This window comes from Pyrobaculum ferrireducens (assembly GCF_000234805.1).
Classification (GTDB): domain Archaea; phylum Thermoproteota; class Thermoprotei; order Thermoproteales; family Thermoproteaceae; genus Pyrobaculum; species Pyrobaculum ferrireducens.
This window is the reverse complement of record NC_016645.1, coordinates 2407726-2463450: the sequence shown is the minus strand read 5'-3', so window position 1 is coordinate 2463450 and position 55725 is coordinate 2407726. Positions and strand designations below refer to the sequence as shown.

General features: G+C 57.7%; 60 protein-coding genes (2 of these 60 cut by a window edge). 26 read left to right on the top strand and 34 right to left on the bottom strand.

Features of this window, described 5'->3' with window-relative positions; all coding sequences use genetic code 11:
- The 18 genes from P186_RS13670 to P186_RS13585 form a co-directional block, all read right to left on the bottom strand.
- Positions 1 to 46, bottom strand: partial view of an ATPase domain-containing protein gene (locus P186_RS13670; protein WP_014290117.1) — the 5' portion only. Its footprint begins 887 nt before the window's first position; the window shows 46 of its 933 coding nt (coding positions 1-46); it begins with the start codon at positions 44 to 46; the stop codon falls past the left edge of the window.
- Positions 39 to 251, bottom strand: a complete 213-nt coding sequence (locus P186_RS13665; RefSeq protein WP_148683117.1) for a hypothetical protein — start codon at positions 249 to 251, stop codon at positions 39 to 41. Before P186_RS13665 ends, P186_RS13670 begins: the two co-directional genes overlap by 8 nt.
- A gap of 35 nt (positions 252 to 286) precedes the next feature.
- Entirely contained in the window at positions 287 to 694 is a 408-nt protein-coding gene (locus tag P186_RS13660) for a hypothetical protein (protein ID WP_014290115.1), read from the bottom strand.
- Positions 678 to 1262 (bottom strand): hypothetical protein, encoded by a 585-nt coding sequence (locus tag P186_RS13655; protein WP_014290114.1) that lies wholly within the window; start codon positions 1260 to 1262, stop codon positions 678 to 680. The genes P186_RS13660 and P186_RS13655 overlap by 17 nt, the downstream gene beginning before the upstream one ends.
- A complete protein-coding gene (locus tag P186_RS13650; RefSeq protein ID WP_014290113.1) occupies positions 1240 to 2157 on the bottom strand; it encodes a P-loop NTPase family protein in 918 nt (305 codons plus the stop codon). Before P186_RS13650 ends, P186_RS13655 begins: the two co-directional genes overlap by 23 nt.
- On the bottom strand, positions 2154 to 2930 hold the full coding sequence (locus P186_RS13645; RefSeq protein ID WP_014290112.1) for a hypothetical protein: 777 nt from the start codon (positions 2928 to 2930) through the stop codon (positions 2154 to 2156). The genes P186_RS13650 and P186_RS13645 overlap by 4 nt, the downstream gene beginning before the upstream one ends.
- Complete coding sequence (locus P186_RS13640) at positions 2930 to 3703, bottom strand: hypothetical protein (RefSeq protein WP_014290111.1); 774 nt, start codon at positions 3701 to 3703, stop codon at positions 2930 to 2932. Before P186_RS13640 ends, P186_RS13645 begins: the two co-directional genes overlap by 1 nt.
- A gap of 25 nt (positions 3704 to 3728) precedes the next feature.
- Positions 3729 to 5705 (bottom strand): ATP-binding protein, encoded by a 1977-nt coding sequence (locus P186_RS13635; RefSeq protein WP_014290110.1) that lies wholly within the window; start codon positions 5703 to 5705, stop codon positions 3729 to 3731.
- A complete protein-coding gene (locus tag P186_RS13630) occupies positions 5702 to 6031 on the bottom strand; it encodes a hypothetical protein (protein ID WP_014290109.1) in 330 nt (109 codons plus the stop codon). Before P186_RS13630 ends, P186_RS13635 begins: the two co-directional genes overlap by 4 nt.
- Positions 6028 to 6435, bottom strand: a complete 408-nt coding sequence (locus tag P186_RS13625; RefSeq protein WP_014290108.1) for a hypothetical protein — start codon at positions 6433 to 6435, stop codon at positions 6028 to 6030. Before P186_RS13625 ends, P186_RS13630 begins: the two co-directional genes overlap by 4 nt.
- On the bottom strand, positions 6432 to 6935 hold the full coding sequence (locus P186_RS13620; RefSeq protein WP_014290107.1) for a hypothetical protein: 504 nt from the start codon (positions 6933 to 6935) through the stop codon (positions 6432 to 6434). The genes P186_RS13625 and P186_RS13620 overlap by 4 nt, the downstream gene beginning before the upstream one ends.
- Before the next feature lie 271 nt (positions 6936 to 7206).
- Complete coding sequence (locus P186_RS13615; RefSeq protein ID WP_014290106.1) at positions 7207 to 7599, bottom strand: hypothetical protein; 393 nt, start codon at positions 7597 to 7599, stop codon at positions 7207 to 7209.
- A gap of 1 nt (position 7600) precedes the next feature.
- Complete coding sequence (locus P186_RS13610; RefSeq protein WP_148683116.1) at positions 7601 to 7837, bottom strand: hypothetical protein; 237 nt, start codon at positions 7835 to 7837, stop codon at positions 7601 to 7603.
- Between the two features lie 34 nt (positions 7838 to 7871).
- Positions 7872 to 8570, bottom strand: a complete 699-nt coding sequence (locus P186_RS13605; RefSeq protein WP_014290104.1) for a ParA family protein — start codon at positions 8568 to 8570, stop codon at positions 7872 to 7874.
- Positions 8557 to 8994, bottom strand: a complete 438-nt coding sequence (locus tag P186_RS13600) for a hypothetical protein (RefSeq protein WP_148683115.1) — start codon at positions 8992 to 8994, stop codon at positions 8557 to 8559. The genes P186_RS13605 and P186_RS13600 overlap by 14 nt, the downstream gene beginning before the upstream one ends.
- Positions 8985 to 9173 carry a hypothetical protein gene (locus tag P186_RS13595; protein WP_148683114.1) on the bottom strand — a complete coding sequence of 63 codons (189 nt, stop codon included), beginning with the start codon at positions 9171 to 9173 and terminating at the stop codon, positions 8985 to 8987. The genes P186_RS13600 and P186_RS13595 overlap by 10 nt, the downstream gene beginning before the upstream one ends.
- Positions 9164 to 9847 carry a hypothetical protein gene (locus tag P186_RS13590; protein WP_014290102.1) on the bottom strand — a complete coding sequence of 228 codons (684 nt, stop codon included), beginning with the start codon at positions 9845 to 9847 and terminating at the stop codon, positions 9164 to 9166. The genes P186_RS13595 and P186_RS13590 overlap by 10 nt, the downstream gene beginning before the upstream one ends.
- A gap of 105 nt (positions 9848 to 9952) precedes the next feature.
- On the bottom strand, positions 9953 to 10633 hold the full coding sequence (locus P186_RS13585; RefSeq protein WP_148683113.1) for a hypothetical protein: 681 nt from the start codon (positions 10631 to 10633) through the stop codon (positions 9953 to 9955).
- 321 nt (positions 10634 to 10954) lie between these two features.
- Here P186_RS13585 and P186_RS13580 point away from each other — a divergent pair, with 321 nt between their 5' ends.
- The gene (locus P186_RS13580) at positions 10955 to 11422 is read left to right on the top strand and encodes a hypothetical protein (protein ID WP_014290100.1); all 468 of its coding nucleotides are present in this window, start codon (positions 10955 to 10957) and stop codon (positions 11420 to 11422) included.
- Between the two features lie 68 nt (positions 11423 to 11490).
- Here P186_RS13580 and P186_RS13575 read toward each other — a convergent pair whose 3' ends face one another.
- The 5 genes from P186_RS13575 to P186_RS13555 form a co-directional block, all read right to left on the bottom strand.
- Positions 11491 to 15576, bottom strand: a complete 4086-nt coding sequence (locus tag P186_RS13575) for a hypothetical protein (protein WP_014290099.1) — start codon at positions 15574 to 15576, stop codon at positions 11491 to 11493.
- Positions 15577 to 15775: 199 nt separating this feature from the next.
- Positions 15776 to 16606: a hypothetical protein gene (locus tag P186_RS13570; RefSeq protein ID WP_014290098.1), complete on the bottom strand. Its 831-nt coding sequence runs from the start codon at positions 16604 to 16606 to the stop codon at positions 15776 to 15778.
- 82 nt (positions 16607 to 16688) lie between these two features.
- Positions 16689 to 16931, bottom strand: a complete 243-nt coding sequence (locus P186_RS14700; protein WP_158307155.1) for a hypothetical protein — start codon at positions 16929 to 16931, stop codon at positions 16689 to 16691.
- A 33-nt stretch (positions 16932 to 16964) separates the two neighbouring features.
- A complete protein-coding gene (locus P186_RS14695; RefSeq protein WP_420835142.1) occupies positions 16965 to 17093 on the bottom strand; it encodes a hypothetical protein in 129 nt (42 codons plus the stop codon).
- Positions 17094 to 17723: 630 nt separating this feature from the next.
- Positions 17724 to 19226: an argonaute/piwi family protein gene (locus P186_RS13555; RefSeq protein ID WP_148683112.1), complete on the bottom strand. Its 1503-nt coding sequence runs from the start codon at positions 19224 to 19226 to the stop codon at positions 17724 to 17726.
- Between the two features lie 105 nt (positions 19227 to 19331).
- On the opposite strand from P186_RS13555, the gene P186_RS13550 reads away from it, so the two are divergent.
- The 4 genes from P186_RS13550 (at position 19332) to P186_RS13535 (ending at position 28508) form a co-directional block, all read left to right on the top strand.
- Positions 19332 to 22316, top strand: a complete 2985-nt coding sequence (locus P186_RS13550; RefSeq protein WP_014290094.1) for a DUF1156 domain-containing protein — start codon at positions 19332 to 19334, stop codon at positions 22314 to 22316.
- Between the two features lie 30 nt (positions 22317 to 22346).
- Positions 22347 to 25418: a DUF499 domain-containing protein gene (locus tag P186_RS13545; protein ID WP_014290093.1), complete on the top strand. Its 3072-nt coding sequence runs from the start codon at positions 22347 to 22349 to the stop codon at positions 25416 to 25418.
- On the top strand, positions 25412 to 25807 hold the full coding sequence (locus P186_RS13540; RefSeq protein ID WP_014290092.1) for a hypothetical protein: 396 nt from the start codon (positions 25412 to 25414) through the stop codon (positions 25805 to 25807). Before P186_RS13545 ends, P186_RS13540 begins: the two co-directional genes overlap by 7 nt.
- A 280-nt stretch (positions 25808 to 26087) precedes the next feature.
- Entirely contained in the window at positions 26088 to 28508 is a 2421-nt protein-coding gene (locus P186_RS13535; protein ID WP_014290090.1) for an SNF2-related protein, read from the top strand.
- Here the strand turns inward: P186_RS13535 and P186_RS13530 are convergent.
- On the bottom strand, positions 28486 to 28668 hold the full coding sequence (locus P186_RS13530) for a hypothetical protein (RefSeq protein ID WP_148683261.1): 183 nt from the start codon (positions 28666 to 28668) through the stop codon (positions 28486 to 28488). The genes P186_RS13535 and P186_RS13530 overlap by 23 nt on opposite strands.
- 198 nt (positions 28669 to 28866) lie before the next feature.
- Between P186_RS13530 and P186_RS13525 the strand changes: the two genes are divergently transcribed.
- Positions 28867 to 30954, top strand: coding sequence for an AAA domain-containing protein (locus P186_RS13525; protein WP_148683111.1), 2088 nt, complete (start codon positions 28867 to 28869; stop codon positions 30952 to 30954).
- Positions 30955 to 30960: 6 nt separating this feature from the next.
- On the opposite strand, the gene P186_RS13520 is transcribed toward P186_RS13525, so the two are convergent.
- A complete protein-coding gene (locus P186_RS13520) occupies positions 30961 to 31188 on the bottom strand; it encodes a hypothetical protein (RefSeq protein ID WP_014290087.1) in 228 nt (75 codons plus the stop codon).
- Positions 31189 to 31226: 38 nt separating this feature from the next.
- Here P186_RS13520 and P186_RS13515 point away from each other — a divergent pair, with 38 nt between their 5' ends.
- The 6 genes from P186_RS13515 (at position 31227) to P186_RS13500 (ending at position 33716) form a co-directional block, all read left to right on the top strand.
- Positions 31227 to 31469, top strand: a complete 243-nt coding sequence (locus tag P186_RS13515) for a hypothetical protein (protein WP_148683110.1) — start codon at positions 31227 to 31229, stop codon at positions 31467 to 31469.
- Positions 31470 to 31869: 400 nt separating this feature from the next.
- On the top strand, positions 31870 to 32001 hold the full coding sequence (locus P186_RS14605; protein ID WP_257719874.1) for a hypothetical protein: 132 nt from the start codon (positions 31870 to 31872) through the stop codon (positions 31999 to 32001).
- Positions 31998 to 32261: a hypothetical protein gene (locus tag P186_RS13510; RefSeq protein ID WP_014290084.1), complete on the top strand. Its 264-nt coding sequence runs from the start codon at positions 31998 to 32000 to the stop codon at positions 32259 to 32261. Before P186_RS14605 ends, P186_RS13510 begins: the two co-directional genes overlap by 4 nt.
- Before the next feature lie 254 nt (positions 32262 to 32515).
- Positions 32516 to 32893, top strand: a complete 378-nt coding sequence (locus tag P186_RS13505; protein ID WP_014290083.1) for a hypothetical protein — start codon at positions 32516 to 32518, stop codon at positions 32891 to 32893.
- A gap of 297 nt (positions 32894 to 33190) precedes the next feature.
- Complete coding sequence (locus tag P186_RS13950) at positions 33191 to 33355, top strand: hypothetical protein (protein ID WP_158307154.1); 165 nt, start codon at positions 33191 to 33193, stop codon at positions 33353 to 33355.
- Between the two features lie 103 nt (positions 33356 to 33458).
- Complete coding sequence (locus P186_RS13500) at positions 33459 to 33716, top strand: hypothetical protein (protein ID WP_014290081.1); 258 nt, start codon at positions 33459 to 33461, stop codon at positions 33714 to 33716.
- Here P186_RS13500 and P186_RS13495 read toward each other — a convergent pair.
- Both P186_RS13495 and P186_RS13490 read right to left on the bottom strand, forming a co-directional pair.
- Positions 33698 to 33982, bottom strand: a complete 285-nt coding sequence (locus tag P186_RS13495; RefSeq protein WP_014290080.1) for a hypothetical protein — start codon at positions 33980 to 33982, stop codon at positions 33698 to 33700. The genes P186_RS13500 and P186_RS13495 overlap by 19 nt on opposite strands.
- 5 nt (positions 33983 to 33987) lie before the next feature.
- A complete protein-coding gene (locus P186_RS13490) occupies positions 33988 to 34662 on the bottom strand; it encodes a hypothetical protein (RefSeq protein ID WP_014290079.1) in 675 nt (224 codons plus the stop codon).
- 116 nt (positions 34663 to 34778) lie between these two features.
- Here P186_RS13490 and P186_RS13485 point away from each other — a divergent pair, with 116 nt between their 5' ends.
- Positions 34779 to 35357, top strand: coding sequence for a winged helix-turn-helix domain-containing protein (locus P186_RS13485; protein WP_148683109.1), 579 nt, complete (start codon positions 34779 to 34781; stop codon positions 35355 to 35357).
- On the opposite strand, the gene P186_RS13480 is transcribed toward P186_RS13485, so the two are convergent.
- Positions 35354 to 37312: a DEAD/DEAH box helicase gene (locus tag P186_RS13480; RefSeq protein ID WP_148683108.1), complete on the bottom strand. Its 1959-nt coding sequence runs from the start codon at positions 37310 to 37312 to the stop codon at positions 35354 to 35356. The two genes, P186_RS13485 and P186_RS13480, sit on opposite strands and share 4 nt — an antisense overlap.
- Before the next feature lie 61 nt (positions 37313 to 37373).
- Here P186_RS13480 and P186_RS13475 point away from each other — a divergent pair, with 61 nt between their 5' ends.
- Together P186_RS13475 and P186_RS13470 are read left to right on the top strand one after the other, a co-directional pair.
- Positions 37374 to 38273: a bifunctional phosphoglucose/phosphomannose isomerase gene (locus P186_RS13475; protein ID WP_148683259.1), complete on the top strand. Its 900-nt coding sequence runs from the start codon at positions 37374 to 37376 to the stop codon at positions 38271 to 38273.
- Positions 38270 to 38863, top strand: coding sequence for a peptidase A24 (locus tag P186_RS13470; protein WP_014290075.1), 594 nt, complete (start codon positions 38270 to 38272; stop codon positions 38861 to 38863). Before P186_RS13475 ends, P186_RS13470 begins: the two co-directional genes overlap by 4 nt.
- Here the strand turns inward: P186_RS13470 and upp are convergent.
- Together upp and P186_RS13460 are read right to left on the bottom strand one after the other, a co-directional pair.
- Positions 38856 to 39491: a uracil phosphoribosyltransferase gene (upp, locus tag P186_RS13465; RefSeq protein ID WP_014290074.1), complete on the bottom strand. Its 636-nt coding sequence runs from the start codon at positions 39489 to 39491 to the stop codon at positions 38856 to 38858. The genes P186_RS13470 and upp overlap by 8 nt on opposite strands.
- 1 nt (position 39492) lies before the next feature.
- Positions 39493 to 41964 (bottom strand): M1 family metallopeptidase, encoded by a 2472-nt coding sequence (locus P186_RS13460; RefSeq protein ID WP_014290073.1) that lies wholly within the window; start codon positions 41962 to 41964, stop codon positions 39493 to 39495.
- Positions 41965 to 42040: 76 nt separating this feature from the next.
- On the opposite strand from P186_RS13460, the gene P186_RS13455 reads away from it, so the two are divergent.
- Entirely contained in the window at positions 42041 to 42739 is a 699-nt protein-coding gene (locus P186_RS13455; protein ID WP_148683107.1) for a hypothetical protein, read from the top strand.
- Positions 42740 to 42749: 10 nt separating this feature from the next.
- Here P186_RS13455 and P186_RS13450 read toward each other — a convergent pair whose 3' ends face one another.
- Positions 42750 to 43220: an Lrp/AsnC family transcriptional regulator gene (locus P186_RS13450; protein WP_014290071.1), complete on the bottom strand. Its 471-nt coding sequence runs from the start codon at positions 43218 to 43220 to the stop codon at positions 42750 to 42752.
- Positions 43221 to 43416: 196 nt separating this feature from the next.
- Between P186_RS13450 and P186_RS13445 the strand changes: the two genes are divergently transcribed.
- Complete coding sequence (locus tag P186_RS13445; protein WP_014290070.1) at positions 43417 to 44721, top strand: hypothetical protein; 1305 nt, start codon at positions 43417 to 43419, stop codon at positions 44719 to 44721.
- Here the strand turns inward: P186_RS13445 and P186_RS13440 are convergent.
- The 3 genes from P186_RS13440 to P186_RS13430 are packed head-to-tail and all read right to left on the bottom strand — an operon-like array spanning position 44669 to position 46845.
- The gene (locus P186_RS13440; protein WP_148683106.1) at positions 44669 to 45343 is read right to left on the bottom strand and encodes an SDR family NAD(P)-dependent oxidoreductase; all 675 of its coding nucleotides are present in this window, start codon (positions 45341 to 45343) and stop codon (positions 44669 to 44671) included. The two genes, P186_RS13445 and P186_RS13440, sit on opposite strands and share 53 nt — an antisense overlap.
- Positions 45340 to 45903, bottom strand: coding sequence for a GTP cyclohydrolase I (gene folE, locus P186_RS13435; RefSeq protein ID WP_014290069.1), 564 nt, complete (start codon positions 45901 to 45903; stop codon positions 45340 to 45342). The genes P186_RS13440 and folE overlap by 4 nt, the downstream gene beginning before the upstream one ends.
- Before the next feature lie 30 nt (positions 45904 to 45933).
- A complete protein-coding gene (locus tag P186_RS13430; protein WP_014290068.1) occupies positions 45934 to 46845 on the bottom strand; it encodes a glycosyltransferase family protein in 912 nt (303 codons plus the stop codon).
- A gap of 85 nt (positions 46846 to 46930) precedes the next feature.
- Here P186_RS13430 and P186_RS13425 point away from each other — a divergent pair, with 85 nt between their 5' ends.
- The 9 genes from P186_RS13425 to P186_RS13385 form a co-directional block, all read left to right on the top strand.
- The gene (locus P186_RS13425) at positions 46931 to 48139 is read left to right on the top strand and encodes an NADH-quinone oxidoreductase subunit D (RefSeq protein ID WP_148683105.1); all 1209 of its coding nucleotides are present in this window, start codon (positions 46931 to 46933) and stop codon (positions 48137 to 48139) included.
- Positions 48140 to 48218: 79 nt separating this feature from the next.
- On the top strand, positions 48219 to 49250 hold the full coding sequence (gene nuoH / locus P186_RS13420) for an NADH-quinone oxidoreductase subunit NuoH (RefSeq protein ID WP_014290066.1): 1032 nt from the start codon (positions 48219 to 48221) through the stop codon (positions 49248 to 49250).
- Complete coding sequence (gene nuoI, locus P186_RS13415; RefSeq protein ID WP_014290065.1) at positions 49247 to 49720, top strand: NADH-quinone oxidoreductase subunit NuoI; 474 nt, start codon at positions 49247 to 49249, stop codon at positions 49718 to 49720. Before nuoH ends, nuoI begins: the two co-directional genes overlap by 4 nt.
- 256 nt (positions 49721 to 49976) lie before the next feature.
- Entirely contained in the window at positions 49977 to 50402 is a 426-nt protein-coding gene (locus tag P186_RS13410) for an NADH-ubiquinone oxidoreductase (protein WP_014290064.1), read from the top strand.
- Positions 50399 to 50692 carry an NADH-quinone oxidoreductase subunit K gene (locus tag P186_RS13405; protein ID WP_014290063.1) on the top strand — a complete coding sequence of 98 codons (294 nt, stop codon included), beginning with the start codon at positions 50399 to 50401 and terminating at the stop codon, positions 50690 to 50692. Before P186_RS13410 ends, P186_RS13405 begins: the two co-directional genes overlap by 4 nt.
- Complete coding sequence (locus tag P186_RS13400) at positions 50689 to 52134, top strand: complex I subunit 5 family protein (protein ID WP_014290062.1); 1446 nt, start codon at positions 50689 to 50691, stop codon at positions 52132 to 52134. Before P186_RS13405 ends, P186_RS13400 begins: the two co-directional genes overlap by 4 nt.
- A complete protein-coding gene (locus P186_RS13395) occupies positions 52125 to 53996 on the top strand; it encodes an NADH-quinone oxidoreductase subunit 5 family protein (RefSeq protein WP_014290061.1) in 1872 nt (623 codons plus the stop codon). Before P186_RS13400 ends, P186_RS13395 begins: the two co-directional genes overlap by 10 nt.
- The gene (locus tag P186_RS13390; RefSeq protein WP_014290060.1) at positions 53993 to 55237 is read left to right on the top strand and encodes a proton-conducting transporter transmembrane domain-containing protein; all 1245 of its coding nucleotides are present in this window, start codon (positions 53993 to 53995) and stop codon (positions 55235 to 55237) included. Before P186_RS13395 ends, P186_RS13390 begins: the two co-directional genes overlap by 4 nt.
- A gap of 44 nt (positions 55238 to 55281) precedes the next feature.
- Positions 55282 to 55725 carry the 5' portion of a nucleoside-diphosphate kinase gene (locus P186_RS13385; RefSeq protein ID WP_014290059.1) on the top strand. The gene runs 108 nt beyond the window's last position, so only the first 444 of its 552 coding nucleotides appear in the window; the start codon lies at positions 55282 to 55284; its stop codon lies beyond the right edge, outside the window.

Genomic DNA, 55725 nt, shown 5'->3' with positions numbered 1-55725 from the left:
CCCTGTACTGCTGACACTCCTCGGGAGCCTCCGCCTTCTTAGGCACGGCCTCTCCCCACAGCCTCTTGGAAAAATCTTGCGAACTCGGCCCACTCCTCATCTGCGAAGAAAGCCGCCCCCAGTTCCCTCGCCAGGGCCTCGTCTCCGACGACTACTAGGAAGCACCTGCCGACGTGGCTGAGAAGCTCCTCCCTCGACTTGACGCACACCACCTCTGGGTGGTCGATACAGCCGCCATAGACGGCCAACATGCCGTAGAAGGGCATGTGTCGAAATAAATCTTTCGTCATCTCACAACTCTCCAAAACCTACCCCCTCTAAACAAAAGGACGGCGCAATTCTTGACTACCGCAACGGCGTCGTAGTCCCTTGTAACGACGGCGCAGCCAGCCCCGCACTCAGCTTCGCACAGCTCCGCGGCGTAGAGCTCCGCCGGCTTCTGCTCGGAGAGGCGGCAGTCGAGGCGGTACCTACGGCACGCCTCTAGATAGCGCCTAGCGAGGGGGGTGTGGGATTCATGCCACGCATCCACCACAAACGCCGCCTCCACACCGGCCTCCGCCGCAGATCTGAACAGCTCCTCTGGCTCGCTCAGCGCCGCCGCCACCGAAAAGACGTCTACGTAAAGCCTCCGGTAATTGGCCGGAGAGTCTGGCTTAAGCTCAAAGACGCCCTTCCTAGTCCTTACCTTCATGGAATTTTGCGACAAGGAACTTAGCCACGGCGAGGGGCACCTCCTCGCCGTCGGCCTCGTAGACGACGTAGCCGCCGCACTTCACGGCGACGTGCCTCTGCCTAGACACCACAAGCACTCTGAAACGCGGCGAGGCGAAGAAAGTCAAGTCTATCTTATCGGCGGCCGGCTTGACGTGCAACTCGCCGTTCGCCGATATGCGGCCTCTACAATCAACAACAGCCTCAGCCACGTACACCACGCCCCTCTCAGCCTTCTCCAAGGCCTTTTTGTATCTGCGGTACAACATTACGGCGGCCACATGGGTGCATATGTCTCTTCTGCGCTTGAGGCCGAACTGCGTGTAGTAGCAGGTGCAGAGCCACCTGCCCTCTGCAGAAGACCACCAGACCTGGTACAGCGGCTTCCAGTCGCCGAGCTCCCGCCTCCCCTCAACGACGTACAAGTCCTCCCTAACCTCCTTGACGTCGCCTAGCCTTAGGAGGGCTCTTTTAATCCAGCTCCTCGACTTGCCGGGGAAGTCCGCCCTAAGCGCCTCCACAGCTCTACGCAGTGGATCTCTCTGCATAGGGAGGCACGGTGATGCGGAACTGGGCCCATGTGCCTCTAAGCGGCAGAAGCTTGGCCAAGGCCTCAGCCGAGCGGAGAGAGGCGGCTCTCACGGTGACAAGCGCCTCGGAGGGCTGTAGCGGCGTTGTTTTAGACTCGTCCAAGTCCCAGTCTGGGAATCTGATCACCATCTTGACGTAGCCTAGGTGCCTCTGGAATTCTCTATAGGAGTGGGAAACTAAGACAAAGAAGCGTCCCCGCCCCCTCCCGGTGCGTAGGTGGTCGGTGAGGAGGGAGTACCTCGACGTGAAGGCGAGGAAGCGGTGGGCCTCGTCCACGACGTAGATGACGTTCTTCACGTCGCGCGTAAGCTCTAGATGCGCCAGCACGTAGGCCAGCCTCCCCACTCTATCCAGCCCCGAGACGTCGACGCACGTCGAGGCTCCGTGCCGGATGGGTACGTCAGTCTTCTCGAACTGCGCAACGTCGAAATGGACTAGACGCCTACGCAAGGCGTAGGCTGTGTCCATCTCGTGGGGCTCGGCCACGTCCAAGACGCCGCGCCTAACCTGCGAAAGGGTGCGCGCCCCCCTCTCCACAGTTCTGTGTAGCAGTTCCGCCATCGCGGGAGTCAGCAGATAGGGGTACTCGCCGTACGTGGCGGCCAGAGCCTCCTCCAAAATCTCAACGACGCGCGGAGTGGGGAGGTCTAGGGGGTTTACCGAAAACCTCCCCACGAAATCGCAGTTCCTAAAGTCGCCGGCCGTGTCGTAAACCACCACGGCGTAGTCATGCGGAATATCGCGGAGAGACCACTTGATGAGGGAGGTCTTCCCCGTCCCCGGGAGCCCCGTAATCAGCGCATTCCCCTCCACGGCCACCACCAGCTTGAATAGTTGGGTGTAGAGAGTCATATGCCCAGCGCCCTAATCCCCAGGTCTGTAAGCCTAACTGTCAGCGTCAACGCGTCTAGCCTTACCAGGCCTAGCTGTGAGGCTTTGACAACGGCTTGCCCGAACTTCTCCTGTGTGTATTTAAGCGATAGGAAGCCCCCGGCCTCCCACAGAGTGCGGAGTAGCTCTTTGACGTCGGGGTCCTCCACCTCTGCGGCTGGCGGAGGCGTGTACGCCCTACAGAGGCGGCCCCCGCTCCAAGCCTTCTTCATCGCCAACCCCTCGTACGTCAAGCCCTGGGCGGCTAGTACTACTCTGTCGGCGACAGCCGCCTTGGGGTCGTATGCCGACGTGTAGATGCGCAGAGTGCCAGACAGAGGCTTAGCCATGGCAAGAAGGTCTGTATACATGGGCCAGACGTCCGTGTAGACCTCGACGGCCCAGCCCCCGCCGTATTTTGAATCTAGGTGGTGGGCTAGGGCGAGACCCAGAGCCAGCTGAACCGGGTCCGCCATAGGGGCTTTGTACTGGAAGACGCCTTCCCCCGCCTCCAGCTGGGAGTAGTCCACGTAGCGGAAGAGGGCGCATAGAGGCGCGTTGCACTGGGCTAGCTCCGCCGTGTGCTTGGGAAAGAGGGGAGGGTTGTTATTCCTAATGAAAATTGTTGTAAAGACTAGGGAGCCCTCTGCAGTTAGCTCGAAGCCGAGGCCGGTTGTCTTCTCCGAGGGGCAGAAGGTGTACCGCGTCTTTGCAGGAGGCGGCTCTGCGAGGCCGCCTATTACAATCTCCAGCATCAGCAGGTTAGCTGTATCGGCACGCCTATGAGCTGTAGCAGTTGGTTTGCGTAGTGTGAGAAGATTGGGCAACCTTTGCCGAAGTAGTCCACTGCAAACCTCGCCTTCTTTGAGTCGTCTATCCGTATGACGGCGAGTCTGGCGGGGGAGGCGTTTACCACGTAGCCCTCGTAGCGCCATATGGAGTACAGCTCCTCCCGCTTTGGTGGCCTAACCACGGCGCGGCGGTCGCAACCCAGCACAAGGGCGTATCCCCCCGAGCGGAAGAGCTGGGCGATGTGCTCGATGGAGCCTCTCAAAACAAAGCCGTAGGCGCACAGCTGTTTCTCCACATAGCCGGCGATGTAGTAGCGGTAGTCCGGCTCAGTCCACCGATCAGCCTTCTTGACCCTCCGTAGCAAATAGAGCTCTTGTGGCGATTTAATAACGACGACGTCTCCCAGCCTCGCGTACGGCTCGTTCACCGGCATCCAGTAGACCGAGATGAAAAACGCCCTCTGCCTAATCGGCAGAACCCAGCCGGGCTCCACGGGAGGCGGTGGCGGCGTGCTAGCCACAGCTCCGGGCTCAGGCGCGTCAGCCTCAAAGCCGACAAGCGGCTCCCTAGGCGCGGCCGGGGTCTGCAGGCGGGAGCCGTCTCCGCCTAGCATCCTCCGCAGATACTCGGCCATGTCGACAGTCCCCGTCCCGCGCGCCGTCTCTTCTCTCGCCAGCGTCTGCGTCTCGCCGCAGAGATCGGGCCTCCTCACGCAGACCTCCCTCGGGTCGGTCATGGCGGCGCCGCTTTGTTCAACGCCTTCATGCCTTCAGCCGCATGTCCAGCGGTATCTTCATGTAGTACTTCATGCCGCGTGTGCCCACGATGAGCACCCCCATTGAGTATGGCCTTCTTTCAAGCGCCGTGGACTCCCTCGGCGTCACTGACGTCTGTAGGTAGTTCTCATCCGTCCTGGTAAGCCTAAGCTCCGCCACGGTGTCAGCCAGATAGATGTAGTTGCCCGAAAACACCACCACAAAAGCGGCGTTCTTCAGCACCTTGCGGGGAATGTCGTCGTGCGCCTGCACGATTAGCCATATGGAGAAGCCCCACTTCCTGCCGCCTAATGCATACGTCTTGACCTTGCGAAGCGCCGTAGACTCGATCTCCCCCAGCGCGTTTATGGCCACTGTGGAGCCCACCAAACGAGCCTCATCTACTATGACGACTGTCCTCAGCTTTTCGTGTCTCTGCCCCGCGAGGAGGGAGTAGTGGTATATCAAGAGGAGGGAGAGGTAGAAGGCCAGCATCTCCTCGTCCTCGGCCACGGCGTCCATGGCGTAGACCACGTGGCCGCCCCCCACCTCCACAAACTCAGACGGGTACAGCCTAGCCAACGTGGCGGCCACATCCACCTCGCCACCCTCACCCCTCACCACCTCCACACTAAACTCCTCCAGGAGGCGTCTAAAGTACTTGTTTTTCGAAAGAGCGAGTACGCCCTTGGGTAGCTCCCTCGGCACGTTGACTACCCTGGCCCCCAGCAGCTTCGCCAGCTGTCTGTAGTCGCCGTGGGGGTCGATGACGACGAGGTCTACGCCCAGATCGGCAAGCTTTAGGGCCCAAGTCCCAACCGTCCACGACTTGCCGGTGCCTGAGGCGCCTATAATTACTGCGTGCGCCGTGGGTAGGGCGTCTATGTCTATGCCGACGGGCCGGCCGAATCTGTCAAGGCCAAGCTCAAGCCTCCTCCCCACAGCCATGGTGGAGCCGCCGTAGAACACGGGAAACCTAGCCAAGTCGTGTGAAAGCGCCTTGACGCCGTTCCTCAAGACCCAGAAGTCGTACGCGGCGATCCAGTCCTGCGTCATGTATATGGAGTGGAGGTCTTTGCTACCAAATGGGTAGATCTTGACGGGCCTCTCGTTGTACCTAGCCATCCTGTCTATGAACTCTGACAGCTCCCTGATTCTAATAAGACGCTTGCCCGTGTCTCTCCCCTCGTAGGCCTTGACGAATTTCTTCTGGACCTCGCCCGGGCTCCAGTCCGTAAAGGCCACGGCCCACTTGGGCATGTCGGCGAAGGCTGTGGCCTCCGCCGACGCCATTGTCTCCAGCATGTCTCGCGAGGCGGGTAGGGCCGATGCTCTGGACATGTGAGACACGGCGGCTGTGAGGAGGGGCTCCCGGTGCCACCTCCTCACCCGTCTGTATACAAACAGCCACAGCGGTATCACCAGCAGAAACCAGCCGCTGGACACGAGGGCCAGTAGGAAGAACGCCAGCGACGTGGCGTAGGGCCACGCCGCCGGAGGCTTCTGGGAGCTGGATATCCAGGGCCTCACTCTCCTCAGCACGAAGTACTCCCCCAGCACCTGCTCCACCTGTCTCAAGCGGTCTGGGGCGTATTTCCTAGTGGTGTACCGTATGTACTTCATCTCCCCGACGACGATGTAGGTTACCCACTCCCAGCTCTTCAGCGAAAGCTTCGAGTAGAGCTCGTGGAGGCGTGGAGCCGCCTCTATGCCGTACACCGACAGCACCGGCTCAGCCGCCCAGAATATGTGGTACAGCCTGCGGCGGGGGTCGTACGCCGCCTTGACGCCCGGCTCCTCGTAGAGCACTCTCACAGGCTCCAGAGGGGCAACCCGCGTGTATATCCACACCAGCACCTCCTCACCCCACGCCAGCACCGGCAGTACGGCTAGAAGGGCCAGAGGCGGATACGCCTTGGCTAGTATGGCTATCGCCAAGAGCGACAAGCCGAACAGCGCAAGGGTCTTGTCGTAGTAGTTCATGGCCTAGCCGCCTCCTCAGCCTCTTTGTAGCGGCCGCGCCACAGCAGATCGACAACTTTGGCGATGTCGGCGCCGGTCCAGGCGGCTTTGAATATAATGTCGCGGCTACGCTCGTCGTCCCAAAGCGCGACGAGCTTCCGGTAGCAGTCAAACACCTCGGGGCACGTCGTCGCCAGGTCGTACAGCTCTGGGAACATCGGCTCCACCCCCAGCTCCCTCCAGAGAGTGGCGAGATCCACCACGCGGGGGCGCCACTCCGGAGGCGGAGGCGGCGCCTCCCTCCTCACCGGCTCTCTGCTTAGCAGAGTCTTAAACTCCTCAGTCATGGCTCCACCAGCTTCTTAGCCTCGTCTATTCTGCCCTCTAGTATCAGTTTTGCAACGTGTTCCGTGTCCAGCCCCGCCATGGCCGCCTCAAACAGCAACCACTTATGCGGCGTCTCCCAGACGTCGATAAACATGGCGTAGCACCTCTGCCAGTCTCTACAAGTCTTAACAGCCATGTCGTACAGCTCCGGGTAGAGGGGCTCCACCCCCAGCTCCCTCATGACTCTCTCCAGCGGCACGGTCTTGGGCCTCCACCTCTCCGGCGGAGGCTCCGGGATTCTAACCTTCTCCTCCGGCCTAAATTTCAAAGCCTCCTCCCTCTGCCTCTTCAACATCTCCATTAGCTCCTCCCGCGGCGACCTAGGCCTCTCGGCCTTCTCCGCCTTCTTCTTACGCCCTATCATAGCCACTGCACTATCTGTCTCAACACTCGGCCTATCCTCCTCCTGAACCGCGTCAGCTCTGCGGCTAGGAGGGGGTGAACGCCTTCGCGCATGTACCAGCTTATCTCGCGTATATGCGGTATCCAGCCTCTCACCCAGGCGGAGAGGGTGCCGGCCTTGTTTATGACGATGTAGTAGCCCCTCCTCTCCAGCGACTCCACGTCTATTCGCCGCAGGTCTGTGGGCTCCAACACGGCGATGTATTTGTCTGCCGGCGGTATTTCGTAAATCGCCGAGGTGTCGATGACGGCGTACCTAACCTTCATCTGAAGAGCCTCGGCTGGCTCCGCGGCGAGGGGGACGAGCCCCTTTACAAGGCGGGCACCCGTCTTGTCGGGCGTCGCGTCTATGAAGACGGCCTTCCCCGGCGCCGCCCAGTGCATGTAGAGGGCGAGGGAGGTGGCGAGGAAGGTCTTTCCCGTGCCCAGGGGCCCTATCACGGCCACGGTTTTGAGAGTCATGTGGCCACTAGACAGGTTAGGGGGAAAAACCTTTTCACCTGTCTGAGAGATCTCTCTACGTAGTATTATAATAGTATAACCTCAGGCTCAGCTATATAAATCAAGGCGGTGTAGTATATAGTGATGTGGGGGTCGGGGTGCGCCCGGCGATAGATGAGCTGGCTTGGGGTTGCTGACGCCCTTCATCCCCCAAGATTCTTTAGATATAGGGATTATATAACGTGAATTATTGCAAATGACTATATTTTGGTATTTCACTATAGCTGGGGCGTTATGGGCGTATTTTCTGGGCGATGTTTAAGGCTAGGGTTTTAACAACGTCTAATAGGCGGGTTAGATCTCCGCGCCGTGGGGTGTTTTCTATCTCGGCTACCGCCTCGGCTACTGTATAGCCCTGTTTGACTTTTCTAGCGACGTATTCGGCGTATTTGGCGAGCCTCCCCCTCGCGGTTGATGCCAGCAGACGCCACTCCTCCTCCCCAAGCCAGACGCCGTGTGTGGCGGCTTTGAGGACTGCCTTGAGCATCTCCCTCTCAGAGATTCCCAGCGCCTCCGCTTGCCGGCAGATCCACTGAGCCGTCGACGCAGTCAGCCCGCGCCTCAGCGCCGTGTTCAAAATGCGGCAGTCCGGCCTGTCTCCGGCGCGCCCGCCGCGGCGGCGCATGTCACTTCTTTGTGAGTAGAATCAGAGCGAATTTGACGTATGGGTCGCTCACCGAGGAGAGGATCTTGACGGCGTAGTCCTGTGGGATGCAGCTCACTATCTTCACTGCCAAATCCTCAGGCATAGAGGCAATTGCTCTGACCAGCAGGTCCACCCAGTCCTCGGAGGGAGTTTGCGGAGATTGAGCCTTCTCTTGTTGATCCTGGGGCTGTCCCCTTAAGACACCAAGGTTCAGCATGTATAGCGTGGAGAGGAGGGGGAAAAACCTTGTCTTAGCTTTTGATTTTAGTTAACAACTCCTCCACCGAACGGCGGTTTTCTCTATCCCGCAGAATGGCGGCGGCTACGCTGTCCGCGTGGTACTGACGTATGTGGCCCACGTGTCTCAACACGTATGGGGTTATGCGCCTCGCCTGCAACACCTCCGTCCTGTCTATCTGGTTGATGACAACAGCCGACGCGAAGCCGGTGTACTTGTTGTACTGCTCGGCCTTGACATCAGACACTTTGCTGAGCATACGGCCGTCCCCCACAAACACTGTGTACAACCCAAGCTTCTGCATGGCTTGCAGAAGCTCTACTCTGAGAGCCGGGGTGGTGTCGATGACGACGGTGTCGACTGGTAACTTCTGTCTGTCGACGAATTCGGGGAGGTACTCAATCCACTCAAGAAGCGCCAGCTCCAGCTCCCTCACCACCGACTGGTCCTTCTGGTACAGCTCAACGGCGTCGTAGCCGGGGAGCACGTATAGGGTGGGGTTTACCTGGTGCAGATACGGCTGTCCCCTTAGAAAGGGCGCGACCCAGCCGGGTCTCCTGGGGACTCTGAAGAGCTGGCTCAACTCGGCCTTCTCCCAGTCTGCGTCTATGACGAGGGTGAAGCCTTTGGCTATTGACATCACGGTGGCTAGGGTGGTCTTGCCGACGCCGCCGTCGAGGGAGTAGACGGCGGCGGTTTTAATTTTCCGCATAGCTCTCCCCGCCCATCTTTGGATAAACCCTCTGTATAAACTTCTTGAAGGGCGGCGGCGCGTCCCCCGCCTCTCTCAGCGCCTCTCTGGCCTCGTAGTAGGCTAAGGCGGCGTAGTTTAGAAGAACGTCGTAGCTAACAACACCGCTCTTCGGAATTATCCTCCTCCGCGCCCTCCCCAAGACCTCCCTATCCAACTCCCTCCTCAACACGTAGCCCAGGTAGTTCTCGAACTCCGCCCTCACCACACCCCGGGGCTTAAGCACAGCGGCGAAGGCAGAGAGACAGAAAACAGCCAACACCCCGGAGACCCCGCCGCCTCTCTTCAACACCTCCGCGCATATACACCACGCAGCCGCCATCTCCTCCGCCAGCCCACCCAGAAGCGCCCTAGCCCTCTGAGAAGGGCGGCAGTCTACAGACATCTCCCAACCGCCGACAGCTGTGAACACGTCGAGACTCCCCCCAACCCGCGGCAGTCTACGGATCTCTCCCCACGCGGACGGCCGCCGTATTCGAGGCTCCTCCGCCCGCCGGAGGCGGCTCTCCGGCCGCCGCGGCTACGCGCATCCACGGCTCTCCCCGCCCGGCGGCCTACAGACATCTCCTAACCTCCGCGGCTTTTTCAGCTAGGGTGTAGAGCTCCCCGACGCCGAATTTTTTCAAAACCTCGACAACTACGCCGGGGGCGGAGGCAAGCCTCTCAAGCCTCGCCGAGGGTAGGCTGTCTAGAGCAACGGCGATGGAGGCCACCTCTCTAGGGTGGAGGAGGCCGGCCTCTCGGAGAGCCGAGGCCACTCTCTCCAACACGCCGCCGTCCACAACCACAGCCGCCGCCCTCCCAAGCCGAGGCGCTCTAGCTGTATACAGATGGCCGGCTTCTCCGTAGACAAGACGCCGCGCCGCCTCCTCAGCCCTCTCAGGGTCAAGCCGAGCCGCCAGCCTCACCCCCAACCTCTCCAACGCCAAGACATCCACCCGGTAGTGATCCAGAAGGCCGGCCCTCTTCACAGCTTTGACCAGCTCCGCCACCACGGCGTCGAAGCAGTCAGTCTCCACGACCGCGGCGGCTCTCAGCCCATCCCCCGGGTTGAATCTAGCCCTCCGGAAGCCCCCCGCCTCCACCACCAGAAGAACAGAGTCTAGGCCGAGCTTCGCGCCCCCAACCTCCACCACGAGGGGAGAGGATGCCCCCGGCAGCTCGCCCCTCACAACCTCCACAGCCCTCGCCGAGAGCACCTCCCCGACAGACGCCGGCCTAACCTCCACTCTACACATAGGTAAAGCGGTGGAGGTGAAAACTAGATAAAGACGGGCCCAGCGTCTGGAAGTCAAAAATTTGATAGACAAAAGCTGGGGCAGTATGTCTGTCTGCTGAGGTTTTCATATCTGTAGAGGGCTGGTGGAGTTCGTCTTGACCCACGTCTTTACAATTTTTAGCCTGGCTTCTGGCTCCACGTCTCTTATCCTCTCTAGTAGGTAGTCTGCCTCCGCCAGGGACTTCCTCTGGCATAGGTAGAGCCAAGCCGCTAGGTGGTGGTGCCTCCGCCTGGCGCCGCTCTCCACTGCGTATAGAGAGGCGGCTTCCCACGGGTCGGCGGGGATTTTTAGGCGTCCAGCCAGGGCCTCCACCACCCGGCAGAAGACCTCGAGAGGCCTCTCCACAGCCAGCGGACGCCCCCTCATGTACAGCCCGGCCTCCCTCAGAACCCTGGCTATGACGGGGCAGCGGGACGTCAAGATTCTGGGCAGGCGGGCTGGGTCCGCCAGCACGAGGCCTGGGCCGCATCTAAATACCAGCGGTAGCGCTCTGCCCTCACCCCTCGGCGTGAATTTCAGCAACGGCGTAAGCGGCGGGTTGCCCTCCACAAGCCCGCGCCACTCGGGGAAGAGCGGGCTGTAGACTTCGCCTATATACGCGGCGAGGACCCACGGCCTCTCGTAGGCCACCTCCTCCAGCGCCCTCTCCCCACCAGCCGCAGTCTTCAGCCGTCTGTAGATAGGGCCGAGCAACACCGGCCACTCCTCCACCCGGGGGTGAGCCAGCAGGTGAGGAGGAAACACAAGACAATAAAATCTGAAAAATATAAACTTAAAGTTTCAATTTAAAACATCATTAAATTAGAATAATACAATTTAGTATAAAGCTTTAAAGAAAAGATTTATTTCTAGACGCCTGCGGAGCCGGGTCTTGGATTTATTTAAAAACTGAAATTAATCTTATCTGCCAGTTAATTACTTTCAGCCTACTCTCTCCCCGGCGACATGCTTTACCTTCTCGCATTCAGTTGTTTATAAAGGGAAGGCGTGTTTTTTAGTTTCGGTCTACCCCCGCATCTGTGTAAAATACATGGTGTGGATTTTTGGCGGTGCTTTACGTAGGGAGTGGATTTTGTGGAGCTTGGCAAGGTTTGGCGTGCGGTGAAGATCGCGGTTGGGCTTGGCGGCGAGGTGTCCTACTGGGATCTGCACAGAGCATTCGGCGGGGAGGCCGTCTACGTGCTGGAGAAGGCCCAGGAGCTGCGCCTCCTCAAGTGGACGAGGGTTGAGAGGGGCGGGAGGACGCGCGTCGTCTACCGCCTCACGAAGAGGGCCATCGAGATGATAGACTTGACAATGGACCGGTGCCCCGTGGAGGCCGAGGTGAGGAGGGGCCGTCTGTTGATCAGAACCCCACTCGGCACCTACGCCGCCGGCTACAGCCCGTCGGCTCTGCTGTCTCTGGCCGAGAAGCTAGCCGAGGCCTGCAGAGAAGACAGAAGGGAGATGCACAACAAGCTGAAAAGAGCCGCCGAGAGGGCCATCAGGATGGCCAGAGGGCTGGAGAAGTGGCTCGTCGGGACTCCTATCTAACGAGGCTTATTGGCCGCGGCGGCGTAGTCTAAAGACGCCTCTACCGGATGTTCGCCTGCCTCGGTTGGCTAGATGTGGAGGTAATAGAGTTTGAGTAGCGCCAGCTTTAAGTCCTCGCAGTTTTCCACTTGGCCGCCGCACTTCTCAACCGCCTTGGCCGCCTCGCCAAAAAGCGTTTTGAATATAGTCCCCTTATAGACGTATTTGCCTACCAGAGCATGCGCCCGCGCCAGCTCGAGATACCTCTCCCGCTCTGGGCCCCTGGCGCCTCTAGCCTCGTCGAGGGCCCTAAGCAGAAGAATTAGCTGGCCATGTGAGTCTATAGGCGCCAAAACCTGCACCAGCCCCCCGGCGTCAAGACGGTCCAGCACAGAAAGGAGCTCTGACTCTTCCCCATACAACTTTTTTACATGTATACGTAATAGGTCAGACGCCTCCATGTCGCCCATAACGGCTTTGTAGACGCCGAGACAAAATGCGAAAGGCCAAGCGTATTCCCCCAGTTGAGATGAGTTCCTCTCTTCAATTACGCGTTTGAATAATTCGGGTTGCACTTCGGCGGCTTCAGCACACAGCAACGCTATATCTAGGGACTCTGGCGGAACGCCCAGCGAAGCCGCCAGAGCTGGCTTGAGAAGCGGATCTATGCGGCCCCCTAGCGCCTTTAACAGCTCCTCGGCGTCTGGCGCCTCCACCTCCGCGCCGAGTAACCTCAATATGTATAGGGTGGCGACGTGTACGTAGTTTTCATATCTCAACAACCAGCCGCGTTCTCTCAACACCTCAGCCGCCTTCTCCATTCTGCCGGAAGCCGTCAGGTAGACAAGATACTCAGCCAGCTTGAAAGAGGCAATATACAACATGACGGCCGTCGGCTTTATGTGCTCCTCTGCCTCTTTCCACAGTTTTTCAAAAACCTCGCCAGCTTCAACAGCCTCGCTGAGGTCGCCGACCCTCAACACGCGGGCTCTAGCGGCTCGAGAAGAGTCGGTTAGGTAGTTTTCCCAAATCCCCAGCTCTTTGTTGAGCTCAGCGGCTTTGGCGAAATATTCCGCCGCCTCCTCTGGCTTGCCGGCGTCCAGCTTGGCCACCGCGAGGCTGGAGTACAGCTTAGCCTTAGCTTCAGAGAGCATCATCTGAAGCACCACCTGCTGCCTTACTGGGGATTTAGCGGCTAGGTACTTCTCCAGTTCTGGGCTTAGTTCGCCTTCCTCAGCTCTTTTCCTCAGCTCCGCCAGTTTTGACAACAGCTCGCCTACCTTCTTTTCAAACGCCTTCTCCAGAGACTCTACACAGCCCTCTCTTCCCCCTTCCGTGCACAGATCGACACCGCAAGGCGGGAGCCCTTTCTCGGCGAGCCGCCAGAGCGTGTAGATCTCCGCTATAGTTCTCAAATCCTGGTCTTGAATACCTCCCAAGAGTCGACAGACATCTCTACGCAACTTCTCGGCATCGGCATATTTTGTAGGCACTGCAGCGTAGGCGCTAGCGAGTAGCGCCTTGGCCCAGTCCTCCACCACCCGCTCCTTGACCCACTCAATCTCTTCAAAAATACGCCTGGCCAGTTCCGGCCGCTCAATCACCGCCGGCGTAGCCGCGACGTCAAGCACGGCGGCCCACCAATCCGGCGCGTATTCCCTCAGCGGCGAAAGCACATCGAAAATATCACCGACAGCGACTGGAAACACCGTGTGTCGCACAGCTGGCAGAGCCGCATATAGCGCCTTTACGGCTACCTCTCTATCCAGCGCCTCCGCCCTCGCCACCACTACGGCCAGGCCAAGGCAGTAGAGAAACTCCCATACCTTGGTGTAGCTTCTCTCTTTCCATGTCTTTACCAGTTTTTCCGCCTCCTCTAGCGCTCTGCCGTGTTGGCTTGCGAAGGACTTAGGCATCACGCCCCTCAAAGCCATCTCTTGTAAAAGTACGCGGGTGAATGGCGTTAGCTCGCCGTCGGCCAGCAGGTATTCGTCTATCACACACCCCCTCCCTATCCTCTCGACGGTGTTGCCTAGGTCCTCTCCAGCCTCTTTTGCCGCCTCGGCAAATGGCTTGTATGGTTGGTCAGCGATGGCGGCGCCGAGCATTAACGCAAATTTCTCTAGACAGACCGCCCCCTCCCACTCCCGTTCTAAATCAGGGCCGTGTTCCATCAAGAAGTCTTGGATGTTGTAACTCTCGACGCCGTATTTGGCCCATACGTCTAACTCTTTCAACATCTGCAACTCTTCTGAGGCGCGGCTTGACTTGGCTTGGGCGGCTAGTTTTAACGCGGATTCCACAAGGTAGTGGTGTCTTATCGAGAGCCAGCTGAATACTCTCTGAGGCAGGGCCTCTCTGCCGCAGCGGACGCCGTTGTACCTGGCCCATCTCCACTCAACCCACTTCTCCAGCAGAGTGGGCGGGATGAGGACGTCGCCTGGCCTCGCGGCCTCGGCGAAATCCGCCCTAGCCGCCAGCACGGCGGAGAACACCCAAGCCAAGTCGGGACACCTCACCTCGCCGCCACCCCGCTCAACCCCCAACACCTCGTTGACGTAGATGAGCATAAACCTAAGGGCCTTCCCCCCGGCCGCCCTCACCATCTCCTCTACTTTTTCTAGCTGGCAACCCCGCTCTCTCAACTCCTCGCCGACAAGCCTGGCGATTAGGGTGTAGCCCTCGTCGAATTTCGCAATCTCCCCGGCCAGGATCTTCAACCTCTCTCCCTCTAGCCGACAGCCGGAGTACCGCCTTATTACCTCGGCGAGGAACTCAACGCTCTTCAAATCAGGAGCGACGGGGGTTATGCGCCTCTTCACCTCCTCGCCCAGCGCGTTGTAGACGTCCGTCGGCAGTACCAAAACAACGGATGCTCTGGGTTGCTTCCCGCGGTGCGTCAAGTTGACGAGGTCAGCCACTACGCCGACGACCTCGGGCTTTGGCCTTTCCAGAGGTTTTTCAAGACCACCCAACTCGTAGAACCTAGGGGTCGTGGGGTCGTAGAACAAGAGGTAGCTACGGCCTCCCCTCTCCACCACCTCTGGCAGATCGTCAAGCTTCAGCCTATTCACGTTTATCACGCCTCTAACCGCCGCCCTCCTCAGAACCTCCGCCAGCACGGCTCTGGCCAGCGTGGACTTGCCGACTCCTCTTGGGCCGACTATGGCCAAGACGCCGCCCCTCTCCACAACCTCCCACACCTTCTGCTTAACCTCCTCCACTGCCTGTGTTAGGCCGTACCGCGCCGGGTCTACATACGGCGCGCCCATTACGTACAAGACTCCGCCTCTGCGCTCCACGCCCAGCTCCTCCGCCTCAGTGTAGACGGCGCTGTCAGGCATGAGCTTATCCTCAAGCACTGAGACTCTGGCCTCCAGCTCGGCCAGCTTCTCCTCGATTTTCTCCACCACCTCCTCCAGCCTCGCGGCGTCAATTCTGTAGAGCGCGTCCAGCGCCCCCTCCACCTCCTCTCCGCTTCTTCCCAGCTTCGCGGCGGCTCTCCACGCCAGCACCTTCCGCAGGTCCTCGTGTAGGCCTCTCCACCTCTCCCTCTGTTCTATCCACTGCGTAATCCAGTTTTTGCCGAAGACCTTTATGACAGCCGCCACCAGATCTAGAAATTTAGAAACGAGGAAGGCGTCGGCGATATGCAATACCTCCGTCAAAAACAACACCGCCTCCCTCAAGGCGACGTAGCCAATTCTCTTAAACACTTCACGCACCCTATCCCAGACATCTGGCGCCAGCAACGAGGAAAGCTCTTCATAGGCCTCTCTTTGCTCTTCTAGGTACTTCACGGCGGCCTCCTCGCCGCCCTCCCCCAGCCTCTTCAACACCTCAGCCACGAAGCCAGGCGGCATGTACCCAACGCCGAGGTACTCCACCGGCGTAAAATGCTGTTGGATGAGCTCGACGGCCCTCTTTGCGTCGCCGCTGGCGTACCTCTCCGCGTCGTCCCACGGGATGTAGTAGACAAGCCTATACAGCCCCCCACCCACCTCCTCGGCGAGTTCGCCCTTCTCAACGGCGATCTTCTCCCCGGCCTCCACCCCGTAGTTTTTTATGAAGAACGTCTTGCCGCTACGAGGCGGCCCAACCACCACGGCGGGGAAGGGGTACCGCTCAGCCCTCTTCTTGTTATACGGCGCGAATAAGTCGCCGGAAACAGCCACGGTGAAGTGGGCGGGTTTATATTTATCTCTCGTCTCAACAAGGTTATAGAGATCACCTCCAGCTCTGTATATGTGTCGTGTAAGTGTTTAGAAGCCCCTTTTAAGTGGAGTTAGTTTACTTACACATTCTCGAAACCTCTGCCTTTTCTATAAGGCAAAAAGGAGGTATCTGCACATCTCTAAGCCGGCGACCTGGGGCCTAGGTCTCGGGGGGTGTACCCCCCTCTAACAGATTTAAGAAGTCGCGTAGTGGAATAAGCTCTAGGGTAGATGTCAGGACATATAAGTGGGTGATCTCGTGTAGAGCTTTTTGCAAATCAGGTATAACTTTTTTTAACAACGGCATAGCTTCCTCACCCCTTATGCCAAATTTACACTCTTCTAGACAACAAAGCAGAGTTGCCAAATCTACAACGTGCATAAATCTGCACTCTCCAGTGTGTAATTCGCTGACGCAGTAGCTATTACAATACCTGCTTAGCTTACAAATGGCCGAATAGCACCTTACAAAATCCCGCCGATATGTCTTACGTTTAAGATTTGGAAACGGGAAACAGTTCCATAAACAGTTCCCATGCACATGTATTACATGTAACGTCGTAGTGTTCATTCGACTTAGCATTGTCAGACAACGTTCGGCGTCGTTTGGAAGCACAAAGGCCGTGGTTAGAGGTGCGTGGCGAAACGTCGCCATGCCGCCAGGCGGAGCATTGTATGGATCGACTAAGCCGTGTATTAGACCTAGGAATAGTAGTTCCTTTTTGGCTAGTTCTAAATATGCGTTAAAGAGGCCGCTCTTTACTTGTCCAATCTCGTACCTCCAGCTGAATGTGGCTAGCTCTGGTGCTTTAAATTCGATTAGTACCACCTTGGCGTTTTTGTAAACTAGGGATAAATCCCCAGGACCCTTAACGGTCTGTTTTAAATAACTATCATAGTGCCTCTCCCCTAGGACAAAGTCAACGACAGAGAGGGCTGAAATAATGGCTCCAATCGAGGGGTCTTCGTATACATACCTGCCTCTAGACATGAGGCGTAGAGTTTAACAAATTATTAACAGTGAACTACTACATCTACACCCTCCATGCCCACATCTTCATACTGCCTGCCGTCTAGCAGTTGAAAGTAGGCCCTATGTAGCTCTGTTGAAAGGGGGGCCGCCGGAAACTAAAGATAGCTGAAACACATACAGGCACCGAGCTCACGCCGACGACGTGATCAGAAATCGAACTGCCCCGCCTCGGCTGGGCAGTCGCCTTCGCCGCCATAGACAACCTAGTGGGAGGCGCCGCCAGCCAGGCAATCAACATCGCTATGGGCTTCCCAGAGGACGAGGTGCTGAGGACAATCCCCATCGCCCCCATATGATAGTCGTAAAAATAGGCGGGTCAGTAGTCTGCAAAGACCCCACCAAGATGATACAAAACCTCCCCAGCGCCTAGGCCTAGACCTATGGCCGCAAAAACCGGCGCAGATGTAATCATCGCAAGCGGACTCGCCGACAGCCCCATAGACACAGCCCTAAACAGAGCCGGGACGCATATAGTTCATAATTAACTTAAATTATCGTGGTGCAGTACATGAGAAACTGGACTTAGAGTAAAGCTGACGTAGTTTTGATTCGATATCATCCGTAACATAACCTCTAAGGAAATAACGAGCGTAGTCCGACATAGGGTTACTCCTCGCGGCAATACGCATAAGTTTCCTCTTAATTCTCCACCTCGTACACCGATCTTCACATGCTATATACTTTAGAAAGCAGTCCTGTGGAGATATACACCTCTGACAGAGCCCACATTTTATTTTATACTTATTAACAAAGTTTTTGAGTAAATTTCTAAAATCAATCTCAATATCTTTACTTAAAAATTTAGCTAATAACTTTAACTCATTTAGAATCACATAGCTAAAATAAACATTTAATGCATTCTGTCGAAAGTGTCTCTTTAGTTCCTTATAAAAATTGTAACACTCATCTTGTAGCTTCGGTGTCCTTTTAACACGACGACCGCGGCGTAGGTACTTCAGAGCATCAATGCAACACTCGACCTCTATAGATTTTAAGTAACTATCAACTATAGATTTAAGATAATTATTAACTAATTCTGAAATTAACTTTAACCATGAAAAAATATTTGCTAAATTTAATTCCATAACTTTATTTTGTCTTGTAAAGTTAACCACTTTAGATATCTTTTAGCGTATGTAACTGGCGCAATAGTTGAACGCCCCTTCATTATAAGGCTGGTAAAATCAAGCCATCTTAAATACAAATATGCTAATACCGGAAGTCTCCTGTCTATATTTCCGCTATTGTATGAAATTCTTATAGCATGATTAAAACTAGGCGGCTGAATTAACCAAAGATTCGAGTAATCAGAAAGACTTTTTACATGTATTGCTCTATTGCCCCCGATATTATACTTTGTTTTATAAGGCGACATAAAGACAATAGTCTTCCTTTTTAACTTCTTCCACATGAAGCGTTCAATTAAACTCAACTTCTTTTCAATTCCCCGTTCAACTTTCTTCCTAATTTCATCAGCCTCTATACTGGCAAACGCTCTACTCCTCACAACATACAAATTTTCCGGAGTTTCCCCAAACTTCTCTTTGTATTCCATAATCATCTCCACTATTTTACTACTGAATTTCTCCGCTTCGTCTTCTCCGAATTCCATACTGCCACCTTTTAGAACCTCATCAGTATCAACATAGTTCACCACTGAGCCAAGCCCTTCCATCAAAATAGCGACACCTTTGTAATAACCATTAGGCCCCCTCGCTAATGCAACCCCCACGTATAGACTCGCCTGCAACTCATAACATAACGCACAATTCGGCACTACTACCCCATATGGAATGCACCCGGCCTTAAAATACAGAGCTGCTACAAGATTCGCTGGGAAATAAAACCGCCGCTGTTCATAAGTTAAATTTGCAAATCTAGTTGAATTGATAATCTGTAATGAAGAACGTCCCCTTCCCAGCTTAAAGCTTTCTAACTTAAGCTGAGTAATCACATCTAAATGACTTTTCAAATAATTTTCACTTGCAATTAATAACGTAACAGTCCCACCTTTAAGCACATCTTCTAAACTTCCCTTCTTTTCTACATCACTCAGTCTAGTCATATCAGGTCGTCTAAATAACTCAGTAAACGGCTTAACTTCATATAGGAGTTTCTTGACGGCTACAGCCGCCCTTTTATCTTCATATAAAATAACCAATCGGGGTAATTCATCCTGTTCATCCTGGCACTCGTAAGGCGGGTTTTTAAGAATACCGTATGGAGTCTCTGTCACTACATTATTTCCAAATAGGAACCTTGGTTTAAATTCAAATCCCAGTACTTCATCTAAGGATTTTGCAGGTAAGGGTTGTAGATTATACGTGCCACTACCGCTGTCTGTGGTAAGAATTATTTTTGGATTCTCCTTCAAGTAGTATGCCTTACCTCCGGACCTCCTCAGCTCTGAGACCACTTTTTTCGCACATTCATACGGATAATCCTGACAGCTCAAACCATCTATCTCCGTTTCCAACAATTCATGAGGAATAAGTATTCTTCTTATATCGCAGCGCCAGTTTTTATTACTATAGGTATCTATGTATGGGGGGAGAGACTTCCCGGGGGACCTGACCATATGATGAGAAGTATACGTGAATATAAAAGGTCCATTTAGTATTGAGTTAGTACTCAGATAATCCATACAATACGCTACTTTTAAATAGCGTGATTATATTGGGGTATGACGTCTTTACTCGAGTCTGGCATACCGATTGAGGCTATTAACGAATATAGTGAGGTTGAGAAGGGTCCTGGGAGGCCTCCGCATTGGGAGATGGTGTTTTGGTGGACCCGGAAGCCGCTGGCTGGGGCTAGGGCGGTAATCGCCGCGGCTCTGCTACCCGCCGACGCCTACAGCAACCCAGAGCAGTTCCTAAACGACCTCTTCCCATGCCGCCGCGAGAGGAAGACGGTGTACCAGTGCAACCCCTCGCCGCGTCTCGTGGAGAGGCTGAGGGGCAAGAAGGTGCTCGACCCCTTCGCGGGCTTCGGCTCCATTCCGCTGGAGGCGGCCAGGCTCGGCGCCGACGCCGCGGCCGTGGAGCTCCTCCCCACAGCCTACGTCTTCCTCAAGGCGGTGCTGGAGTACCCAAAGAAATTCAGCCACCTCACAACGGAGATCACCGGCAGAGAGGCAAAGGAGCTCGGCCTAGAGGACGTCGTGAAGAAATTCAACGGCGTGAAGGCGGTGGCGGACTCCGCCAGGTACAAGGTGCCGGCGCTCATATACGACGTGGCGAAGTGGGGCAGGTGGGTCCTGGAGCAACTGCGCAACGACTCGGACGTGGCGGGGCTCTACGACGCCGACGTCTACATAGGCACCTGGGAAGTCAAGTGCCCCGTCTGCGGCCGCTACACCCCGCTGGTGGGCAACTGGTGGCTCGCCAGAGTCAAGGGAAAGACCTACTACGAGAGGCTGGCATGGATGAAGTGGGAAGACGGCCGCATCTCCGTGGTGGATCTAAACGAGGAGTGCAGAAGACAAGGCGGGGGCAGCTGCGGCGAGCTCAACGCCAAGGTGCAGACCAGGGAGGAGGAAGGCGGCGGCTCGGTGGAGTGGCGGGGACAGCGCTACGCCGTGCCGGCCAAAAACATAGACGCCAGGAGGGAGACCGCCCAGTGCCTACACTGCCGCGCCGAGATCAACCACCGGGTGGTCAACGGAAAAATCACAAAAGGCGGGAGGAGAGACGGCGACTGGTACGTCAAGTGGGCCCTCCGCCAGTGGAACGAGCTATACGAAAAGTACCTACGAGGCGAGGTCACCCTGGAGGAGCTCAAAAATGCATCTGTGAGGCCCACACTTCTGGCCAAGGTGTACGTCAAAGACGGCGACCTGCAGTTCCAGCCAGCGACTCAACAAGACATGGACAAGCTGTGGCAAGCCGCCGAGAGACTCAGACGGATGTGGGGAGATCCAGATATTCCCACAGAAGAACTTTGGAAATATCATATGGGGACGGCAGGTCAATTGAGCATATGGACATGGGGTTTTAATAAATTCTTCAAGCTCTTCAACCCACGCCAGCTCCTAACCCTAGTCAAACTCGTTAAACTAATACGTGAGGCAGGTAAGAAAATTGAGGAAGATAAATTAAAGGAAGGATTGAACAAAGAAGAGGCGCTTAAATACGCAGAAGCAGTAACGACATATTTAGCAATAGCGCTTACAAATATGTCAGACTTTAACTCTATTTCGTCGCAGTGGCAAGCAACTGCATGGCAACCAGTGAAGAGGGCTTTCGCAATGCGAGGTATATCAATGCAGTGGAATTACGGAGATGTAAAACCATACTCAAAAGGAACAGGTTCGTGGAATAATGCCATAGAAAATATTATCAGTAGTTTGTCTTATCTTGTCTTTGCTACTTCTGGTAGTCCTAGCAGGTTTTGGGTTGTGCTTGATGATGCTTCTGAATTGTCTAAGTTAGAGGGAGGGAAGTTTGATGTTATTATTACTGATCCACCTTATGCTGACGATGTGGCTTATTCCGAGCTGAGCGACTTCTACTTTGTGTGGCTTAAGAGGGCGCTCAGCGACAGCGACGGCGCGGCGCTTCGGCCTAGGTTTGTGCCCGAGGCGTTTTTCGACGAGCTTGGGCTGGAGGTGAGGACTCAATGGGAGCGGTTCGCCGTGAGGGAGGTGTCGGAGAGCGTGGGGCGCTGGGAGTACTTCAAGATCAGTGCCACTTTCCGCGACATGCTGGCCAAGGCCTTTGCCAACGTGCTTAGGTTTTTGAAGGAGGACGGCCTCCTTGTGACCTACTACGTGGCTAAGAAGCCGGAGTCGTGGGCGGCTCTTGTGGACGCCCTCTGGCGCGTGAACGGGCTGGAGATGGTGGCGGCGTACCCGGTGGCCACCGAGAGCGAGGAGAACGTCGTGGCTAGGGGCAAGGCGTCTGTGCTAGGCGGCTACGTCTCTGCGTGGAGGCGCAGGTCCGGGCCTAAGCCATTGGACCTCTCGGCCGAGAGGGATAGGGTAGTGGAGGAGGTGGCCGAGAGGGTCGACCGCAGGTTGAGGGCCGTGTCCAGCGGCGCGAAGAAGAAAAACGGGACGACGGCGTGGGTCTACGCCTATTTGGCGGCTTTGGAGTACCTCACGGCCCACAGCCCGGTTACGCTCGGCGGCTTGGAGCTGGACTCCGAGGGGTTGATGAGGCAGGCGGTGGCGATCGCCTTCGAGGCCCTCCTCAGGAAGGCCGGGGTGAGGCTGTCCGACCCGGCGGCGCACGCCTACCTCGCCCTCCGCATTATGGAGAACGAGCGGGGGTATGTGGACAGCGACACTCTGTCCCACGTGGAGCGGGCCACCGGCCTGCCGCACGTAGACCTCATAAAGCTGGGACTGATTAGGGAGGCCGACGTGGGCGGGCCGAGGGTGGCTAAGCGCAAGGCCTTCGAGGTCCTGGCGCCGCGGGGGGACACGGTGGATGAGATCCGGCGGGTGTACTCGGCTCAGCGGGGGCGGCCGGTGCTTGACTGCTTCCGCCAGCTTCAGCTCAACCTCCTGGCTAAGACCTCCGTCACCTGTGCGCCTGAGGTTAGGGAGGAGGCCTTGGCGCTGGCCAGGGCGCTTGTGGAGCTGGCAAGGGCAGGTGTTCTCGACGAGGACGACGTCGATGTGAAGACCGCGAAGGTTATTCTGGGCGCCGAGTGGTGGGGGTAGGTACTTTTAAGTATCTGGAGAATTCCATGTGTGTCTTTTGTAAAGTTGTTGGCTGAGGGTAAGATAAGTCCGGCCATCGACATATACGAGGTCTACGGGGCGTTGTTTCTAGGGAGGAATCCGGAAGAGGCCCACAGGGTGTACTGCGATCCCGACTCTTTTTTCAAGATTACGTACATCACGCCGGGGTTTAGACAGCACATTGAGGATTTCTTGAAGAAGCTGGCGGCGGGGGAGTCGCAGATATACACCCTCCCAGCCCTGCTGGGGGCCGGCAAGTCTCACTTCCTCGCCCTGGTGCTCCACATCATCGCCCTGTATAGGCGGTGTAAGGGCTCAGGCGAGTGCGTATCGCGCCATTTGGCCGAGTACGGGATCGAGCTCTATACGCCCACTTTGGCGAAGGTGCCGAACGTGGCGGTTTTCAGGGCTGGGCGCGTCTTGGGAGAGTTCGAGAGGAGGCTGAGGTCTCTTGCCACTAAGGAGGAGCTCCGGGGCGTGTTGAGGGACGCGTCGCCTATCGTGTTGCTCTTCGACGAGACGCAGTACCTGGAGGAGGAGCCTGGCTTTGTCCAGTGGATCCAGACGCTGGCTGAGGTCGCCGGGGAGGTCAAGGGCGTCTACCTCTTCGTGTCCTACTCCCTCTTCCCGGAGGGCGGCCGGGGGCCTGCTCTCGAGGCTTCCAGGTCGCTGAGCGCCGTGGAGAGGATGAATGTTATTAGGGTCGGCCTGGATACGGCTAAGAACATAGCGGCTGTCTTCAGGCGCTGGGCCGGCCTCAGGCCCCGGAGAGCCGACATAGCGCCGCTGAAGGGCGTGGTGAGGGAGGAGGTCTTGAGGGATTTCGAGGGGAAGCTAGAGAAGGCCTACCCCTTCAACCCCGTTTTTCTCGACGTCGTGTTGAGGCTCGCCGACGAGTCGCTGGCCGAGCGGACAAGGATCCAGATGACTAGGGAGTTGCTCCGCACTTTAGCTAGAGCCTACGTCAATGCCTCAGCCGATGAGCTCGTGACCTTCGCCCACTTGCCGGAACCCGAGGATATCCTCGTCGTGGGCGGGCCTTTGGCTGGCGAGTGGTCCACCTTGGTGAGGCTGTACAAGGAGGATGTCGGCCGGCTTGGCGGTAAGGCCGCGGTTTCTGTCCTGAGGCACATCCTCCTGGCGACGTTTCTGGCTAGGCTTATGCCGGCCGAGTCCCTCTACCCTACTGAGGATGAGATCGTGGCGGGTAGCTACAACGCCCTCGACATTAGGCCTGTGGACGTGAAGGACGTGCTCGCCAGGGCCACCGACGTGGGGCTCCACGTGGCGAGGCTGGGCGATAGGTACGTCTATTGGTTTATCGGCGACGAGGTCCACGCCATTAGGGAGGCTATGTTTAAATTCTCCTACGAGGACGGCATGGACGTAGTCGCGGATCAGCTGGCCGCCCTTCTGAGGGAGAACGCGCGCTTCTTCTCGGCTGTCTATGTCTCGGGCGTAAGTAGCCAGAGGAAGGCCTTCGGCAAGGTGGTGATTCTGACCAATAGGGATGAGTGGGCCAGGGCGCTGGACGACGCGGATAAGTCCACGCTGGCGGTTGACCTGATGGAGTTTGGGGTGGGTAGGCGGAGGAACAACCTCTTTTTCGTTAGGCGGGACGACTCGGGGCCTGTGCCTGCCGACGCGGAGCGGCTTTTGGAGAGGTTTACGGCTGTTAAGAACGTGAAGGAGGCCGCCGTGGCGTTGGGCCAGCTCTACAAGGCGGTTGACGAGGTCCTCCTCAACCTGTACCACTACTTCCCAGATCTTCTGTCCATAGAGGACGAGAGAATTAAGCGGGAGATGGAGCAGTTGTTAAGGAGTAGGGTGGAGCGGTGGAAGGAGCGCGCCGCGTATGCTCTGAGGGCTGCGGCTTTTGCCTGGCTTAGGAGGGTGGCGGCTGGGTTTAGGGATGTGGATGTGAAGCGGCTTGACGAATACCTCAGCGAGGTGGCTAAGCAGAGGTCTGACGTGTTGAGGGGGCTTGTGGAGAAGATTTTCGCAGAGCTTCAGTGGGACGGCTTTAAGAAGCTGGGAGATCTCTGGAGTCTGTATCTAAACAACGAGAAATTCCCGCCTGCGCCGATCTCCTTTGAGGAGTTCTTGGAGGCTGTGAAGAGCTACTGCGCCGGGTGTAGCTGTCTGTTCGAGGTGGATGGAGAGGTGAGGTGGCTTTCCAAGACGGGTTGTGAGATCCCACCCCTCGACAAAGACGTTGGGGTCGCCCCGCTGAGGTGGAGGGATCAGCTTGTGGATTGGGCTGTGGAGGCGTTTTTGAAGCAACTGGCATCTCTTTCTACAAGCGCGACGCGGTATTACGTGGTGTATAAGAGGCCCAGCGGCGAGGAGGTGAAGAGGGCTGTGGATGAGCTTCTCACGGCTAGGGGCGACTGGCCCTTCCTCTCGGAGGGCCGCCTGGAGGTGGAGGTTAGGGAGAGGGCTGTGGAAGTGAGGATTGATGGGGTGGCTACTCCTGTGGTGGAGCGGAACCCCGGCTCCAGGCTGAGGGTGGAGGTGGTGGGTTCCGACGACCTAGCGGCTGTTATCTACCGCGTGGGTGATGTGGAGAGGGAGGAGAGCGCCTCCGGCAGAGTCCACGTGTTTGAGGTGGATCTGCCGTGGGAGCCGGGTGTCTACAGCCTGGAGGTAGAGGCCGTCTTTAGAGATGGAGGTAGAGATAGGAGGAGGGTGGCTGTAAACGTCAAGGGGCGGTGTAGGAAGGTGAGGACTAAGTACTCTGTAAATGTGGGAGAAGCGGTTAGGGGGATTTCTGTAAAGGCTGTGAAGGACGCCAGGGGGTTGCTTGACTACTTTGTGAAGAGGGGTGTGCCGCATAGGCTCGCCGTGAGGGCGGCGCAGGTGGGGGGCGACGTGTCGCTGAGCGTAGACGCCGTGTTTAACGTCACATCTCCAGAGGTGAGGGAGCGGGCGGTCAGACTCCTGGCGGCTCTGGAGTACCTGTCGCCGGGGGCTGACGTGAGGTTTGAGTTTTCGCCTGCTGTCCAGATAGACAGTGATATGGCGCAGAAGTTTAAGGGGGCGGACTACGCCTTTGACGTGGAGGTGGAGGAGATATGTTGATTAGGAGGCGGGGGGCGCGTCGGGTGGCTGTGGTGGCGCCGGAGGGGAGGTTTGAGGTGGGGGTGCCGCTGGAGGAGGTGGCTGATTTTTTAAAGAGGCTGTGGCCTTGGGAGGTGGGGAGGCATGTGGAGCTTAGCGACGGGGAGCTGGTTTTCCGGGATAGAGTTCCCTTCGAGAGGGCTTTGGTGTACCTCCTGGCGCGCAGGAGCCGCCTGCCGCGGGGGGAGGCCGAGGTACTCGCCGCATCTCTCAGACTTCACGAGGTGTCCCTCATAGCCGACGCCTTTCTCTACAGGCTCTGGCTATGCAGAGCTGAGGGCGGCAACTGCCGCCGCATTGTCGACGCCTTTGCGAAAATCGCCAAGACCTACCGGGAGGCACTACCCTAGTCTGCGGTTAATCTAGACTGGTAATAACTCAAGATTGGTAGAACTACGATGAGTGTAAACGTAACTAAGGTTAATAAATTTTTGCTATATTGGATCATATCATCAACATATGGATGGAGGGTGTTTTTAAGTGTGTCAAATATGTTAATAGATACATTGTAGATTATCATTAATATGATGATGGCCACGACTAGCGACACGACTTGTCGTGTTGTGTTTATGACTTCTTCCATAGGTGGCTTGTTTGTTTTAAATTTATTTTTTACCCTCTTTTCAGGCTATGGTCTCTCTAGTGGAGATTCTTAGGCAGGCTGGTAAGGAGTTGTATAGGCACCAGCTTGATTTTGTGTCGGATGCCTTGTGGCTCCCTAGGCCTAGGCTTCTTCTTGCCGACGACGTGGGGCTTGGGAAGACTATCGAGGCGTTGCTCTTGGTGAAGGCGTTGATGGAGCTGGGGCGGGTGAACCACGTCTTGGTTGTGGTGCCGAGGGCGGTGTTGTCGCAGTGGGCTGGGGAGTTGGAGAAGTTCGAGATTCCGTATTTCCTAGTGGAGAGTTCTGAATTTCCTCTGGGGCATAGGGTGTACCTAGTCACTATGGATAGGGCGAAGGTGCCGGACTACCTCGAGGCTCTTAGCCGCATAGCGTGGGATCTCGTCGTCGTCGACGAGGCCCACAAGATTAGGCTTGACACCCAGAGGGCGAATCTGGCGCATCTCTGCAGAAAGGCGGGGGGCTGTCTCCTCCTCACCGCGACGCCTCACACCGGCAATGAGGAGGACTACCGGTTCTTGACGTCGCTGGTGGGCGGGCTGGTGGTTAGGAGGGAGAAGAGGGATGTGGAGGAGTACGAGGGGCGTAGGATATTTCCCCGCCTCAGCTACTGGGTGGTTCAGGTGAGGGCCTCTAGGGAGGAGGGGCAAGCGCTGTTTAATCTGCTGGCAAAGCTGAGGAGCGCCGATGTTGAGCCTATTGTGAGAGTTGTGGTTGAGAAGAGGGCTATGTCTAGCCCCGCGTCGTTTTTCAAAACGCTGGGACGGGTGGTGGGGGGCGTCTGCGACGCGGCGGCTCTTGAAGAGGGGGAGCTGGATGCCTGTATTGGGAACCTCGCGGGGTGGAGGGATCTCGTGGAGCTCGCTGGGAGATTCGCCTCGGCGCCGGATAGGAAGCTCGACGCTTTGAGGAAGTTGCTGGGGCTGTGGAGGGGGAGGAAGGTGCTGGTCTTCACCGAGTACGCCGCGACGGCTGAGTATCTATTTCAGCAACTGACGCAGGGCTGCAGGGTTGTTGACTCCGGGGATGGCTTCGCCAAGGCCGACTGCGGGGGGATGGGGGTTATGTACGCCACGGCGAAGGCCAGGGAGAAGATAGATGTAAACGTGGAGGCGTCTCTCCTGGCTTCTTCCTTCGACACGGCGGTGTTTATCTCTACCGACATCATGTCGGAGGGGGTTAACCTCCAGATGTACGACGTGGTTGTTAACTACGAGGTGGTGTGGAGCCCCACGAAGCATGTGCAACGGGTTGGGAGGATATGGCGCTTCGGCCAGAAGGCCGACTCAGTGCTGGTGGTGGATATGGTGCTGAGGGCGGGAGGGGAGCGGGACGAGTACACCATGTATCTAGACCTCTTGGAGAAGCTTTACAACATCTCGCTTAGGGCACTTCCGCCTCAGAGCTACGGCGAGTTTGAGATCTACGAGCTGTCTGAGGACCAGCTCCGGAAGATTATTGAAATAGGCTCCTCGGCCTACTTGAAGGATGCCGACGTCTTCACCGCCTTGTCAGACGGGGAGAGGATGAAGGAGCTTAGGCGGAGGATTGAGGCTATACTAAAGGCTAAGGAGGAGGTGAGGTGGAAGTCAAAGGCTTTGGTGGAGAGCGGGCTCAAGGCCAAGCTGGGGTATCCATACGATCTACGGCCGGAGCCTGGGGGCGGTTACTACCTCGCCGAGGTGGAGTACTACTCCGCAAAACAGCCTGTGTATAGAGAGTCTGTGTTGGTACGTCTGGAGACTCCGCTTAGCCGGAGCCGCGAGATCAAGAAGGGGGTTTTTAGAGAGGGCGCCGTGGATTGGGATTTTGTTGAGGTGGAGTCTGGCGAAGTGAGAGAGGACGAGCGGGAGGAGGTGGCTAGGCTTGTCCACATGAATGTGTGGATGGATTTGAAGAAGTATCTAGACAATGTGAGAGATTTGCTCCACCTTGGCGATATTGAGTACAAGTTGGTGAGGATTAGGAGGGCTAGGGTGGAGGGGGTGGGTACTGTGGCTGTGGAGGAGTTTGAGGAGAGGGTTGAGGCGGAGGTGAGGCGGAGCAGGAATATCGAGCGGACTGAGAAGGCGGCTGTCAACTGTGTAAGGGAGTGGTTGAGGAGGAACGGCTATGTTGTTAAGCATGACTACTTCAGCGGGCCTCGGCCTTTCGACATGGTTGTGTTGAAAAACGGAGTGATGTACGTTGTTGAGATTAAGGGGAAGTGGATAGGCAAGAGGGAGGAGCCCTTTTCCTTTACTGCAAATGAAATTGATTTTGCTTCGAGGTATCCCGACCGCTACATAATCTGTACGGCCTACGTAGAGGGGGATAGGTGTGTGGAGCTTTCGTGCATTCCCTTTGCGCAGTTCCAGAGGGAGTGGGTGCTGGAGACCGTTAGGGGGATTGAATACAAGTACAACGCTAGGCGGAGGTCTTCTTCCTAAGGCCTACCCGGAGGACGAACTCCCTCCCCCTGCCTACGTAGTGGTTGAAGAGGCCGCCGCATGTTTTGCACCGGTAGTGGGTGACGTGGTAGCCCATCTTCGGCATATCCCAGCTCTTAACAGCCTCTATCACGGCGGATCCGCAGTAAGGACATTTTATGGGCATGAGCTTCTTAACACATAAACTTTTAACTCTATCGAACATAACCAAGATGCCTTAGCTCTTTTCTTAATCCTGTGCCAGAGGTCTCTGAGAAATAATGACAGATGACTTAGAGGTTTCCAACTTCTTTGTATTTAGTTAGTTAATTGCTGTTAATAAGTGGTAATACTTATATTGATTGTCTATGATGGTTTTGTGTTGCCTTTTTGTCCTAGGTGTAGGAATGTCCTTAAGCCAGCTGTGGAGGGGCCCTTTAGGGTTCTTGTATGCTCTAGGTGTGGCTATAGGGAGGTTATTTCGACCTTGGTGTCGCTTGGGAAGACGCCATCTATTGTCGGCACGAGGTCGGAGAGGTGTCCTAGGTGCGGCGGCCCCCTTCTTGTAACCTCTTCTTACAACCTAGAGTTTGAGTACTGTAGGAGTTGTGGCTACTTAAAGTCGCGCCGGCTGGCTTCAGGCGTAAGGTTCCCCGTATCTCGGGAGCCTTTGTTACAATGGCTACATGCGGCGAGGCGGGAGGCGGCGAGGAACAAGACTGTCATAGGGACTGGGCGTCTACAAAAGATTTCGAAATCTGGCGACGTGGCGATGTTGACCATCGAGGGGAGGCTGCCGGCAATATACGCCAGATCTCTCAAACCTCAAGACGCGTTGTTTTACGACGGAGAGCTCTGCATTTTGGCTGATGTAAGATCTGTGGATTGCCAAGGTGATTACTGTAGGGCGAATTTAGTTCTCTTAGCCAGGGAGGGGGACTTCCCGCGTGAAGGCGAGCTCAAGCTGGCGGAGCCCACTATGCTCTACGACTCGGCCATTAGAATACTGGAAAGCGGAGACTATGCCCGGCTTTGTGGGTATTTAAAAGAGGCGGGGAGTTGTCCCAATTTGCAAAAAGGCGTCCCTCCCCAATTTCGATTTAAATGGCCCGGCTTAGATCACGAAAAGGCCGACGCAGTTAGGAGGATTCTCTCCATGCCTCCCCACGGGTATTTAGTGGTGGAGGGGCCTCCCGGCACTGGCAAGACTACGGTGATAGCGGCCGCGGCTTGTGAGCTGGCTGCCGCGGGGAGGAGGGTGCTCATAACTTCTCATACAAATGTCGCTGTGGATAACGCAATTGAGCGGCTGTTGGAATTCTGCGGCAATGAAGTGGGTAGATATGTTACGCGTATAGGCCACCCCGTGAAGGTTAGCCCTACGGTAAAGCGTTATATCAACCTAGACTTGCAGAGGCAGAGGAGGGAGGGGCTGGAGAAGTTGTTGAGAGAGGCTAGGGTTTTCGGCATGACTTTGACTAAACTAGCCTCTCTAGACGTGTTCTACGATTTCGAGAGGCTTTCGAAGAGGTTGGGTGTATGGCCTCCTTTTGACTACGTCTTTATTGACGAGGCTTCTATGATACCCACCGCCACGGCGGCTGTGCCTATTTATTTCAGCTCTAGGAGGGTGATTCTGGGGGACTCCCGCCAGCTCCCGCCCCCCATAGATCTAGAGGGGGCGCCCCAAGAGGCGTCGGCTCCGTTGATAGAAGCCGCGTATTCTGTAGGCGAGGTGATTCTACTTAAGAGACAGCGCCGCGGCCTACCTGAGATCTTTAGCTATATAAACGAGGCTTTTTACCAAGGCGAGCTTGAGATGGCCTACTCCGGCCAGCCGCTTGTCTTGGCCAGAGGCGGGGATCCCCTAGACGAGGTTTTGGAAAGCGCTCTGTCGTGGATAGACGTGGAGGGGCGTATGGAGTGGATGGAGGTGGTGAGAGGCCCCTACGTGCGGTACTCCGCCTATAATAAGGCTGAGGCGGCCTTGGCGGTGGCTCTATACCGCAGGCTTCTAGACCTGGGCCTGCAACCGGAGCAGGTGGCGATTATAGCCACGTATAGAGCGCAGGGCCTGCTTATTACCAAGGCTCTGGACGTGGCTGGCTTGAGGCGGCCCCCTGTGGCGTCGTTAGAGGTGGAGCGTCTAGAGCATCTAGAGGAGCTCATGGACCTCAGAGCCTCCACCGTGGACAGCTTCCAGGGGAGGGAGAAGGACGTGGTGATATACTCCATGGTGGCCGACAGGTTACACGACGCCTTGATTAACTACGCGCGGCTGAACGTAGCCATCAGCAGAGCTAAGAGGAAGGCCCTGGTCATATCGTCTTTAAAACACGGCCTTGAAGTCCTCCCCTGGGTCGACCTGCTTAGGAGGAGGGCTAGAAAAGCCGCCATCGAGGCGCCGGGGTGGGCTAGAGACGTCGTGGAGAGGGCCGCCGCGGCGTTGCAAGAGGCTTCTGGCTGAGGGGTGTCAGTTGCCGTGGGGGTACTGCCTTACCGCCGCCAGCGCCGCCTCTACCAGGGCTTTTATCTGCTGGTCTTCTGTCGGCTTCCCGTCGACGTATATCCTCTCCCCGTCGTACTCAATCACTGTCTTGTCTTCCAGCACGATGAAGGCGCCTACCTCGAAGAGGTGCACCTCCGCGGTTTTGTCGCCTATTTTGACGCGGTAGGCGGAGGGGCCTATTCTCTCCACCACACCCCCTCAATATTTAATACTTAAAGATGTTTGGGGGTGTGTGGCTCTACTACATGGATGAGTTTGTAGAGGTGGACTGCGGCGGCCTTTCTCTACTGGAATGCGCCTTGGCTAAGGCCGGGGAGGCCGGTTGCCGCGCCTCCAGAGCCTGCCTCTGGGACGGCGTAGTTGAGATCTTCTGCGCCGGGGGAGGCGCCGCCAAGCTGTTGCCAACCCCCCAGGCGCTTTACCAATACTACCAACACCAAGACGAGGCGCGCTGTCTAGAAGGGCTGAACTGACAGCCGGCGTCACGCCGAGAGCTGAAGAGACAAACACGTAAAGCCGCCCCGGCGCCGAGAGGAGGATCCGTAGCTAGAAGACTGAGGGGTGGGGCCATGACTCCACCGCATACCTAACATACCTAGTCAACTCCAACTCTTCGGCCGGTGAAGGAGGTGTTTGATTTGACCTGGGGCCCTATGTACTGTTGGGATTTCCCGAGCTGTTTTAGCGGTCGGCGCGGCGCTGGAATAACCAAGCCGCCGCGTCAAGTTCTGCTACATGAAGGGGCTTTGGCTGGCCTCTGCCGACTTTCTGTTTTTCAATAAATCACGGTTGTCTATAGAATTTGTACATATGTACGCCGTATATATTTGTAGGTTTTGCAACAGGTTTTTAAAGCCCTCTGCATAGGGGGGCATGAGCTGGGCAAAAAACAGGGGGGTGGGTAAAACCAATGTTTTTTCCACGGCGGGTGCCCCGCAAGGCGGGGCCGCGGCGCGTATGGAGGCTTGGGGTGCGCTGTGGGTGTTGTGTAGGGGTGGGGTATGAGGGTGCTGTCTGTTGCTGAGTTGAAGAGGTGTGTGGAGGGGTGTAGGTGGGTCTGCGGCGGCGTAATCGTCGCCGACGTGGGGGGCGCGGCTGAGCTGGCGCTTGTGTTGAAGAAGGCGCTGGGGGGAGAGGCCTACGTAAATGGGAGGGACATCCACCTAATCTCAGAGAGGTGTTACATTGTGCTGACTGTGGAGGAGAGGGCCGGCGGCGTGGCCGTAAGGGACGCGCTGGGTTGGGGCTCTGCGGAGGAGAGCTGAGAAACACGGCGCCTCCACCGAGGTGGCTTATTCGGGATTAGTTGGACCCGCGTTGCGGGGCGCGGCGGGTGGCCGTTCGCTAGGTAGAAGAGGCGTATCAAAAGGCCGTGTTGCCGGAGGCAGAATTGCGACAACCGGCTTTTGCCGTTTATTTTTCCAAAACCTTTAGATATTTGTCAAACTGTACATAATATCAACTGATATTTTCAGCGCTTTTGAGAAAAAGTTTATAAATTCCAGAGTTTCTTCAGGTCATGGCTGGGTTTATAAAGGCGGTGGCTAAAATAAACAAGGCTCGGGGTCTTCCCAAGCCTCAGCGCTACGGCCTCTACCTAGAGGCCTTTCTGGAGTGGCTCTCCTCTATTGCGCCAAGGGGTTCTGCGTTTAGAGTGGCGTACGACATATGCGGAGGTAGTAGCTCATGTATAGAAACTATACACGGCGCTGTGAAGTGGGCCGTGGAGAGGGGCCTTGTGGTGGGTGTGGTTAAGCTGGCCAGCGGCTGGCTTGTGCCAACAAGCCAGCTCCCCTCTCTAAAAGCCGCGGTCTTGATGTACAAGGCGGTGGTTGAGGGAGGGGGGAAGCTGGGAGTCAAGAAGAGAAGGGAAAGGGGGGTCAAACCCCCCATATAAAGATATGTAGCGCCGAGAAGCGGCTGAGAGGCGGCGGGCGGGGGCGATTGGCCGAGCGCCACTTCTCGCGCGCGAGGAGTACGGCGCCTTGTTGGCGGGTGAGAACTTCACACCGAGGTCTGTGGCGGTTTTCACAAGCCGGGTATGTTGGGCAAAGATTACGTGTGAGATGTGGATTAGCTGTTTCCCACATGCCAAGCGCAACGGGGGACCGTGAGGGCGTATCTGGTTTTCACAAGGCGGGTGAGCGATCGCGCGGCCACCCTTAAGCTGGCTTTTAAGAGGGACAATAGTAGCGTGAAGGTAGTGGAGGACAGCCTCTATATACTCATTACGGCGGTTGCCGTGGCCGTACTGCTCATTATCCTGGCGGCGGTGTTCCCCTGGCGGGACGCCAAGGCCGTAGTCGAAGGCGTGCTGAGGGATATCGAGTACATGGCGGGGTTTGTGAAGGGGCTGTGAGGCTGCTGTACCACCTCATAATGCTGGTGATGGCCCTGCTGTTGTTGTACATCGTGGCCGTGGGGGCACACTACATAAAGATCCTCCGCGCGGTCTTCACCCCATGAATATACTGGAGGGGGTGTACGTGGCGGCGCTCTTCATCTTGAGCGTCTTGCTGGTGCTCTACTTGGGACGCTTGGCGGTGGATCTCCTCGAGGCGAAGTGGGTATTTGAGGCGACGAGGCACGCCTCCTGCGCGGGGCCCGCCAACGCCAGCGCCGGGGGGGTGGTCGTGGCTATGTGTATAAGGCTTACCTTCAACGGCACGCCCGGCGTCCAGCTCTACAATATTTCTGTGCGCTACCCCACCGCCTCGTAGATTAGGTTGCCCTCGTCGTCCAGCCTCTTTCTAATTTTCCGCTGGGATAGGAGGTTTTCCAAGGCTTTGAAAAACTCCGCCGTGGACAGCCCCCTGTTTTTAGCCCACTTAGCGGCCTCCTCCTTACTTACCCTCCCGGCGCTCTTTATGAACTGGTACAGCTCCTCCGACGCGTCTCGCGCCTCCCGCCTCTTCTCCTCTTGTTTCTTCACCTCTACGAAGTCAAACAACGTGGGCCCCCGCGCCTCCCCCCTTTTCCTAGCCATCGAATCTATGGTGAAAACGTGTTATATATTTTAGCCACTACGCAAGCCACGTCGACGCCGTAGAGGCCGTGGGGTTCTATCTGCCTTCCGCACTCCCTATAGATCGCCCTATCGGCGGAGACGTAGTAGGACTCGCCTATCCTAACTCCGTGCCTCTTGTGGTAATCCACGACAGCCACCTCTACGGGGTCGCCCCGGCGGCGGTAGACGCCGTTGATCCTCTCCACGGCGCCTACATCCTCCGCGATTTGTAGAATTGTCTTGAACGCCACCTTGTTGAGCCACGCGCTGGGGGAGATGCCGGAGAGCCTATCGTTAACAGCCTTATGAAGCCCGTCAAAATCGCCCTCGTTCAAATCCGCCAGGATCTCCACCAGCAGTCGGTACTGGGGGACGCGTTGGAAAAAGAGGGCGTGGTAGACGGCCACGCCCAAAATCTCTCTCAGAGAAACCAACTGCCGGCCTAGCGCCGTCAACGCCGCCCTGCCGTTTGACACCTCCACCACCTTAATACGCTCAAGGAAGCGGGTGATGTCCCCCCTCCCCCTCCCAATTTCGAGGCCAGCCTCCCTCAGCTCGTCCAGCGTCGGCGTGTGTTTAGCGACGTAGGCTATATACTCGTCTATCCTCCGGAGTCTAATAGGTGGGAAGGTGATGGAACGCTGCATTGTTATTACCACGTAGTTTTGAAACCCGGGGCTTAAATGGTGGTAGCCCTCTACAAGGTAGGACCGTGGTAATATACCTGGCGGATAAAAACGCTAAAAGTTTAAATAGTAAGATACATGTAGTGTATATGGACATTAGAGAAGAGATTTTGAAGTTGCTGAGAGAGCGCGGCGAGCTCTCCACGTCGGAGCTTGTGCAGTACCTGAAACAGCCGCGGCACAGGGTGTTGAAGGCGCTGAACAAGCTGTACTTCGAGGGGGTAGTGGAGCCTTATAAGAAAAACAGGAGGTACTACTGGCGCCTCGCCTCAGGCTACGTAGCCGTAGCGCCAATTCACTTCACCGCAGAGCCCGTCCTCTACATAGAGGGGGTGATAGAGCCCATATACAGGAGGGTCCAGGACAGAGTGGACGCCTTCATATTTACCCACGTCAAGAACAAGGAGTACTGGCTCTGCGACTGCGACTCCGGCTACTACATACTCACAGACCAGCCGGTGGACGGCTGTAACTGTAAGCTGAGGCACGCCTTTGGCGACAGAAAACTAGCCATGATCTACCTACCCAAAGAGCTGAGGTTTAGGTACTGGAAGAGCTACAGATACGCGGAGGGGGACGCCGAGTTCGTCCTCCTACTCCCAGAGGAGCAGGATTCCGAAGAGTTGCGGAGGAAGTACGAGACGTACGCCAAGGGACTTATCCACTAGCCCCTCTTCATCCAGCTGGTCAACGGCGCCGCCCTCCCCAGCAGAGACTCCAGATCCGCCTCGGTAACCCTCTTGCACACCACCTCCTCCACCACCTCGTCGAAGTGCCTCGCCTCGGAGAGAGCCTCCTCGATAGTGCCCCTGGCCACCAGTTCGTAGACCCTCGCCGCCCTCTTCCCAGACGTGGCCCTCACCACCCGCCCCACCCGCTGAATCATCTGCCTCCTAGAGCCGGTGCCGCTCACCACCACCGCCACCTCGGCATCCGGGACGTCTACCCCCTCGTCTAAAACCGTCGTAGTAACCACCACCCTACTCACGCCGGCGCTAAAACGCCTGAAGGCGGCCTCTCTGTTGCCCTCCTCCGAGGTGATTAGCTCGGCGGCGACGCCGCCCTCCCTCAGCCCCCTGTACAGCTCCTCCGCCTGGTCGATGAACTGCGTAAATACCAGCACCTTAGAGCCCAGCGCCACCTCCCGAGCCACTATGCGCACGGCGACGGGGATCTTCGCCCCGGCCTTAGCCGCCGCGTTCCTCAACACAATGGCGTTGTCGCTGGGCAACGAGGCGTAGCTCCTCTCCTCCTCCCTAGACATGCGTACATACACCCGGTAGTGCTCCACCGGCACTACGAGCCCCGCCTCCATCATAGATCTATAGGAGGCTCTGTACACGGGGGGCCCCACCGCCTCGTATATCAAATGCTCGTTTTTATCCTCCCTCTCGGGAGTCGCCGACAGCGCGAGGCGGAACGGCGAGTCGAGGCTCAGAGCCACCTCTTTAAAAGTCTCCGCAGGCACGTGGTGCGCCTCGTCAAAAACCACGAGGCCAAACCTCCCCACCAGCTCGTCTATGTACTTCACCGCAGAGTTGTAAATAGCCACAGTCACGTCTCTCACCTCTCTAGATCCCCCGCCGAGCACCCCCGGTGAGACCCCCAGATACTTCCTAATGCGTTCAACCCACTGAGCCGCCAGCTCCTTAGTCACGACGAGAACCAGCGCCGACGTCCCAGCCCTACGCATAGCCTCGAGACCTACAAAAGTCTTGCCGCCTCCAGTAGGGATAATCACAGTCCCCCTCATCCCGTGGGAAGCCCAGTTATCCACAGCCTCCCTCTGAAACGGAAAAAGAGAGAAGCCGCCCCTGTATTCAACACGGGGGTACGCCGCCTCCTCCAGCTCAACGACGTAACCCAGCTCTTTCAGAACCTTCACAACTCTATCCCGTACAAAGACGGGGAACTTAACTAGGTAAGCCCCGCCGCTCTGCTCCACTTTTACAAGCTTGATGCTCCGCTCCACCAGCTCCCCCTCTCTATTAACCACGTTGTAGGCGAGCCTAAACTCCGACAGCCTCTTCAAGAGACCCGACGCCAGGAAGTTAAGCCTCGCCCAGCCGGGCCCCACAGCCGCCGCCCGCCAGCTACGCCTCCTCTCAAACACAGCCCTCAGCCTCTCAGAAGCCAGCACAAACTCACGCGCACTCCTCAACGCCCCCTCCAAGTCTCCCCAAACCTCCACACCCGCGAGCAACTTCCTCAGCCTCTCCACCCCCATTTCGACAAACTCCTCAAACGTCGCCGCAGAAGCCACTGACTTGTCCTCAGCCACAAACCGCCTCAAGAAGCCGCTGAGAGACACGACGTGGACACCCCCCTCCCCAGCCACCACGTGGGGCCTCAGCTCCTCTGGAAGCCGGCCCACCACGACTATGGAGCCCCCCGACGAGTCGTGGCTAATGGAGGAGAGGAGGGAGAGGTACTCCTCGTGGCTGAGCTCCAATAGTTGCCTCAGCCTCGTCAAGATGGAGACATCCCTAGTCTTTATACGCCACCCGGCGCCGTCCCAGCGGAAACCCAGCCTCTTCAACTCCTCCTTAGTTGTGTATATACGCTCCCACGGCCACTCCCTGGCCACCTCCACGCCGTTGACAACCACGACAAAACGCGGCACGTAGATTATACACAATAAAAGCTATTTAAGAAACAGCACTCAACAACCCGTGGTGACCAAGATGCTTGAGGACTACACAAACTGGGAACGCTACATACTGCGGAGCGTCGACATACCAACCACCTACTCGATAGACGGCGAGGTGGTGAAGATAGAGCCGTCCCCCAGGCTCTATATAAGCGGCATGGGAGGCTCCGGCGTGGTAGCGGACTTGGTGAGAGACCTCTCCACCGTCTGGAACTGGGACATAGAGGTAATCCCCGTGAAGGACTACTTCCTCAAGACACGCGACGGGTTGCTAATAGCCGTCTCCTACTCAGGAAACACCATAGAAACCCTATACACGGTAGAGCAGGCCAAAAAGAAGAGGATACCCACCATAGCTGTGACCACAGGCGGGAGGCTAGCCCAGATGGGGATCCCCACGGTAATCGTCCCAAAGGCAAGCGCCCCCCGCGCCGCCCTCCCCCAGCTCCTCACGGCGGCTCTTCACATAGTTAAAAAGATCTACGGGGTAGGAGTGGAGATGCCGGAGTCTCTCGAACCCCCCAGCGACCCCCTCATCCACAGCCTCGTCGAGACGTTCCAGAAAAGGCCCACCATCGTGGCGCCGGAAAGCATGAGGGGCGTCGCCTACCGGGTGAAGAATGAGTTTAATGAGAACAGTAAAATCGAGCCCTCCGTCGAGATACTCCCAGAGGCCCACCACAACTGGATAGAGGGCTCAGAGAGGCCGGTGGTGGCGCTTACAAGCCCCCACATACCCAAGGAACACCAAGACAGAGTAAAGGCCACCGTCGAGATTATAGGCGGGACTCTGTACGCAGTAGAGATGCACCTCAGAGGCGTACTATCCTTCCTAAGAGACGTGGGGATAGCCTCTATAAAGCTGGCAGAGGCCAGGGGCGTAAACCCGCTGGCAACCCCGCGGATAGACGCCCTCAAGAGAAGACTCCAATGATAGAGACGCTGGGAGTAGCCGCCATCGGCGCGGTCCTGACAGCCGCGGCGGTGCAGGACCTTAAGAGCAGGGAGATAGACGCTCGTATATTCGCCGCAGGAGCCCTGCCCGCGGCTCTGCTGATAGCGCTGAACTGGGGCTCGCTCCTCTACCTCTTCTCCCTCGGCGTCGCCGCGGCCCTGGCCCTCCTCATGCGGCTTCTGGGGTCGGGATACGCAGACTCGATATCAATGGCGCTGATCGGAGCCGCGCCGCCCCCACTCCCCTTCCTCCCGACGCCCTTCATTGCTGTGATGGCAGGCTCCGCCCTCCTCCCGGCGCACGTCGCCTACCTCTACCTAAAAAACAGGAAGAGGCCCTGCGAGATGACGCTCGCAGAGAGGCTCACCCACATCTGCGTATCCGTAGAGGAGTTTAGAAAGAACCCCCTCAAATATGTAGTCGGCGACGTAAGAGACATGGAGAGATACGACCCCTCCACACTCGAGCTTAGAGATAGGTGGATCAAGGCGAAGTACGGCCTCCCCTACGTGGTGTACCTAGCGGCGGGGTACTGGGTATACGTAGCCATCTGGCTTCTGCCTAAGTAGCAAACGCCCTGTCCCCCGCGTCGCCGAGACCGGGGACTATAAACGCCCTGTCGTTAAGCTCGGGGTCCACCGCCACTGTGTATATCTCGGCCTGGGGCCATCGAGACAGCACTCTCTCGATGCCCACAGGCGTCGCTATGACGGAAACCGCCACAAGCCTCCCCGGCGCCCCCGCCTTATACACCTCCTCAATCACCCTACTCATGGTGACCCCCGTCGCCAGCATGGGATCAGCCACAATTACCGTGTCGTCTGCCTCTACGGCCGGTATCTTGGAGTAAAACACCTCAACACCCACCACGCCCCCCTCCTCCCTCCTCCTCGCCGCCACCACCCCCAGCCGCGCCTGGGGGAAGGCCTTTATAAGACCCTCCACTAGGGGCATCGCGGCGCGTAGCACCTGGACAATCACCACCCTGTCCAGCCCAATTATGTCAATCCCCGTGGCCCTCCCCAGCGGCGTCTCAACCTCCACATAGCGAGTAGGGAAGGTCTTAGCCAGCTCATACCCAATAATCCTCCCAAGCCTCACAAGGCCCTTCCGGAACTCGATACTACCTGTGCGGCGATCTCTCAGCTTTGTCAGGAGGTACTGGGCGTATACGTGGTCTATAATCTTGACCGGCATCTCACCTCTCCAGCCTAGCCACGCGGTCGGCGAGCCTCCTGTACTCCTCCCTAAGCTTCTCCACCTCCTCCCTCAGCTTCTGGTACTCAGCCCCCCGCTCCATAAACTTCCTCAGCTTCTCCACAATCTCCCTAGCCACCCGCCTAATCCGCCCGTCTACGTCTTGCTCAGCCCTCTCGTGGAGGTCCGGCATCAGCTTTGGGTCCAGCAACTCCAGAGCGGCGGTCACGGCGGCGTACCTCACTCTAAAGTTCTCATCCCGCATATACCTCCTAAGCGCCTCGACCACCTCCCTCCGCGGGCCAAACTTCGCCAGGGCCTGCACCGCTGACGCCCTCACCGGCGTCGGCATATCCGGCTCCGCGTGGCGCAAGACAATCTTCAACGCATCTTCGGTGCCCAGCTCGGCGAGCCCCTCCAGAGCCCCCCTCTTAATCACGTCGACATGGCTGGGGTACTCAAGCGCCTTCTTTAGACTATGCTCGGCGAACTCCCACTTCACCTTACCCAGCGCCCTGGCGGCCTCCGCCCTGACGTAGTAGCTCTCCCCCAGGTCGTGAAGCACCCTATCTAGAAACTCCCCCACCTCCCTACGCCTAGAGGCCCCAAGCGCCTCCACAATGGCCCGCCTCACCCTCGGGTGTAAGACCTTCGGATACGCCTCCATCAACTTGGCAACTGCAAGCTCCGTCCCAACCTCCCCCAGAGCCCTCGCCGCCTCCGCCGCCACCCCCCAGAACCTATCCCCCAGCGCCTTGCCCAGCGCCTCCACAGCCCTGGCGCTACCGTTCCTCTTCAACACCTCGACGGCCTGCAACCGGCAGTACACGTCCTCGTCCTCCACCATAGCCACCGCGGACTCCAGGGGGTACTGGAGGTCCAGCGCCTTCATGACTTTAAAAGCCGGATCGACGCATATATACCTCGGCTTGGCGGCCCCCAAGTGGAGAGTAACCTCCCTGTCGCCAAGCGCCACCTCCCTAACCTCCCTCCTCCCGTCTTCATAAACCACCTTCACCTCAAGAGGGAAGGTGTACACCGGGTAGCTGTCGTCGCCCTGGGCCTGCTTAACCTGAAGCCTCAGAGAGCCCTCGGAGTAGCTCCACGAGACCTTCAACACGGGGTGCCCCGCAGAGTACCAAAACTGCCTCCAGAACCACTCCAAATCCCTCCCAGCCGCCTCCTCAAACGCCTTCCGCAAATCCTCTATATCCACCGCCCTGTACCTATACCGCTCCAGGAACAGCCTAAGCGCCCTGCGGAACACACCGTCGCCGAGGAGGCTACGCAGGGTGTGCAACACGGCGGAGCCCTTCTCATATGCATGCCTATCAAAAACCTCATCGGGGATCTTGTACAGATTAGTGACAATCGGCCGGGAGTACCGCCTGGAGTACTCCCCCAGATACGTCTTGAAGTTCGTGTAGATCTCGTAGAGATATTCATCCCGGCCCCTAGACGCCTCGGTCCACAAAGCCTCTACAAACGTGGCGAAGGACTCGTTAATGGCTATGTGTCCCCAGTCCTTAGCTGTCACCAAGTCGCCGAACCACATGTGGGCCATTTCGTGCGCCACAAGCGGGTCGGAGGAGAAGTCCTCCTGCTCAGGGCAGGGGAAGCCGGTGTAGGGGCAGTGTGCGTGCCTGTCGTGGATGGTCCAGTCCGTCAGGATCGTGAAGGTGGTGTTCTCCATCCCTCCGTAGATAAACTCCGGCACCACCACCTGCGCGTAGCGCTCGTAGGGATACGGCACCCCGAGGTACTCCGAGAAGAACTGCATAATTCTACATGTGTTGTAGAATGAGTGGCGCCAGCCGCCCCCCACGTACCTCGGCACGTAGTACTCAAGCTCGACGCCGCCGCACCTCTCTCTGTGGATTTCGAAATCACCCACGGCGATAGCCAGGAGATACGGCGACATTGGATGCCTCAGCTCCCACACAAAAGTCTGCCTGTCGCCGAGGTCCCTCACCTCCACTAGAAGCCCGTTGCTACCAGCCACGTAGGGCTTGGGCACGGTCACCGCCACGGTCCAGGGGAACTTCACATTAGGCGAGTCGGGCAGGGGGACCCAGTACCTGTTGTACTCGCTCTCCCCCTGCGTCCACACGTAAAACCCCTTCCTCTGCCCGTGCGGCTTTATGAAGTACATACCCGCCCTCGGCCTCGCCCTGTACGCCACGTAAACCTCGGCCTCCTCTCCCCTCCTCCAGCCAGGCCTAATCTCAATCCTCTCGCCGTCGTAGTAGTAGTCGTGGCTGGCTCCCAGAACCTCCATCTCCACTGCGTCGAGGACAACGGCCGCGCCGTCCCTCCTCGCCCTGGCCCTATATCGTACGGCCCCCTCCACCACGCCCCCCTGCGGGTCTATACTCACATCCAGACGCATATGGAGGATCTCGAAGTCGAATTCGCGGGGGTAGCGGGGTAGATATTCGGGAAAGGCGAAATCCCTACCGGTGAGGTATTTCATAGGTGGGCAAACCCCCATCTATTTAAGTAGTCAAACCGCAAAGTTTAAAAGAGAGGCGTTGGCAAGACGCCGTGCTGTGACGACGCTCGGCGAATTGCTAATGGAGATGAGGAGCAGGGTGGAGTATAAAGTAGCTTGGATGCTGTACACACTAGGAGTGAGGGGCCTCGCGAGGCTCCCAGACCTGAAGAAACTCTTCGCAAAGGCGATGGCCGCCAAGTGGTGCAGTCGAAAAGACAGGAGGTTCTGCGAGGAGGCCTTCTACAGGCTGTACAGCTACGACATAGCCAAATACCTCCCCCACAGAGACCCCGTGTTGTTGCTGTCCCTAGCCCTCTACGACGTCGAGCGCGGGGACCACAACCTCACAGCCTTGAAGGAATACGTCGAGAGAGGCGCCTTGCCTGCCGAGTTCGCCCTCCTCTCAGGCGTCGAGAAGATGGAGCATATGTTCCAAATAGTTGCCGGCCTTCTAAAGACGCTGGGCGAGGCAACCCCCGACCTCATAGCGGTGGCCTGGCAGGTAACCGCCCGCCGACTAAAAACCGTGCCCGTCATCGAAAAAGTCAGAGAAAACGTAGTACTCCAGGCGCTGTTGGTTGAGATGGAGAAGAGGGGGTACGTAAAGAGAGAGGGGCCCCGCTATATGCTTACGGAGGGGGGCGAGGCGCTGGCTCTGGAGATTAAGATACCGCCGGAGGTGGTGAGGCTAAAGGAGATGAAATACGTAACTCCCCACTTCTACGCACTCCTAAACGCGGGAATTGAAACTTAGTGTAAAAAATTTACTCTTTTACAGCGCCGATTGATATAAACGTCTTAGTCTCCTTAACGCCCTCCATGTTGTTTATGGAGTCTAGCACCTTGTCTAACACAGTCTCCTGGGTAATCACGGCGAGGTCGTAGTCCCCCGCGAGCCTCAGAGCCTTCTCAATAGGTAGCTTCTTGGTGGCGTCGTACACCTTGTCTCGGTACTTAGGCTCAATCTTCACCAGGATAATCACGTCGCTGGACTGCCCCTTCAGGAGCTTCACAGCCTTCTCTGTGATGTCCACAAACTCCCTCCCCGTCCTTACAAGCCCAAGCTCCTTAAGCCTCTTCAGATGTATCGCAAGGGCCTGCCTGGTCATTCCCAGCTCTCTGGCAATCTCGTCCTGGTCTCCATACACGGTGTAAACCCTCATTGGCTGTGCCCTCTGGAGCAGGTGGTTTAGCAATTGGTACTGCCTGTCTGTAAGCTTTACTTCCTCTGTCATAGTAATCCAGAGAATTTGAGATATATAAATGTATCGCTAAATTCAAAGCATTAATCAACTGTATTTATTTAGTTAAGAGCAACGGCGAGGAATACGGCGTATACAAAACCCACAGCCCCTAGAGGGTCTATATATAAATCTTTCATTCCTAATGTAAAGCTGGCCAACCTTTAATTACCAGCCAAACCCCCCAGCCGTGAGACAGGCAGTATACATAATACTCCTCGCAACCATGGCGCTGGCAGCCCTCATAGAGGTTAGGAACGACCTTGGCTACCCCATCCCCAACGCCACCGTCTGCGCCGCGGGGCGTTGTGCCGCCACAAACACCACGGGGGTGGCGGAGGTGCCCGCGGGTAGCCAGGTGGAGATATACCTCCGCAACCTACTGGTCTGGAAAACCTACGCCACGGGACACGACGTCGCCACCGTGAGGTATATCGACGCGTTGGACATAGGGCCGTTGCCGGCGAGCGGAGTCCTCGTCGTGAAGATGGCCAAGCTGGCAAACGGCACCTACACAGACCTCGAGATACCTTTCACAAACAACACGCTGGCGCTGTCGATACCGGTGGGGAATATAAACTACCAGTTGGAGATATACATAACAAAAGTGGAGAAATATATACTGGACAAGCCACTACATGTAAAAACCACAATATGGCAACCCCAGGTCGACCTTGTTAAACTCGGGCTGGTAAAGACATGTGTCTTCAGGGCAAGACCCCCCGTCACCGAGGTGGCGATATACAGCGGGCGGACTCCGGTGGCCGCGGGCGCGGAGGAGGTCGTTACATACATGCTCCCAATGGTTAACTACACCGGGGCCGCCGCGACCGAGGTGCGCACCCCCACTGGCGAGCCGTATAGATACATCTTCAACCCATGGAGCCTCTGCAACAGCACCCTCGTGGTAAACGCCACGAGGTTAGTAATCCGGGCGGTGGACTCCTTTGGAGCTGTTAGAAACGACTGGGCTGTGGTGGTCGCGGGGCAGGTATACAAAGGACAAGCCGAGCTGTGGGTGCTACCCGGCGTCCCGTACACCGTCACGGTGGACGCCGGCTTCGCGAAGAAGACCTTTACAGTGGCCGCGAGCCACCCCTCAGAGGCTCTGATAGTCACGGTGGAAAACGCGTATCTAGTCATAACATATCTACAGCCAGCCAGGAGGGTGTATATTATGGGCAACTACACCACCAGCGCAACCATGCCGAGACGCGTCGAGCTACCCCCAGGCACCTACACAGTGGTGGCAGACATGGGAGATAGAAACCTGACGTACACCATCACGCTGACCCCCGGGCTAACTGCCCAGCTCGTCATAGGCCAGCCCCCCGCCGCTGGAGCCGTAACACAAACCCCGGCTTCGGGTGGTGGGGGGCCCGCTCTCTACGCCTTCCTGGCTGTGGCGGCGGTCATGGCCGCGGCGGCGCTCTACATAGTGGTCAAAGGGACTCCCCGCCGTCGACGATTAGCACATGGCCGGTCACGTAGCTAGAGGCAGGTGAGAGGAGCCAGTACACAGCTTCAGCTGCCTCCTCGGGGGATCCCAGCCTCTTTAACAAAGTCCTCCCCCTGAACCCCTCCAGCTCCTCCTTGCTAATCCACGTGGTCCACCTAGTGGCGATTGGGCCGAAGGCCACGGCGTTTACCCTCACCGGGGCCAGCGCCTTAGCCAAGCTCCTAGCCAGCGCTATCAGGGCTCCCTTAGCCGCGGCGTAGGGGATGCCGTAGCTGTCGCCGACGAGGCCCGGCGTAGAGGAGACAAACACCACGGAGGCGTCTCTCGACAAGGCCGGGAGAAAGGCCTTCACTACGTTAAACGAGCCCACCACGTCAACTCTGAAGACGTCGAGGAAGTCGTCTCCGTCTAGCTCGGAAATCGGCTTGACCCACAGCCCCGGGTCTCCGTGGCCGTGGATCAGAGCTAAGCCGTCCACCCGCCCCACCTCAGCCGCCGCCTTTCTGAGGCAGTCCAGGTCGAGGACGTCGCAGTTGTGGTGGACGTCTGCCTCGGAGGGCCGCCTCGAGATGCCGACGGTGAAGTCCCCCCTGGACTTGGCGATACGTACCAGCGCCGCCCCTATGCCGCCGCTGGCCCCCGTGACGACTAGCCTCATCTGCAAGACAGGGGCCTGCGGCAGCTCAGCCTCACGTCGATGTCGCCTCTCCTCGCCTCGGTGACCATGTTGTGGTGTTCGTCCCTCGCACCCCGGATGAAGGAGCACATATGCACTCCACACACCCTAACTTTGACGGCCCGCGCCCTCAGCCTCTCCATTAAGAGATCGGCCAGCCACTCGGTGAAGCGCTCCTGCATAATTGGCCTCGCCGCGGCCCACTTAACAAGCTTAATAACCTTGCTCAGCCCCGGCACCCCGTCCCCCGGGATGTACGCCACCGACACCCGGAGGAGGATGGGGAGTAGGTGGTGCTCGCAGACAGACACGGCGCCTATATTCTCAATAACCACAGGCCCCACCTGCGCCTCGTATTCCAGTGGGAAGAAGACCACCTCGGGGGGAGGCTCCCTAAGCCCCCGCGTCAGCTCCTCCATAGCCTTCACAAAGCGCCTAGGCGTATTGGCCACCCCCGGCCGGGAGAGGTCCTCGCCGAGGTGGAGAAGGAGGTCCTCGACGCCCTTCTCAGGCCTCGCCTTGGCCCTCTTCTCGGTAATCACGCCACACACCCCCGTTAGCCATATTTAAAACTAGCACCCGCCGCAGAACTCCCTCGCTCCCCACTTGAAACACCGCCTAAACGCCGAGGCTAGGAATACAAAAGCCTCCAGAGGCCTCTCCAGAGGCGAGAGAAGTACCTGCGCCCAGTCCACCCTCCCCAGCGCCCGCCGCGACCGCAACGCGGTCCTCGCCGCGTGCAGGAGGAAGAGGGGCGGGAAGAGGAGGGCCGCCGCCACCCACGCCCAGTAGTAAACCAGCTCCACCCCCCAGAGAAGGGGGTTGCCCAGCCTCGCCGCCACCGCCTGCCTTGTGAAAAACTCCCACGTCCGAGGCGCCGGGTCCATAGGCACCAGCAGGGGGAGCACCGCGATGTCGCCGGCTATTTTAGTCAGAGCCATGTCGTCGACGGGGCACCTCTTGAGTGCCACCACGGCTTCGCGCCTCCGCTCCCCGGGCACCGTCATGGCGCCGCCGTAGAGAAACCTCGTGCGCCTCCATACCATCCAGTCGAGGCCTCCAAGCGAAAAGGCGTTTTGAAGCCTCCCCAAAACCCAGCGGTATGCCGTGGCGAACCTCCCGCACATACCCCTAAGAGCCTCTAGCCAAGGCCCTGGATGCGCGTCGTCGTCGACAAAAACATAGAGATCTGCGTCGATTACCTCAAGCGCTGTGGCCAAAGCCCCCGACTTGCCGAGCTCCACATAGCGATTAGCAACCCACCTCAGCCCCGCCGCCTCAGCCGCCCTCGCCGCCTCCGCCCCGTCGACAACCACGTAGTCGACATGGCCGGCGAACCTAGCCAGATTCCCACCGCCGCGGGTAGGCACCACCACCACCGCCCTGCACGAGCCCCGGGTTGGCGCCCCAATTCTCAGCTCAGCCGCCAAATGCGCCACCTCGTATGCCACGACAGCGGCGACAAAGATCCAAAAAATCCACATTAACAGATGCCGGCCCCAGGGGGATTTAAGCCATGCGGCGCCTACGGGAACGTATATGATAAATAGGCATACTGTCATTACATATATGATAAGGGTCGAGGAGTACGGACTTGTGTTAAAAGAGGAGCGCCTCGAGGGGGGCCGCCGTGTTCTCGACATTTTCTGGGGGCCTCAGCACCCCACCAGCGGCCACACCCGCCTCATCGTCGAGGTAGACGGCGACGTCGTGGTAAACGTCACGCCTGACCCTGGCTATGTGCACAGGACGATGGAAAAGCTCGGCGAGACCCGGCACTGGATTCAGAACATACCTCTCTTCGAGAGGCTCTCACTTCCAGACGCCATAAACGTCACCTGGGCCTACTCCATGGCCATAGAGAGGCTCTCCAAATTAGACGTCTCTCCCCGCGCCGAGTATCTAAGGGTAATCATGGGGGAGCTCAGCCGCATCTCCACCCACCTATACGACCTCGGCCTCCACGCCATTATGATAGGTTCGTCTACAGGCTTCATGTGGGGCTTCGGTCTGCGCGAGCTTTTAGTACAGCTGTGGGCCATGGTTTCGGGCTCCCGAACCACCCCCACCTGGGTCCTCCCCGGCGGAGTCCGCACCGCGCCCCCCGACGCCTTCTACGAACAGACCAGGGGCTTCCTCGACTACCTCGAAAAGAAGATGGATGAATTTGTCAGAATTGTCGTCAAGAACCCCGTGGGTTACTACCGCCTCAGAGACGTCGGCTACCTCAGCAAGGAGGACGCCGCCAGGCTCATGGCCACGGGCCCCGGCGCCAGGGGCTCCGGCATAGACTGGGACGCCCGCCGCGCCTATAAATACGGCGTGTACCACGAGCTGGAGTGGGAAGTCTGCGTAGAAGACGGGGGGGACTCCCTCGCCAGGACGATGGTGAGGCTCTGCGAAATTAGGCAAAGCGCCAGGCTCATAAGGCAGGCCCTGGACAGAGTCCCCAGAGACGGCCCCCTAGTCGGTGAGGCGGTACTGCACAGACTGCCCCCCAAGCAGAGGGAGAAGGCCAACGAGTACATTAGACTAGGCGCCCTTTTCACCACAATGCTACCACAGGCAGAGGGCACCGGCGTCACGGAGGGGGGCAGGGGGAGGTACTACTTCCACGTACTCGGCGACGGCACCGAGAAGCCCTACAGGGTGAGGATATCCACACCCTCTTGGCAAAACCTCAGAGCCATGATCAAGGCATTCATAGGCTCCCGCCTCATGGACCTCCCAGCGATATACGGATCCTTCGGCTACTTCCCACCAGAGCAGGACCGGTGACGGCGCGGCATGGAGATCCGCGGCGCCACGCCGGCAACTGAGAGAGGCAACAAATTAATAATGACAAATTCGTAGAGCTATGGATCTCTCGTCCCTAATCCTCTCTCCCCGCCTCTGGTTTTTTATAATACTCTTCGCGGCGTCGGGCGGCGTACTGCTGACAGTGGTGTGGTTCGAGAGGAAAGCCGCCGCGAGGGTCCAGATGCGGGTGGGTCCCCTCCACGTCTCCCCCCAGCTCGGCGGCTACCTCCAGCTACTGGCTGACGCCTTCAAATTCATCATAAGCGAGCCGATAGTCCCCCGCGGCGCCCACAGAATACTATTCGTATGGGGCCCCCCGATATTCGTGACCCTCGCCTTCGGCGCATCGCTACTCCTGCCCCTAACCCCAGATCTCAGACTCATAAAAGACCCCGCCCTCCTCCCATACGGCCTTGTCTTCTCCCTAGTCATACTCCTCCTAGTCTCCATATCAATCGTCATCATCGGGTGGTCCGTCAACAACAAATTCGCCTACATAGGCGCCGCCCGCGAAGCCCTGCTCGTCGCCGCCTACGAGCTACCCCTCATCCTCTCCTTCCTCGCCATGGCCCTCCTATACGGCACCCTAAACCCCCTGGAAATTGTGAACAAGCAGACAGCCCTCACAGGCGCGTTGCTCAACCCCCTGGCCTTCCTAGTCTTCATAATAGCTGCCGCAATGGCCACCGCCAGATTCCCCTTCGAAATAGCCGACTACGAAGGCGACGTAGCCACGGGCCCCTACAGCGACTACGGAGGCGTGTTTCTGGTTCTCTCCTTCGCCGGCGGCACCTACTACGCCACCTTCTCCTACTCCCTCCTCGCCACGGTGCTCTTCCTCGGCGGGTGGGCCCTGCCGGGCTATACGCCGGGGCCCTGGCCACGCGACATAATCGGCCACCTCATACTCGCCGCGTGGGTGCTGGCAAAAACCACGGCCCTCATGCTGTTCTACGCCTTCCTGAGAGCCGCCATGCCCGTCCTCCGGCTGGACCACACCCTCGTCCTCGGCTGGCGCGGGCTCCTGGCGCTGGGAGTAGCCGCAGTGGCGTGGTCAGCCGCCCTAAGAGTCCTCGGGCTGGCGCCATGAGCACCCCCAAGCTAAGCACGATAGTCAAGGCGACTGTAGACGCCCTCGCGGTAGCCGCCAGGAACTTCATAAAGCCGGAGCGCATCACCGTATACTACCCATACGAAAAGCTGGAATACGCCAGGATGAGAGGCTGGATAGGCCTGTGGACAGAGAAGTGCACCTCGTGCATGCTCTGCGCCAGGATATGCCCCACCAACGCCATCAAGATGTACCCAGCCCCCAACACCAAGAGATACCCCGGCATAGACTACGGCAGGTGCATCATGTGCCACTTCTGCATCGACATATGCCCCACAGACGCCCTCTACCCAACCCCCATAAAGGAACTAGCCTTTTACGACTACAAAGAGATGATCTACACCCCCGACATGGAACGCGAACCCCCAAAAATCCAAGAACCCTACAAATCCGTCAAGGTGGCAATAAAATACGAAGGCGGCATACCCAAAAAAGTAAGACTAGAGTAACCGCCACCCCCCGCGTACCCCCGTCCACACACCAGCCGCGGGAGGCGCTCCCGGCAATACGTACCGCGTTATCTAAGCCCCTAGGTGCGGCGTGCTTTCTTATGTTTTTGTTTTTAGGAATATGTTCATTTTAATATCTATGTAGCTTATTTATGTGAATATATAAATATAAAATAAATTTACATATAAAAGGCAGTAAATATACACTGCAAGGCGATGGAGGTAATATTTTAAAAACGCGTCTTTACTAATCGTCATGATAGATATAATAATCCTCTCAGCCGCCCTCTTTTTCGGAATCCTAACGGTTTACTCCCGCGACAACGTCTACTCAGCCACGAGCCTCGCCGCCTCGGCGGGCGCCGTAGGCGCCTACTACGCCTACCTAGCCCAGTTCGCCCCCGCCTTCCTAATCTTCGTCATATACATAGGCGCCGTCATGCTCCTCGTCATAGTCACCGCCGCCATGTACGGAGGAACCCAGAGGTGGGCCGGCCGCTACCTCCTCGTAGCCACCCTCTTCACCCTCGCCGCCGCCGCCCTCGGCGTGCTGGCCATCGCCGCGCCGCAGAGGGCGCCGTCCCCCGCCCAGCCTCCTGACCTTCTAAACGCCGTGGTTATGCTGATAGGCGTCGCCGTCGCCTCTCTCGTAGTGGCCATCGAGACGGGGAGGAGGACATGACCCCCGCGGTGGCGGTAGGCGTGGTGCTGATACTCCTCGGACTCTACAGCATAGCCGTGACCCGAAACTTGGTGAGGCTACTCATCTCACTCGAACTGGTGACTGTGGGCGCCTTCGCCGCCCTGGCGCCGGCCTCGGCGGTGGACCCAACCCTAGCCTTCTACGGCGTCTTGATACTGGTAATGATCTCCGTCTCCGAGGCCTCTATACTAGCCGCCTTGATATACCGCAACTACACCATGACCAAGGAAACAGACATGTCCACCATGACCAGGGGGAGGGAGACATGATCATCCTAGCCACAGTCCTAATACCAATGGCCCTCTCCCTAGCCGCCTACGCCGCCGCAAAGAAGTCGCCATACACGGCGGGCTACATATCGGCGCTGGCGCTGATACCCCTACTAGTCGTCTCCGCCTACTCGGTATTCGGCGGCGTCGACATCACGGAGGCGGCGTTCCAAGGCTTTGATATACTGGCGTTCCGCATAACCCCCTTCAACGGGCTCTTCGCCTTCACAGTAGCCCTCGTCGGCATCCTCGTCGCCATATACTCACCGCCGTACATGGAACACAGGAGCCAAGAGGTGGGCAGAGACACATCCCTATTCTACCTCACATACGGCTTCTTCCTAGGCGGACTCGCCGGCGCCTTCGTCGCCGCCAACCTAATCATGGTGTACGTATTCATAGAAATAGCCCTCGTAGCCTCCCTCTTCCAGGTACTGTACTACGGATACGGAGACCGCGTAAGGATTACAGTCATGTACCTCGTCTGGTCCCACGTAGGGGCCTTCCTCGTCTTAGCCGGCTTCCTCCTCCTCTATCTAGATGGGACCTACTACGTACCCCTCCTCCTAGAGGGCGTCGAAAACGCCAAGTTCCCTGGGCCCAATGCCGTTGCCTTCCTCCTAATTCTAGTCGGCTCCCTAATCAAGATGGCCGCCCTCGGCGTCCACATGTGGCTCCCCTACGTCCACGCAGAGGCCCCCACGCCGCTGTCCGCCCTCCTGTCCCCCGTCCTAGTCGGCGTAGGGGGGTACTTAATAGCGGCCACGGCGATGTACGTCCTGCCAGCAGACTCCGAGTGGGCCCGGTGGCTCGTCTACTACGCCGTAGCCACAGCCATATACGGCGGCCTAATGGCGTATTTGCAGAAAGACGTGAAGAGGCTATTCGCCTACTCGACGGTATCGCAGATGGGCTATCTACTCCTCGGCGTGGCCCTCTTCAACCCCCACGGCTACACCGCGGCGGCGCTGTTCTACCTAAGCCACGGCCTAGGCAAGGCCGTCCTATTCATGACCGCCGGGTACTTCATAATGCACCTCCACACCCGCGACATTGAGAAAATGGGCGGGCTCTACGGCTGGCGCCCCGAGCTGGCGGGAGCCGCCGTGGTGGGGTTCCTCAACCTGGCGGGCATCCTGAGCGTGGGTATGGTGTCGGAGATAGTGCTCACGGTGGCCTACGCGAAGTACTTCGGAAAGGAGTACCTCTTCTACATACCCTACGCAGCTATCCTCCTGGTGACCGGCATCTACGCCTTCAACACCATCCGCGTGGTGTTCTTCGGCCCCCACAAGAGAGAGGACAAGGGCCCCGTCGACTTGGCCCTGCTGGCCATAGTCGCGGCGGCCTTCATATCGCTTCTGCTCTTCCTACCGCCCTTCTCCAGCGCACTTGCAGACAATGTATATAAAACTATAGAGGTGGCGAAGCTATGGAAGTAGTACTCCTCACTATTTTCCTGCCGTTTATTACGTCAATCGCCTCGCTGTTCAGCGCCTCGGAGAAGTTCAAGGCGTGGGTCGTCACTCTGGGGACGTTTCTATCGGCGTTGCTAGCCACCTACATATACCTCACAGTGCCCACGCCGCCGCCCGACAAGCCAATTATCTACGGCTTCCCGTGGATCCAAGCCGTCGGCGCCGGCGTCGAGGTGAGGCTGAGCAACTTCAGCCTACCGATGGGAGTCCTCGTGGCGTGGCTAATCGCCGCCATCTCGCTGTACTCCGTCAAGTACATGGAGGGAGACTACAGACCCGGCTGGTACTGGTTCTTCTTCGGCTTCTTCGCCACCTCCATGCTCATAATCGTCTACGCGGAAAACCTGTGGCTCCTCCTCGTGGGGTGGGAGGGCGTCGGCCTCGCCTCGTGGGCTCTCATTGGCCACTGGTACCGCGACGAATACGACAAGTGGGTCGGCAGAGAGGAGAGGGTGGCGGGGGTGCCCTACTGGTGGACACCCAGCAAAGCCGGACTGCGCGCCATCCTCACGGTGCGCTTCGGCGACGCCTTCTTCCTAGTCGCCATCGCCCTGTTCTACGCGCTGGTGGGGACGGTGTCACTCTCAAAGCTGAGCGGCTCCGAGGCGTTGAGGACTCTGGGCGTGGTGCCGCTTCTGTTCTTCGCCATGGGGCCGTTCACCAAGAGCGCCCAGTTCCCGTTCCACGAATGGCTCCTCACAGCGATGACCGGCCCCACGAGCGTCAGTGCGCTTATCCACGCCGCCACAATGGTGAAGGCGGGGGTTTACGTGCTGATCGTGACAACGCCGATTTTCCTCCTGGTGAAGGGCGCCGAGCTGTATTTCTGGGTGGTTACCGTCGTTGGCGTCGTGACGGCTCTGGCGGCGACACTCATCGCATTGACCGCTATGGAGTTTAAGCTTGTACTCGCCGGCTCCACGGCGGCTAACCTCGGCATCATCGCGGCGGCGGCCGGGGCGGCTGGGCTGCTCGGTCTGCACGAGGAGCGCTTGCTCAGCACGTTGCTATTCTTTGCTTTTCTCCACATCGTGGGCCACGCGGTGTCTAAGGCCAGCCTCTTCATGGGCTTCGGCGCCGTGATTCACGAGGCGGGTACGAGATTCATTGGGGAGGTGGGAGGACTGGCGAGGCATATGAAGATCACCGCGGCGGCCATGGCTCTGTCTATGCTTAGCCTCGTGGGCATCCCGCCCTTTGTCGGCTACGTCACCAAGGACCTTGCGTTGGAGAACGTGTTCGAGGCTGGGCATGTGTACCACGTGGAGTGGCTGGCGCCTGTGCTGTACGTGTTGTTGTTCATAACGCCGATTTACGGCCTGCGGCTCATCGGCTTGACGTTTGCCCACGGGAGGGAGCCGGAGGAGGTGCACGAGGCGCCTGTGTTGATGTGGCTTCCCTATACTGCGCTGGCCGTGGCCACTGTGGCGCTGGGCGTGTACTTCGCCGCCGCTGTGAAGTTTCCCTTAACCGAGGCGCTTGTGGCGGTGCTGGCCGGCTTCTTAACGGGGTTTATCCTGTATATATGGCTCCCCGGCTTCCGCTCGGAGACTCTAAAGCCTCTGTGGGAGGCGCTGTACCGCAGGTTCTATTTGCCTATCCTATACGACGGGGTGCTTCCACTGCTGTACACATGGCTCGCCAAGTTTATCTACCTGGTGTTTGACAGGGGGCTTTTCGACGGGCTTTACCACAGCGTCTTGCCGGGGGTGTTCGGGGCCGCGTCGAACTGGGCTAGGAGGCTGGCCACCGGCTATATCAGCATGTACGTGTTCTATGCGGTTGTGGGGGTGTTTGTAATTCTCCTCCTGCTGGTGTTGCTATGATCGCCTACTTCGCCTATCTGATCCTGGCTCTGTCTCTGGCGGCGCCGCTGTTGGTGAGGGTGGACGGGCGGTACGTGGCGGTGGCCACGTCTCTGGCGCTTGTGGCCCTCACCGCGGCGGCCGGCGTACCGGTGGGGGTTTTAGTGGCGTTGGTGGCGCTGGCGCTTGCTCTCGACTGGAGGGTGGGGTCCTTCGGCCTCGCCCTTTCATTTGCGGCGGTGGCGGCGGCTATCGCAGTGTACGTCTACTACGCCGCCCAGCCGGTGGTGTATGGACTCATAGCGTTGGCTCTGGCTACTGCGGCGGTATACGGCCTCTTGGCCATGGGTAGAGGGAGAGAGAACGTGGAGGGGGCCGTGAAGTACCTTGTCTTTTCCGGGGTGGGGAAGGTGCTCATCGTCGTGGGCTACTTTGCGGCGGTGGCTGGGTGGCCGTGGGGGCTCTACCTGGCGGTACTAGGCTTTATGTTTGAGTTGGGTGTGGCGCCTTTTCACGCGTGGGTTGTAGACGCCTACGCCTTGGGGTCGCCGGGCGGCGCGGCGTCTCTCGCGGCGTTTAGCAAAGTGACCGCCCTCTTCGTCCTCTTGGCGATCTTCAAGAGTTTGAGCTTGAAGGCGCCTGGCGAGGTGGGGCTTGTGGCGCTGGTGGTGGCGCTTGTCTCCATGCTCGTCGCCAACGTGGCTGGGCTCACGGCGAAGACGCTGGGCAGGGTTATGGCCTACTCCTCCATTGCCCACATGTCGTACGCCCTCGCGGCCGTGGCCTTGGTGTGGTGGCTCGGGGAGCCCGAAAAGCGGCCTAGCCTATTCGGCGCGCCGGTGTCGGCCGCCGATTTGGCGATACTCGTGGTGGTGCTTGAGGGGCTTGCGTCGGGGCTGGCTAAGGCAGGGGTTTTCGGCTACTTGCGGGCCGCTTTTTCCGACCTACTCCCGCCGAGGAGGAGCGTGTTGAATGTGCTGAACGTGCTTTCTCTACTGGGGTTGCCGCCTCTTCTGGGCTTCTGGCCAAAGCTCCTCCTGGCGCTTCTAATTCTGTCGTATCCAAATGTCCAGCTGGCTGTGCTTCTAGTTGCGTGGGTTGTTTTCAACAGCGCGTTGGCGACGCCCTACTACCTCAGGGCAGTTAGGTGGCTTATGGAGGCGCCGGGGCCAGTGGGGGACAACGTGACGTCTTCCTATACGGCGTTTGCGGCGGTCGCGCTGGGGGTGGCTCTGCCACTAGTGGCTTACCTACTCCTATAGCATCTTTACTTGTTAGGTTTTTATAGGGGGCTGTCTTGTGGGGCGTGCCAGTTGAGCGCACACTTGTTATACTCAAGCCAGACGCCGTGGCGCGCGGGCTGGTGGGGGAGATCATCTCGAGGTTTGAGAGGGCTGGTCTTAGGATCGTGGCTATGAAGATGGTGAAGGCCTCTCCAGAGGAGGTGGAGAGGTTTTACCCCTCGTCGGAGGAGTGGCTTAAGTCGGCTGGCTCCAAGCTTTTGAAGGCTTATCAGGAGCTGGGGATTGACCCGGTCTCTCGGCTGGGCACCGGTGACCCGGTTGAGGTTGGGCGTATGATTAAGCGTAGCTTGGTTAGGTACATGACTTCGGGTCCTATTGTGGTGATGGTTTTGAAGGGGAATAGGGCTGTGGAGGTGGTGAGGAAGCTCGTGGGGCCGACGGCGCCGCACTCGGCGCCCCCGGGGACCATAAGGGGCGACTTCTCGATTGACTCGCCCGACTTAGCG

Coding starts and splice junctions, on each gene's coding strand:
- P186_RS13665 (WP_148683117.1), bottom strand. CDS start 251: ATGTTGGCCGTCTATGGCGGCTGTATCGACCACCCAGAGGTGGTGTGC.
- P186_RS13660 (WP_014290115.1), bottom strand. CDS start 694: ATGAAGGTAAGGACTAGGAAGGGCGTCTTTGAGCTTAAGCCAGACTCT.
- P186_RS13655 (WP_014290114.1), bottom strand. CDS start 1,262: ATGCAGAGAGATCCACTGCGTAGAGCTGTGGAGGCGCTTAGGGCGGAC.
- P186_RS13650 (WP_014290113.1), bottom strand. CDS start 2,157: ATGACTCTCTACACCCAACTATTCAAGCTGGTGGTGGCCGTGGAGGGG.
- P186_RS13645 (WP_014290112.1), bottom strand. CDS start 2,930: ATGCTGGAGATTGTAATAGGCGGCCTCGCAGAGCCGCCTCCTGCAAAG.
- P186_RS13640 (WP_014290111.1), bottom strand. CDS start 3,703: ATGACCGACCCGAGGGAGGTCTGCGTGAGGAGGCCCGATCTCTGCGGC.
- P186_RS13635 (WP_014290110.1), bottom strand. CDS start 5,705: ATGAACTACTACGACAAGACCCTTGCGCTGTTCGGCTTGTCGCTCTTG.
- P186_RS13630 (WP_014290109.1), bottom strand. CDS start 6,031: ATGACTGAGGAGTTTAAGACTCTGCTAAGCAGAGAGCCGGTGAGGAGG.
- P186_RS13625 (WP_014290108.1), bottom strand. CDS start 6,435: ATGATAGGGCGTAAGAAGAAGGCGGAGAAGGCCGAGAGGCCTAGGTCG.
- P186_RS13620 (WP_014290107.1), bottom strand. CDS start 6,935: ATGACTCTCAAAACCGTGGCCGTGATAGGGCCCCTGGGCACGGGAAAG.
- P186_RS13615 (WP_014290106.1), bottom strand. CDS start 7,599: ATGCGCCGCCGCGGCGGGCGCGCCGGAGACAGGCCGGACTGCCGCATT.
- P186_RS13610 (WP_148683116.1), bottom strand. CDS start 7,837: ATGCTGAACCTTGGTGTCTTAAGGGGACAGCCCCAGGATCAACAAGAG.
- P186_RS13605 (WP_014290104.1), bottom strand. CDS start 8,570: ATGCGGAAAATTAAAACCGCCGCCGTCTACTCCCTCGACGGCGGCGTC.
- P186_RS13600 (WP_148683115.1), bottom strand. CDS start 8,994: ATGTCTGTAGACTGCCGCCCTTCTCAGAGGGCTAGGGCGCTTCTGGGT.
- P186_RS13595 (WP_148683114.1), bottom strand. CDS start 9,173: ATGTCTGTAGGCCGCCGGGCGGGGAGAGCCGTGGATGCGCGTAGCCGC.
- P186_RS13590 (WP_014290102.1), bottom strand. CDS start 9,847: ATGTGTAGAGTGGAGGTTAGGCCGGCGTCTGTCGGGGAGGTGCTCTCG.
- P186_RS13570 (WP_014290098.1), bottom strand. CDS start 16,606: ATGTCTAGAGGCAGGTATGTATACGAAGACCCCTCGATTGGAGCCATT.
- P186_RS14700 (WP_158307155.1), bottom strand. CDS start 16,931: ATGGGGATTGTCCTCAGCACCTCGTCCTCTGGGAAGCCCATAGCGATG.
- P186_RS13555 (WP_148683112.1), bottom strand. CDS start 19,226: ATGGTCAGGTCCCCCGGGAAGTCTCTCCCCCCATACATAGATACCTAT.
- P186_RS13550 (WP_014290094.1), top strand. CDS start 19,332: ATGACGTCTTTACTCGAGTCTGGCATACCGATTGAGGCTATTAACGAA.
- P186_RS13540 (WP_014290092.1), top strand. CDS start 25,412: ATGTTGATTAGGAGGCGGGGGGCGCGTCGGGTGGCTGTGGTGGCGCCG.
- P186_RS13535 (WP_014290090.1), top strand. CDS start 26,088: ATGGTCTCTCTAGTGGAGATTCTTAGGCAGGCTGGTAAGGAGTTGTAT.
- P186_RS14605 (WP_257719874.1), top strand. CDS start 31,870: ATGAGCTGGGCAAAAAACAGGGGGGTGGGTAAAACCAATGTTTTTTCC.
- P186_RS13510 (WP_014290084.1), top strand. CDS start 31,998: ATGAGGGTGCTGTCTGTTGCTGAGTTGAAGAGGTGTGTGGAGGGGTGT.
- P186_RS13505 (WP_014290083.1), top strand. CDS start 32,516: ATGGCTGGGTTTATAAAGGCGGTGGCTAAAATAAACAAGGCTCGGGGT.
- P186_RS13500 (WP_014290081.1), top strand. CDS start 33,459: ATGAATATACTGGAGGGGGTGTACGTGGCGGCGCTCTTCATCTTGAGC.
- P186_RS13495 (WP_014290080.1), bottom strand. CDS start 33,982: ATGGCTAGGAAAAGGGGGGAGGCGCGGGGGCCCACGTTGTTTGACTTC.
- P186_RS13485 (WP_148683109.1), top strand. CDS start 34,779: ATGGACATTAGAGAAGAGATTTTGAAGTTGCTGAGAGAGCGCGGCGAG.
- P186_RS13475 (WP_148683259.1), top strand. CDS start 37,374: ATGCTTGAGGACTACACAAACTGGGAACGCTACATACTGCGGAGCGTC.
- P186_RS13470 (WP_014290075.1), top strand. CDS start 38,270: ATGATAGAGACGCTGGGAGTAGCCGCCATCGGCGCGGTCCTGACAGCC.
- upp (WP_014290074.1), bottom strand. CDS start 39,491: ATGCCGGTCAAGATTATAGACCACGTATACGCCCAGTACCTCCTGACA.
- P186_RS13460 (WP_014290073.1), bottom strand. CDS start 41,964: ATGAAATACCTCACCGGTAGGGATTTCGCCTTTCCCGAATATCTACCC.
- P186_RS13450 (WP_014290071.1), bottom strand. CDS start 43,220: ATGACAGAGGAAGTAAAGCTTACAGACAGGCAGTACCAATTGCTAAAC.
- P186_RS13440 (WP_148683106.1), bottom strand. CDS start 45,343: ATGAGGCTAGTCGTCACGGGGGCCAGCGGCGGCATAGGGGCGGCGCTG.
- P186_RS13430 (WP_014290068.1), bottom strand. CDS start 46,845: ATGTGGATTTTTTGGATCTTTGTCGCCGCTGTCGTGGCATACGAGGTG.
- P186_RS13425 (WP_148683105.1), top strand. CDS start 46,931: ATGATAAGGGTCGAGGAGTACGGACTTGTGTTAAAAGAGGAGCGCCTC.
- nuoH (WP_014290066.1), top strand. CDS start 48,219: ATGGATCTCTCGTCCCTAATCCTCTCTCCCCGCCTCTGGTTTTTTATA.
- nuoI (WP_014290065.1), top strand. CDS start 49,247: ATGAGCACCCCCAAGCTAAGCACGATAGTCAAGGCGACTGTAGACGCC.
- P186_RS13410 (WP_014290064.1), top strand. CDS start 49,977: ATGATAGATATAATAATCCTCTCAGCCGCCCTCTTTTTCGGAATCCTA.
- P186_RS13405 (WP_014290063.1), top strand. CDS start 50,399: ATGACCCCCGCGGTGGCGGTAGGCGTGGTGCTGATACTCCTCGGACTC.
- P186_RS13400 (WP_014290062.1), top strand. CDS start 50,689: ATGATCATCCTAGCCACAGTCCTAATACCAATGGCCCTCTCCCTAGCC.
- P186_RS13395 (WP_014290061.1), top strand. CDS start 52,125: ATGGAAGTAGTACTCCTCACTATTTTCCTGCCGTTTATTACGTCAATC.
- P186_RS13390 (WP_014290060.1), top strand. CDS start 53,993: ATGATCGCCTACTTCGCCTATCTGATCCTGGCTCTGTCTCTGGCGGCG.